This is a genomic window from Mesorhizobium sp. USDA 4775 (assembly GCF_054062655.1).
This window is the reverse complement of sequence record NZ_JBSSFM010000001.1, coordinates 4,581,981-4,638,476: the sequence shown is the minus strand read 5'-3', so window position 1 is coordinate 4,638,476 and position 56,496 is coordinate 4,581,981. Positions and strand designations below refer to the sequence as shown.

General features: G+C 63.7%; 51 protein-coding genes, 3 pseudogenes and 1 riboswitch (2 of these 55 running past the window's edge). Of the genes and pseudogenes, 30 read left to right on the top strand and 24 right to left on the bottom strand.

The window, feature by feature from the left end:
* Nucleotides 1–183: the beginning of a methyltransferase family protein gene (locus ACVILI_RS22690; protein ID WP_019858766.1), read on the bottom strand. Its footprint begins 294 nt before the window's first position; 183 of the gene's 477 nt are visible here — the first part of the coding sequence; the start codon lies at nt 181–183; the stop codon falls past the left edge of the window.
* Nucleotides 180–1,178, bottom strand: a complete 999-nt coding sequence (locus ACVILI_RS22685) for a heparan-alpha-glucosaminide N-acetyltransferase (protein ID WP_019858765.1) — start codon at nt 1,176–1,178, stop codon at nt 180–182. Before ACVILI_RS22685 ends, ACVILI_RS22690 begins: the two co-directional genes overlap by 4 nt.
* Before the next feature lie 354 nt (nt 1,179–1,532).
* On the opposite strand from ACVILI_RS22685, the gene ACVILI_RS22680 reads away from it, so the two are divergent.
* Entirely contained in the window at nt 1,533–2,732 is a 1,200-nt protein-coding gene (locus ACVILI_RS22680; protein WP_019858762.1) for an MFS transporter, read from the top strand.
* Nucleotides 2,733–2,735: 3 nt separating this feature from the next.
* Here the strand turns inward: ACVILI_RS22680 and ACVILI_RS22675 are convergent, their stop codons facing one another.
* Nucleotides 2,736–3,905 (bottom strand): aromatic ring-hydroxylating oxygenase subunit alpha, encoded by a 1,170-nt coding sequence (locus ACVILI_RS22675; protein WP_038647456.1) that lies wholly within the window; start codon nt 3,903–3,905, stop codon nt 2,736–2,738.
* Nucleotides 3,906–4,036: 131 nt separating this feature from the next.
* A riboswitch (cobalamin riboswitch) is annotated at nt 4,037–4,234 on the top strand.
* A gap of 33 nt (nt 4,235–4,267) precedes the next feature.
* Between ACVILI_RS22675 and ACVILI_RS22670 the strand changes: the two genes are divergently transcribed.
* From ACVILI_RS22670 to cobO, 4 genes are read left to right on the top strand one after another with little or no spacing between them, the layout of a single operon-like run.
* The gene (locus ACVILI_RS22670; RefSeq protein ID WP_038647454.1) at nt 4,268–4,447 is read left to right on the top strand and encodes a CbtB domain-containing protein; all 180 of its coding nucleotides are present in this window, start codon (nt 4,268–4,270) and stop codon (nt 4,445–4,447) included.
* Nucleotides 4,448–4,462: 15 nt separating this feature from the next.
* Complete coding sequence (locus ACVILI_RS22665; RefSeq protein WP_038647452.1) at nt 4,463–5,269, top strand: CbtA family protein; 807 nt, start codon at nt 4,463–4,465, stop codon at nt 5,267–5,269.
* Nucleotides 5,262–5,777 (top strand): bifunctional adenosylcobinamide kinase/adenosylcobinamide-phosphate guanylyltransferase, encoded by a 516-nt coding sequence (gene cobU, locus ACVILI_RS22660; protein ID WP_457102618.1) that lies wholly within the window; start codon nt 5,262–5,264, stop codon nt 5,775–5,777. The genes ACVILI_RS22665 and cobU overlap by 8 nt, the downstream gene beginning before the upstream one ends.
* 1 nt (nt 5,778) lies before the next feature.
* Nucleotides 5,779–6,408 carry a cob(I)yrinic acid a,c-diamide adenosyltransferase gene (gene cobO, locus ACVILI_RS22655; protein ID WP_038647450.1) on the top strand — a complete coding sequence of 210 codons (630 nt, stop codon included), beginning with the start codon at nt 5,779–5,781 and terminating at the stop codon, nt 6,406–6,408.
* Here the strand turns inward: cobO and cbiB are convergent.
* The gene (gene cbiB / locus ACVILI_RS22650; protein ID WP_038647448.1) at nt 6,405–7,379 is read right to left on the bottom strand and encodes an adenosylcobinamide-phosphate synthase CbiB; all 975 of its coding nucleotides are present in this window, start codon (nt 7,377–7,379) and stop codon (nt 6,405–6,407) included. The genes cobO and cbiB overlap by 4 nt on opposite strands.
* Here cbiB and cobD point away from each other — a divergent pair.
* Both cobD and ACVILI_RS22640 read left to right on the top strand, forming a co-directional pair.
* A complete protein-coding gene (cobD, locus tag ACVILI_RS22645; protein ID WP_084791571.1) occupies nt 7,378–8,424 on the top strand; it encodes a threonine-phosphate decarboxylase CobD in 1,047 nt (348 codons plus the stop codon). The genes cbiB and cobD overlap by 2 nt on opposite strands.
* The gene (locus ACVILI_RS22640) at nt 8,421–8,930 is read left to right on the top strand and encodes a tyrosine phosphatase family protein (protein ID WP_038647446.1); all 510 of its coding nucleotides are present in this window, start codon (nt 8,421–8,423) and stop codon (nt 8,928–8,930) included. The genes cobD and ACVILI_RS22640 overlap by 4 nt, the downstream gene beginning before the upstream one ends.
* Nucleotides 8,931–8,954: 24 nt before the next feature.
* Here the strand turns inward: ACVILI_RS22640 and ACVILI_RS22635 are convergent.
* From ACVILI_RS22635 to ACVILI_RS22620, 4 genes and pseudogenes are all read right to left on the bottom strand, one after another.
* Nucleotides 8,955–9,252 (bottom strand): annotated as a pseudogene (locus ACVILI_RS22635) (type II toxin-antitoxin system RelE/ParE family toxin).
* Nucleotides 9,252–9,506: a type II toxin-antitoxin system ParD family antitoxin gene (locus tag ACVILI_RS22630; protein ID WP_027046965.1), complete on the bottom strand. Its 255-nt coding sequence runs from the start codon at nt 9,504–9,506 to the stop codon at nt 9,252–9,254. The pseudogene ACVILI_RS22635 and the gene ACVILI_RS22630 overlap by 1 nt, the downstream one beginning before the upstream one ends.
* Before the next feature lie 175 nt (nt 9,507–9,681).
* Nucleotides 9,682–10,485, bottom strand: coding sequence for a creatininase family protein (locus tag ACVILI_RS22625; RefSeq protein WP_038647444.1), 804 nt, complete (start codon nt 10,483–10,485; stop codon nt 9,682–9,684).
* Between the two features lie 54 nt (nt 10,486–10,539).
* The gene (locus tag ACVILI_RS22620; protein WP_019858748.1) at nt 10,540–10,923 is read right to left on the bottom strand and encodes a RidA family protein; all 384 of its coding nucleotides are present in this window, start codon (nt 10,921–10,923) and stop codon (nt 10,540–10,542) included.
* A gap of 265 nt (nt 10,924–11,188) precedes the next feature.
* Between ACVILI_RS22620 and ACVILI_RS22615 the strand changes: the two genes are divergently transcribed.
* From ACVILI_RS22615 to ACVILI_RS22585, 7 genes and pseudogenes are all read left to right on the top strand, one after another.
* Nucleotides 11,189–12,193, top strand: a complete 1,005-nt coding sequence (locus ACVILI_RS22615) for an ABC transporter substrate-binding protein (protein ID WP_038647443.1) — start codon at nt 11,189–11,191, stop codon at nt 12,191–12,193.
* Between the two features lie 12 nt (nt 12,194–12,205).
* Entirely contained in the window at nt 12,206–13,030 is an 825-nt protein-coding gene (locus tag ACVILI_RS22610; RefSeq protein WP_240564642.1) for an ABC transporter ATP-binding protein, read from the top strand.
* Nucleotides 13,017–13,865 (top strand): ABC transporter permease, encoded by an 849-nt coding sequence (locus ACVILI_RS22605; RefSeq protein WP_038647435.1) that lies wholly within the window; start codon nt 13,017–13,019, stop codon nt 13,863–13,865. Before ACVILI_RS22610 ends, ACVILI_RS22605 begins: the two co-directional genes overlap by 14 nt.
* Before the next feature lie 4 nt (nt 13,866–13,869).
* Entirely contained in the window at nt 13,870–15,171 is a 1,302-nt protein-coding gene (locus tag ACVILI_RS22600; RefSeq protein ID WP_038647433.1) for a cytosine deaminase, read from the top strand.
* A pseudogene (locus tag ACVILI_RS22595) lies at nt 15,171–16,575 on the top strand (FAD-binding oxidoreductase). Before ACVILI_RS22600 ends, ACVILI_RS22595 begins: the two are co-directional and overlap by 1 nt.
* Nucleotides 16,576–16,623: 48 nt before the next feature.
* Nucleotides 16,624–17,205: an NAD(P)H-dependent oxidoreductase gene (locus ACVILI_RS22590; protein WP_038647430.1), complete on the top strand. Its 582-nt coding sequence runs from the start codon at nt 16,624–16,626 to the stop codon at nt 17,203–17,205.
* The gene (locus ACVILI_RS22585) at nt 17,205–17,792 is read left to right on the top strand and encodes an NAD(P)H-dependent oxidoreductase (protein WP_038647428.1); all 588 of its coding nucleotides are present in this window, start codon (nt 17,205–17,207) and stop codon (nt 17,790–17,792) included. The genes ACVILI_RS22590 and ACVILI_RS22585 overlap by 1 nt, the downstream gene beginning before the upstream one ends.
* Nucleotides 17,793–17,951: 159 nt before the next feature.
* On the opposite strand, the gene ACVILI_RS22580 is transcribed toward ACVILI_RS22585, so the two are convergent.
* The 5 genes from ACVILI_RS22580 to ACVILI_RS22560 all read right to left on the bottom strand — a co-directional run bounded on the left by ACVILI_RS22580 (nt 17,952) and on the right by ACVILI_RS22560 (nt 25,580).
* On the bottom strand, nt 17,952–20,414 hold the full coding sequence (locus tag ACVILI_RS22580) for a GcvT family protein (RefSeq protein ID WP_038647426.1): 2,463 nt from the start codon (nt 20,412–20,414) through the stop codon (nt 17,952–17,954).
* Nucleotides 20,411–21,592, bottom strand: a complete 1,182-nt coding sequence (locus tag ACVILI_RS22575; protein ID WP_441935764.1) for an aminotransferase class I/II-fold pyridoxal phosphate-dependent enzyme — start codon at nt 21,590–21,592, stop codon at nt 20,411–20,413. The genes ACVILI_RS22580 and ACVILI_RS22575 overlap by 4 nt, the downstream gene beginning before the upstream one ends.
* Nucleotides 21,585–22,490, bottom strand: coding sequence for a homocysteine S-methyltransferase family protein (locus ACVILI_RS22570; RefSeq protein ID WP_038647422.1), 906 nt, complete (start codon nt 22,488–22,490; stop codon nt 21,585–21,587). Before ACVILI_RS22570 ends, ACVILI_RS22575 begins: the two co-directional genes overlap by 8 nt.
* The gene (locus ACVILI_RS22565; RefSeq protein WP_038647420.1) at nt 22,487–24,940 is read right to left on the bottom strand and encodes a GcvT family protein; all 2,454 of its coding nucleotides are present in this window, start codon (nt 24,938–24,940) and stop codon (nt 22,487–22,489) included. Before ACVILI_RS22565 ends, ACVILI_RS22570 begins: the two co-directional genes overlap by 4 nt.
* Nucleotides 24,941–25,037: 97 nt before the next feature.
* On the bottom strand, nt 25,038–25,580 hold the full coding sequence (locus tag ACVILI_RS22560) for a helix-turn-helix domain-containing protein (protein WP_019858736.1): 543 nt from the start codon (nt 25,578–25,580) through the stop codon (nt 25,038–25,040).
* Between the two features lie 225 nt (nt 25,581–25,805).
* Here ACVILI_RS22560 and ACVILI_RS22555 point away from each other — a divergent pair, with 225 nt between their 5' ends.
* A complete protein-coding gene (locus ACVILI_RS22555; protein ID WP_038652887.1) occupies nt 25,806–26,510 on the top strand; it encodes a nitroreductase in 705 nt (234 codons plus the stop codon).
* Nucleotides 26,511–26,528: 18 nt separating this feature from the next.
* Here ACVILI_RS22555 and ACVILI_RS22550 read toward each other — a convergent pair whose 3' ends face one another.
* The 5 genes from ACVILI_RS22550 to ACVILI_RS22530 all read right to left on the bottom strand — a co-directional run bounded on the left by ACVILI_RS22550 (nt 26,529) and on the right by ACVILI_RS22530 (nt 33,296).
* Entirely contained in the window at nt 26,529–27,971 is a 1,443-nt protein-coding gene (locus ACVILI_RS22550; RefSeq protein WP_038647418.1) for an MFS transporter, read from the bottom strand.
* A 174-nt stretch (nt 27,972–28,145) separates the two neighbouring features.
* Nucleotides 28,146–28,733, bottom strand: coding sequence for a sarcosine oxidase subunit gamma (locus ACVILI_RS22545; protein WP_038647416.1), 588 nt, complete (start codon nt 28,731–28,733; stop codon nt 28,146–28,148).
* Nucleotides 28,726–31,734, bottom strand: coding sequence for a sarcosine oxidase subunit alpha (locus ACVILI_RS22540; protein ID WP_038647415.1), 3,009 nt, complete (start codon nt 31,732–31,734; stop codon nt 28,726–28,728). Before ACVILI_RS22540 ends, ACVILI_RS22545 begins: the two co-directional genes overlap by 8 nt.
* Nucleotides 31,731–32,027 (bottom strand): sarcosine oxidase subunit delta, encoded by a 297-nt coding sequence (locus tag ACVILI_RS22535; protein WP_019858730.1) that lies wholly within the window; start codon nt 32,025–32,027, stop codon nt 31,731–31,733. The genes ACVILI_RS22540 and ACVILI_RS22535 overlap by 4 nt, the downstream gene beginning before the upstream one ends.
* A 9-nt stretch (nt 32,028–32,036) precedes the next feature.
* Nucleotides 32,037–33,296 (bottom strand): sarcosine oxidase subunit beta, encoded by a 1,260-nt coding sequence (locus tag ACVILI_RS22530; protein WP_027046963.1) that lies wholly within the window; start codon nt 33,294–33,296, stop codon nt 32,037–32,039.
* A 183-nt stretch (nt 33,297–33,479) separates the two neighbouring features.
* On the opposite strand from ACVILI_RS22530, the gene ACVILI_RS22525 reads away from it, so the two are divergent.
* Complete coding sequence (locus tag ACVILI_RS22525) at nt 33,480–35,969, top strand: mechanosensitive ion channel family protein (protein WP_240564645.1); 2,490 nt, start codon at nt 33,480–33,482, stop codon at nt 35,967–35,969.
* 12 nt (nt 35,970–35,981) lie between these two features.
* Here the strand turns inward: ACVILI_RS22525 and ACVILI_RS22520 are convergent, their stop codons facing one another.
* Together ACVILI_RS22520 and ACVILI_RS22515 are read right to left on the bottom strand one after the other, a co-directional pair.
* Nucleotides 35,982–36,872, bottom strand: a complete 891-nt coding sequence (locus tag ACVILI_RS22520; protein WP_019858728.1) for an NAD(P)H-binding protein — start codon at nt 36,870–36,872, stop codon at nt 35,982–35,984.
* A 120-nt stretch (nt 36,873–36,992) separates the two neighbouring features.
* Complete coding sequence (locus tag ACVILI_RS22515; RefSeq protein WP_038647411.1) at nt 36,993–37,811, bottom strand: AraC family transcriptional regulator; 819 nt, start codon at nt 37,809–37,811, stop codon at nt 36,993–36,995.
* Between the two features lie 213 nt (nt 37,812–38,024).
* On the opposite strand from ACVILI_RS22515, the gene ACVILI_RS22510 reads away from it, so the two are divergent.
* The 13 genes and pseudogenes from ACVILI_RS22510 to ACVILI_RS22450 all read left to right on the top strand — a co-directional run bounded on the left by ACVILI_RS22510 (nt 38,025) and on the right by ACVILI_RS22450 (nt 52,855).
* Nucleotides 38,025–38,288: a hypothetical protein gene (locus tag ACVILI_RS22510; RefSeq protein WP_027046960.1), complete on the top strand. Its 264-nt coding sequence runs from the start codon at nt 38,025–38,027 to the stop codon at nt 38,286–38,288.
* Nucleotides 38,289–38,514: 226 nt separating this feature from the next.
* The gene (locus ACVILI_RS22505) at nt 38,515–39,948 is read left to right on the top strand and encodes a UbiA family prenyltransferase (RefSeq protein WP_038647409.1); all 1,434 of its coding nucleotides are present in this window, start codon (nt 38,515–38,517) and stop codon (nt 39,946–39,948) included.
* Nucleotides 39,949–39,950: 2 nt separating this feature from the next.
* Nucleotides 39,951–41,300 carry an FAD-binding oxidoreductase gene (locus ACVILI_RS22500; RefSeq protein ID WP_457102617.1) on the top strand — a complete coding sequence of 450 codons (1,350 nt, stop codon included), beginning with the start codon at nt 39,951–39,953 and terminating at the stop codon, nt 41,298–41,300.
* A 124-nt stretch (nt 41,301–41,424) separates the two neighbouring features.
* Nucleotides 41,425–41,859, top strand: coding sequence for an EamA family transporter (locus ACVILI_RS22495; protein ID WP_038647405.1), 435 nt, complete (start codon nt 41,425–41,427; stop codon nt 41,857–41,859).
* Complete coding sequence (locus ACVILI_RS22490) at nt 41,856–42,863, top strand: NAD-dependent epimerase/dehydratase family protein (protein ID WP_038647404.1); 1,008 nt, start codon at nt 41,856–41,858, stop codon at nt 42,861–42,863. The genes ACVILI_RS22495 and ACVILI_RS22490 overlap by 4 nt, the downstream gene beginning before the upstream one ends.
* A gap of 61 nt (nt 42,864–42,924) precedes the next feature.
* Complete coding sequence (locus ACVILI_RS22485; protein ID WP_038647402.1) at nt 42,925–44,397, top strand: aspartate aminotransferase family protein; 1,473 nt, start codon at nt 42,925–42,927, stop codon at nt 44,395–44,397.
* Nucleotides 44,398–44,419: 22 nt separating this feature from the next.
* Nucleotides 44,420–45,638: pseudogene (locus tag ACVILI_RS22480) on the top strand (hypothetical protein).
* Nucleotides 45,635–46,393, top strand: a complete 759-nt coding sequence (locus ACVILI_RS22475) for an FkbM family methyltransferase (protein ID WP_038647400.1) — start codon at nt 45,635–45,637, stop codon at nt 46,391–46,393. Before ACVILI_RS22480 ends, ACVILI_RS22475 begins: the two are co-directional and overlap by 4 nt.
* Nucleotides 46,394–46,542: 149 nt before the next feature.
* Nucleotides 46,543–49,104 (top strand): GcvT family protein, encoded by a 2,562-nt coding sequence (locus ACVILI_RS22470; protein WP_069092382.1) that lies wholly within the window; start codon nt 46,543–46,545, stop codon nt 49,102–49,104.
* A gap of 93 nt (nt 49,105–49,197) precedes the next feature.
* On the top strand, nt 49,198–50,046 hold the full coding sequence (locus ACVILI_RS22465; RefSeq protein ID WP_038647396.1) for a DUF1194 domain-containing protein: 849 nt from the start codon (nt 49,198–49,200) through the stop codon (nt 50,044–50,046).
* Nucleotides 50,047–50,249: 203 nt separating this feature from the next.
* Complete coding sequence (locus tag ACVILI_RS22460; protein WP_038647394.1) at nt 50,250–51,200, top strand: ABC transporter substrate-binding protein; 951 nt, start codon at nt 50,250–50,252, stop codon at nt 51,198–51,200.
* Nucleotides 51,201–51,287: 87 nt separating this feature from the next.
* Entirely contained in the window at nt 51,288–52,061 is a 774-nt protein-coding gene (locus ACVILI_RS22455) for an ABC transporter permease (RefSeq protein WP_038647392.1), read from the top strand.
* The gene (locus tag ACVILI_RS22450) at nt 52,058–52,855 is read left to right on the top strand and encodes an ABC transporter ATP-binding protein (RefSeq protein ID WP_038652884.1); all 798 of its coding nucleotides are present in this window, start codon (nt 52,058–52,060) and stop codon (nt 52,853–52,855) included. The genes ACVILI_RS22455 and ACVILI_RS22450 overlap by 4 nt, the downstream gene beginning before the upstream one ends.
* An 8-nt stretch (nt 52,856–52,863) precedes the next feature.
* Here ACVILI_RS22450 and ACVILI_RS22445 read toward each other — a convergent pair whose 3' ends face one another.
* The 3 genes from ACVILI_RS22445 to ACVILI_RS22435 form a co-directional block, all read right to left on the bottom strand.
* Complete coding sequence (locus ACVILI_RS22445; protein ID WP_276315187.1) at nt 52,864–53,802, bottom strand: GlxA family transcriptional regulator; 939 nt, start codon at nt 53,800–53,802, stop codon at nt 52,864–52,866.
* Between the two features lie 344 nt (nt 53,803–54,146).
* Nucleotides 54,147–54,281, bottom strand: coding sequence for a hypothetical protein (locus ACVILI_RS22440; protein WP_080512035.1), 135 nt, complete (start codon nt 54,279–54,281; stop codon nt 54,147–54,149).
* A 341-nt stretch (nt 54,282–54,622) separates the two neighbouring features.
* Nucleotides 54,623–54,808 (bottom strand): hypothetical protein, encoded by a 186-nt coding sequence (locus ACVILI_RS22435; RefSeq protein ID WP_032930657.1) that lies wholly within the window; start codon nt 54,806–54,808, stop codon nt 54,623–54,625.
* A 230-nt stretch (nt 54,809–55,038) separates the two neighbouring features.
* Between ACVILI_RS22435 and ACVILI_RS22430 the strand changes: the two genes are divergently transcribed.
* Nucleotides 55,039–55,938, top strand: a complete 900-nt coding sequence (locus ACVILI_RS22430) for a LysR substrate-binding domain-containing protein (protein ID WP_010910020.1) — start codon at nt 55,039–55,041, stop codon at nt 55,936–55,938.
* 21 nt (nt 55,939–55,959) lie between these two features.
* On the opposite strand, the gene ACVILI_RS22425 is transcribed toward ACVILI_RS22430, so the two are convergent.
* Nucleotides 55,960–56,496, bottom strand: partial view of an alpha/beta hydrolase gene (locus ACVILI_RS22425; protein WP_038647390.1) — the 3' portion only. The gene runs 417 nt beyond the window's last position; only the last 537 of its 954 coding nucleotides appear in the window; its start codon lies beyond the right edge, outside the window; it ends in the stop codon at nt 55,960–55,962.

The window sequence follows — 56,496 nt, the reverse complement described above, 5'->3', positions numbered from 1 at the left end:
GAACCACAGTGCCGCGACGCCGAACAGCGCCACCCAGCCGGCCGCAAACAGCACGTCGCCCAGGAGGTCGCCGATCCAGGGCAGCGGATAGAGCAGGCCAAGGATCACGCTGATTGCGATTGCCGCGACGTAGATCACCGGCGGCCACGGTATCACACCCGGCTTCGGCTGGGTTTCGGTCATTGCGTTCCTCCCTCGTCCATCTTGTCCTCGGTCTGGCCCGTGCAGCTGGCGGCCAGATCGCCCAGATGCGCTCGGAATTCCGCAGTCTGGTCGTTGTTCTCGAGCCGATCAAGCGCGGCCTCGCCCTCGAGCGTCGTCAGCATGCAACCGCAATAGCTCGAACAGAAGGTCGCGTTGCGCGTCTGCTCGCATGAGCGCTGGCAGGTTTTGAGGAAATTGACCTGCACGGTTTCGACCTGGGCCGGCATGACTTGCGAGAACAGCCAGACGCAGCCGATCAGCAGCGGCTGGTGGATCAGGTAGAAAGCGAGGCTGTGGCGGCCGATGAAGACCAGCGGATTGGCCCGGCGGCCGGGCATGAGGCTCGCCAGGCGAGCTCGCAGGCCGGAGGCTGAAACGAGTTTCGCCACCCCAATGCCGACAAGCACCGCGCCGAACCATGGAAACAGCGGCACATAGTCGTTGGAGCGTGGATTGATCGCCGACAGGCCGATCCACCACAGCCAGGGATGGTCCAGGGCTTCGAAGCGCAGATAGACGGGCGCGGCGATGACCAGCGCCGCAACGACAAGCGTCAGCAGGGCCGGCAGCCGCAGGAAGGCGAGGCCGAGCAGGCTGGCGAGCGCGATCTCGTGCAGGATGCCGAAGAAGATGAATCCGTCCGGCGTCGCGATGCGGGTGACCACCGAAATGGCGATCGCCGCTCCGGCGACCATGGCGAAACGCTTCCAGAAACCGTTCCAGCGGATTTGCTGGCCATGCGCGAGGTAGAGGCTGACGCCGACCAGGAACAGGAAGGTCGAGGCGATGCAGCGCGCGTAGATCTTCCACCAGCCGAAGGCGGTGAGGCCTGGATCGGTATAGCCGAAGAATTCCAGGTCCCAGGTGAAATGGTAGCTCGCCATGGCCAGCAGCGCGACGCCGCGCACGATGTCTATGGCGACGATGCGCTTCGAAGGCTCCGGAACGGGTGCGGTCGGCGTATGGATGGTCATGGTCTCGCGATCTGATTCAGCCCTGCGTGAGAACTATCACGGTTGGACCGGACAGAAGAAGGCCGGGGCACCGGATCAAGCGACGCTTTGAGGTGTGCCGATGTTCAGGTGATGCCGGCCTGCAAACGGCGGCTTTCTGCGCTTCCGGTGCTCACGGACCTGAATGTCCGCTCCGCTCCAGTTCTCGAAAACCGCCATTTTCGGCTCGGCCTGACCTGAATCTCAACACACCTTGGGCCAGCGCCGGGAAGTCGTTGACCGACTTCGCTTTTCACGGCCTATGCGTCGGTTTCCTCTTAATCGTCCGGGAACGGCCAAGGCAGATTTGACCGGTGATTCTGCTTTGGGGAAGCAATGTCCACCCATGTGCGCCATCCGATCTGGCTTCCGGCCCTCAGGGCCGCGGATGCGCGCACCTTCGCCTCGCTCTATGCTGTCGAATCCTTCGCTCGCGCCACGGTGTCGAGCGTCATCCCGATCCAGGCCTACGAGATCCTGCACAACGAGCAGATCGTCTCGATCCTCTACACCATCGTGGCGCTGCTCGGCCTGTCGGTGACCCTGTTCATGCCGATGCTGATCCGCCGTTTTGCCCGGCGCTGGGTCTACACCGCGGGCGCCTGCCTGCTCGCCATCGGCTCGCTGTTCTTCGTCACCCATACGCTGGCCGGGCAATTGGCGGGCATGCTGTGCCGGGTGATGGGCGCCAGTGCACTTTCGATCACGCTCAATCTCTACATCATGGACCACATCCGCAAGACCGACTTCATGCAGGCCGAATCGCTGCGCATGGCGTGGTCGATGCTCGCCTGGACCGGTGGGCCGACGCTCGGCATCTTCCTCTACACGCGATTCGGCATCTACGCCGCGCATGGTGCGGTGGCGGTGTTCGCGCTGGCCCTGCTCGCACTGTTCTGGACCTATCGGCTGGGCGACAACCCGTCGATCCGGCCCGGCAAGACACGGCCGGCCAATCCGCTCGCCAATATCGGCCGCTTCGTCGCGCAGCCCAGATTGAGGCTTGCCTGGCTGATCGCCTTCGGTCGCTCCTGCTTCTGGACGACGTTCTTCGTCTATGGGCCACTGTTCATGGTGATCACCGGCGAGGGCAAGCTGGCCGGCGGTCTGCTGGTTTCGGCCGGCAACGCGCTTTTGTTCATGGCGATCTTCTGGGGCAAGGCCGGAAAACGCTTTGGCGGCCGGCGCACCATGACATTTGCCTATTTCGCCATGTCGGCGATGCTTCTGGCGGCGGGCACGGTCGGCGAAACCGTGCCGCTGCTCACCGGCGCCTTCCTGTTGTGCGGCGCCTTTTTCACCATAGCGCTCGATGCGTTGGGCTCGACCGCCTTCATGCGTTCGGTGCGCTCCTATGAGCGGGCGCAGATGGCGGCGGTCTACCGCACCTATCTCGATTTTTCCGAGCTGACGCCGCCGCTGGTCTATTCGGTGGTGCTGGCCTTCTTCGGACTGGGCTCGGTGTTCGTCACGCTCGGCCTGCTGGCGGCGGTTTGCGGGTTCGTGACCTGGCGTTACCTGCCGAAGTCTCTGTGAGGATCACGGTGAAAGTGCCGCATGCTGCTCGCGCACCCAGTTGTGGAAGCGGTGCAGTTCATACTCCTCGGGCATGAGCACGCCGGCCTGGTGGCGCATCGAGCGCAGGCCCCTCTGGTTGACCTCGCAGATGGCGGCGTCCTCTTCCAGCACCTGTGTGCCGAAGGCGACGATGTTGTCGATATCGGTCGCGGCCAGCGCCTCGGGCGCGAACAGCCACTCGGCGACAAGTTCGGTCTCTTCCGGGCCGAGCGGCACCAGGCGTACGGTCCTGACATAGTCGACATGACCGACGATGAACATCGAGGGCAGGCTGGTGGCGTAGGTCTGGCCGGCGGCGCGTTCGGCTGGCGTCAATCCGGAGAAGACCGGCCCGTGCACCTGGCCGTCGCGCGACCAGGTCTCGGCGCCGGCGCGCAGGCCGCCGGAAAATTCCGGTGCGTCATTGTCGGCATGGCGCGTCCATTCGGGATCGTCGTGCCGGCTCATCAGGCCGCGGCCATAGATCGGCACCAGCCGCGAGAGGTCCTTGTGGACGCCCGGGCAGTGCAGGCACTCGTTGAAGTTTTCCCAAAAGATCTTCCAGTTGCAGTGCGTTACCTTGCGCAGCACATGGCCTGATACCAGCGTTTCCAGCGGCCAGTTGCCGAGATTGCCGGAGGCCGGGTCGAAGGATGCCTGCGCTGAGCCCGCCGCATCCTCCTGCAGATTGATGAACACGAAACCGCGCCACACCGAGAGCGCGACGCGGTAGAGCGGATGGTCGGCCTTGTCGAAGCCATCGGGCAAGGATTTCGACGGCACGCGCACGAGGTCGCCGCGCAGCGAATAGGACCAGGCGTGGTAGGGGCAAGTGATCAGTCGCGCCTTCAGCCGGCCCTCGCTCTCCTGGCAAAGCTGCGAGCCGCGGTGGCGGCAGGTGTTGTGGAAGGCGCGCAGCGCGCCGGTGTCGTCGCGCAGCACGACGATGTCCTGCGTGCCGATGCGGAATCGGCGGAAGGCCAGCGGCTGGGCCAGATCGGCCTCGCGGCAGATGAGCAGCCAGTTCTTGTACCAAATGGCATCGAGGTCGCGCTGGTACTTCTCACCATCCCAATAGGCCGATGAGGGCAGGGTCGGTTCGGCCTGGGTCAGGCCATTGTAAGGGGCGCGCTCGCTGGCAGTGGGCTGCATGGCTGGCTTCCTGTGAAGCGGCCAGCCGACACCCGGCAGGAAGAATTGTCAATTCTCGTGCCTGGAAACGGCATGGCGCAATCGCGCTGTTTGCCGGCGGAATTTGGTTTGCCGCGTGTCGCGATTTTCCCTATAGTCATGCAGTCGTCGGTTCCGTTTTGGAGCCAAGAGGGAATGCGGTGCGGGCGAAATTCTTGCCCAATGCCGTGGCTGCCCCCGCAACTGTGTGCGGTAGTCCTCTCCATATGCCACTGAAGGTTCGTCTTCGGGAAGGTGGGGAAGGGCGCTGATCCGTGAGCCAGGAGACCTGCCGACGACGGCAAAACTGACAGGCCCTCGGGTGGAGGGTGAAAGGACAAGATATGAATACCGCTTCCGTCTCCCTCGGCGCCTCCGTCTCCTCGCAGTCGCGCTTCATGCAGCTGGCGCTCGCCGCACTGCTCGGCACCTTCATCGTCGGCTTTGTCGGCTTCTCGCATATCGAAGCGGTCCACAATGCCGGTCATGACAACCGGCATTCGATGGCGTTTCCCTGCCACTGACGAGGATCTGACATCATGAATCTGTTTCGCAACGTCGTGTTCATCGCGGCGATCGCAGGGCTCGTGGCCGGCGTCGTTCTTGCCTGCATGCAGGCCTATGCCACCGTACCGCTGATCCTCAAGGCGGAAGTCTACGAACAGGCCGAAGGCGGCTATAGCCATGACCATGCCGCGGCGCCGACTGGGGCCGCCAGTGGCAACGCGATGAGTTCGGCCGCACCGGCGGCAAATTCGATGAGCGCCGCGACCCCGGCACCGGCCGCAGCCGCCGCTCCGGCCGAAGACGAAGGCTGGGCACCGGCCGACGGCTTCGAGCGCTTTGCCTTCAACGTGGTGTCCAATGTCGTCACCGGCATAGGCTTCGCGCTGATCCTGGTCGCGGTTTCGGAATTCGCCGGCGGCATCGGCAATTGGCGCCAGGGCGTGTTCTGGGGTCTGGCCGGCTTTGCCATCTTCACACTGGCGCCCGGTCTCGGCCTGCCTCCGGAACTGCCGGCCATGCCGGCCGCCGACCTGACGCAGCGCCAGATCTGGTGGGTGGCAACCGTGATCGCGACCGCTATCGGGCTCGGCCTGATCGCATTCCGCAAGTCGCTACCGCTGGCCATCCTTGCCGTGGCGCTGATCGTTGCTCCGCACATTGTCGGCGCGCCGCAGCCCGACAGCTTCGAGACGCCGATCCCGGAGGGCCTGCACCACCAGTTCGTGGTGGCGGTGACGCTGACCAATCTGGTGTTCTGGCTGGTCCTCGGCGCCGTCGTCGGCGTGGTGCGCGGACGCTTCACTGGCACGGCGACCAGCCTGCGCGACAGCTTTGCCTGATCGCAACAAGCTGACCTTCATGATCGGCGGTGCGCGCTCCGGCAAGAGCGCGCATGCCGAAATCCTGGCGACGGCGTTGCCGTCACCGTGGACCTATATTGCCACCGCGCAAGCCTATGACGACGAAATGCGCGAGCGCATCGCGCTGCACCGCTCGCGGCGCGGCGAAGGCTGGACGACCATCGACGCGCCGCTCGACCTTGCCGGCGCGCTCGAGGCCTTGCCGGACAACCAGCCGGTGCTCATCGACTGCCTGACGCTGTGGCTGACCAATCACATGCTGGCCGATCACGATGTCGGCGCCGAGTGCCGGCGGCTGGCGGATGTGCTGTCGCGGCCGCGCGGCCCCTGGTTCGTGGTCTCCAACGAAGTCGGGCAAGGCATCGTGCCGGACAATGCCCTGGCGCGCCGTTTTCGCGATGACGCCGGCCGGCTCAACCAGCAGGTCGCGGCGATCGCCGATACGGTGCTGCTGATGGTGGCGGGGCTACCGCTCAAGGTGAAGTGACATGACCGACATCGACAACAAGCCCACCGAGGACCGGGACGAAGAGCGCCATCGCGCCAAGATGGCCAAGCGCAAGGCGGTGCAGGATGCCGAGGTGGCGAGCAAGACGGTCGAAAAGGGACTGCTGATCGTCAACACCGGTCCGGGCAAGGGCAAGACCACGGCCGCCTTCGGCCTGGCGCTGCGGATGCTCGGCTATGGCAAGCGCGTCGGCGTCGTCCAGTTCATCAAGGGCAAGTGGCACACCGGCGAGAAGGATGCGTTTGCCGCTTTCGGCGACCGCGTCGTCTGGCATGCGATGGGCGAGGGCTTTACCTGGGAGACGCAGGATCTGAAGCGCGACATCGCCGCCGCCGAGGCCGCCTGGGCCAAGGCACTGGAGTTGATCGCCGATCCCTCGATCAGCTTTGTCGTGCTCGACGAGCTCAACATCGCCCTGCGCTACGATTATCTCGATCTCGACAAGGTGGTTGCGGCGCTGAAGGCGCGCCGCGAGGGCCTGCATGTCGTCGTCACCGGCCGCAACGCCAAGCCGGCGCTGGTCGAGGCGGCCGATCTGGTCACCGAGATGGGCGTGACCAAACACCACTTCTCGGCAGGCGTGAAGGCGCAGCAGGGGATCGAGTTCTAGAACGCAAGAACGGCGATGACCGAAACCACGGCGAACAACGCGATCAGCAAATAATCGGCGACGCGGTAGAGTTTCAGCGCCCGCCTGATGTCGCCGCTGTCGACGTCGCGGAGGCCGCCTTCGCCCATGAAGACGTCGTCGACCACGATGCCGCCATAGCTGCGCGGGCCTGCAAGCGCCAGGCCAAGCGCGCCGGCCATGGCTGCTTCCGGCCAGCCGGCATTGGGAGAGCGGTGCTTTTTGGCATCGCGCCGCACAGCCTGCCAGGCATTGCGGGGATCGGCGTCCTTGACCAGGAAAGCCGCCAGCACGATCAGCAGCGCCGTCAGCCGCGATGCCGGCAGGTTGATCCAGTCGTCGAAGCGCGCCGCCGCCCAGCCGAAAGCCTCGTGGCGGGGGGTGCGGTGGCCGATCATCGAATCGGCGGTGTTGGCGGCCTTGTAGGCAGCGCCGCCGGCGAGCCCGCCAACACCTGTCCAGAAGGCGGGGGCGACGATGCCGTCGGAAAAATTCTCGGCCAGGCTCTCGATCGCCGCGCGGCAGACGGCGGCACGGTCGAGCGCTTCGGGATCGCGGCCGACGATGCGCGAGACGGCGACACGGCCCATTGCGAGGCCGCCCGATTCGAGCGAGTCAGCCACGGCCTCGACATGTTCGTAGAGGCTCCTCTGCGACAGCAGCGATGTCGCCAGAAGCGCGGCGATGAAAAACCCCAGGGGTACGAACCAGAGCAGGACAAGCTGCACGCAAAGGCCGATCATCGCCGGCACCAGCACGATGATCAGCAGCGCCTGGATGCCACGCTGGCGACGCAACGCGTCGGGATCAGTGGCGCGGTTGAGCCTCAAGTCGAGAAAGGATATCAGCCTGCCGAACCACGTCACCGGATGGCCGATGGCGCGGAAGAGCCAGTCCGGGTAACCCAGGACAAATTCGACGGCCAGTGACAGGAAAGCGATCAGGACAGACATGAAGCTTCTTGATGGAGCGGTGGACCATGGTGGGAGTCTTGGCAGGGCGAGGGCGCTTTTCCCCAACGCTCCTCTGCCTTTCGTCGACCTTTCGACCGGTATCAACCCGCACTCCTACCCGCTTTTCGACCTGCCCGCCACCTCGCTGTGGCGATTGCCGGAAGCGGCACGGGCGTGTGAGCTGATGGAGATCGCGGCCAGCACTTATGGCGCGCCGTCGCCGGCCAATGTCGTCGCGGCGCCCGGCACGCAGATCCTGCTGCCGCGCGTGGCATCGCTGGTCAGGCCCCGCAAGGCTCTGGTGCTGGGGCCGACCTATGCCGAACATGCGCGCGCAGCGGCGATCGCGGGGCATCAGGTGAGCGAAGTCAGCGATTTTGCGGCGCTGGCGCAAACGGACCTTGCCGTCATCGTCAATCCGAACAACCCGGATGGGCGCGTCATCGAGCGCGACCGGCTGCTGGGACTGGCCGCCGGGCTGCGCGCCAGAGGCGGGCTGCTGGTCGTCGACGAGGCGTTCATGGATGTCGGCCCACGCCAACACAGCCTCGCCGGAGATGCAGATCAAGGCGGCCTCGTCGTGCTGCGCTCGTTCGGCAAATTCTTTGGGCTAGCCGGCCTGCGGCTTGGCTTCGCGCTTTCCGATAGCGCGACCGTCGAACGGCTGGAAATGCAATTCGGGCCATGGGCCGTCGCTGGCCCAGCGCTGGAATACGGCATTCGCGCGCTTGCCGATATTGGCTGGCAGGACGCAATGCGGGCATCACTTGCCGAGGGTGCGGCGCGGCTCGACGCACTCTTCGGCCGTTTCGGCGTGCCTGTAGCGGGCGGTACCACGCTGTTCCGCTATATCAGCCTTCCGGATGCCGCCTGCCTGTTTTCGGCGCTTGGCGAGAGGGGCATTCTGCTTCGCCACTTCAACGACCGGCCGTTTGTGTTGCGGGCCGGCCTGCCGGGGAGCGAGGTGGAATGGCAGCGGCTCGAATCCGCTCTTGCCGAATGGGCGTCGCGGCGCGAGGATCAATCGAAGGGCTCGAAACAATGATCCATGTCTGCTCGCTGGCAAAGGTCGAGGAAACGGTGGCAAGGACCGGCGCCGACCGCATGCTGTCGCTGCTCGCCGCCGGAACCGAGGTGGTGCGACCGGCCTCGATCGCCCGGGAAAACCATCTGCATCTGGTCATGCACGACATTGTGGTGGCGCAGGACGGCATGACCATGCCGGGCGAGGAGCATGTCCGCGACGTGCTCGATTTCGCCCGCCGCTGGGATCGGGCGAAGCCCATGGTCGTGCATTGCTATGCCGGCATCAGCCGCTCGACCGCTTCGGCCTACATCATCGCCGCCGCACTGTCGCCGAAACGCGACGAAGCCGAACTGGCCCAGACGTTGCGGGCGCTGTCGCCCTCGGCGACGCCCAATCCGCGGCTCATTGCCGTGGCCGACGCGCTGCTGGAGCGCAATGGCCGGATGATCGAGGCGATCCAGTCGATCGGGCGCGGCGCCGACGCGTTCGAAGGCACACCGTTCGAGCTGAAGATCATGGGCTAGCGGTGCCCATGCATCGCTGTAGGACTATCGAGTGCCTTCATTCGCCCAATCTTCGTGCCCGTGGCGTACCCGCACAATGAACACGTCGCCGTCGACTTCTATCCGGTAGACGACAAGATGGGCTTTGAAGGGATGGATACGCATTGGTGGCGACAATTCAAGCCGCTCCCGTGCCATTCGGGGACTGGCAGCGATCAGATCAAAGATCGCGAACAACTCGTCATGATACTGTCTAGCCTGCACAGCACCGAACAGGCGCACCCCTTTGCTCGGCAATACCGATGATGTCCTCTTCCGCGGCTAAAGAAAGGCGAAATCCCATTACCCGTTGCCGGGTGACTTTCCAGCGCGCTTGACTGCCTCAGTAAAGAGCGCGTCCCTGGATCGATTGCCGATGCCACTCTTCAATCCGTCATCGACAAAGCGTTGCATGGCGGCAATGTTGTCGTTGCGCTCCTGATCCCGACGGATCAAATCGCGGACATAGTCGCTCGCGTTGGCGTAGCGACCCGTTTCGGTTTGCGCCTCAACCCAATCCTTCATCGGATCAGGCAATGATACGTTCATTGTTGCCATATCGGCCTCCATATCCCGCGCAGTTCATTTTGGCAAAGTTTGTCAAAAATCCAGATGCGGGGTTAGTGTCTCAGTTCAAGGCGGACTGCCGAGTCTCGAAAGCGTCGCTGAAATTCAAACTGAGACACTACTGATGCGGGAGTGTTTTGCGAAGGCGCGATTGTGACTTAGGCGCCTATTTCAGCCAGTCGGCGAGCTTCGCCTTGCGCACATCCCGCAGCAGGCTGATGAAACCGTCGGCCTGATGCTCTGCCGTCAGCCGGCCCTTTTCCGCCGTCGCAATGCTGGCGTCGCCGACCACGCCGTTCGGGTTGAGATCGGTGGCGATCCAGGCAAAGGCGTGGGTGCCGGTGTGGCGCAGCAGCGAAAATTCCTTCTCGGCCCTGGCGACATTGGAAACGAAATTGTCGGCCTTGGCCATGTCGACGAGGTCCGGCCGGAAATGCAGCATCAGCGAGGTCTCGACATCGCCGCCATGGATGCCGTGGCGGTCCTCGAGTTCGGTGTACATGCCGGCCGGGCGGCCAAAGCGCTGCCAGCTCGTCTTCACCGCCAGCATCTTTTCGCGCACCCGCAATTCGCGCGTGATGATGCCCATGATCTCTTCATTGCCGCCATGCGAATTGACGACGATGAGTTTGCGCACCCCGGCGCGCGCGATCGACATGCCAAGCTCGGTCCAGGCCTCGACCAACGTCGTTGCCGGCAGAGTGAGCGTGCCCGGCGCATGCAGGTGCTCGTTCGACTTGCCCACCGCCTGGACCGGCAGGATGCGGATGTCGAGATCGTCGGGCAGGCGGGCGATCACCGTGTCGAGCATGCCGTTCATGATCGAGGTGTCGGTCGAGACAGGCAGATGCGGTCCATGCTGCTCGATCGCGGCCACCGGCAGAACGGCGATCGTCGCCTCCGGATCGATCGAGGCGTATTCGGTTGTCCGGTAGTCTCCCCACCAGACGCGTCTTTTTGCAGCGGTCATGTCATGCCTCTTCGATGAACGGTGAGACCTAGCGCGGCACAGGCCTGCTGTCGATCACCCGGCAGCGATGACCTCGACCTCGACCTTGAATTGCGGACGGGCAAAGCCGGAAACGATCATCAGCGTCGAGGCCGGCGCCGGGCTCGAAAACAGCCGGTCACGGACATCCATATAGGGGCGCAAATGGGCGCGGTCGGTGACATAGGCGTTGATGCGCACGATGTCCCCGAGCCCCAGCCCGGCCTCGCCGAGGATAGCCTCGATGTTGCGGAAGCAGAGTTCGGCCTGGGCGCCGGCGTCCTCGGGAATCTGGTCGTCCGCCGTGATCGCCACCTGGCCCGAGCACAGCACCAGCCGCTTGCCCGCCGGCACTTCGACGCCGTGGCTGTAGCGGGCAAAGGGTGGCTTGATCGACTTCGGGGTGAGGAATCTGAACATGGCAATCTCCTGGATGCCGTCAGCCTAAGGCCGTATTCACTACAGCTTCAAGATGGCTTGGGATGTCGCTGGTGCGATTGTGGACAGGCGTTCAAAAAATAGGCACGATGCCTTCGGTGCAGCACGACCTTTCCGGCTTTCGCAGATGGCTGTGGTGCAGGCGGGCGGGTTCCGGCGCGAGCCGCCGGTGGCATGTGTCTTGCTTCTTGAATCTTTGGTGTCGAGCCTGGCGCGTGGCGCCGGAGCAAACAGAGGGTGGTTGTCGATGTATGCAAAACGGAAGATCTCGGTAGCGGCGGCGGCCCTGCTGGCGGCCGGCACGCTGGGGGCCGCGGCGAATGAAAAAGTCACCTTCGGCACCAACTGGTTGGCCGAGCCGGAACATGGCGGTTACTATCAGGCCGTGGCGGACGGCACCTATGCCGCCTGCGGCCTCGATGTCACCATCATGCAGGGCGGACCGCAGGTCAGCGGCCGGCCGATGCTGCTTGCCGGCAAGATCGATTTCTACATGGGCGGCAACTTGCTGTCGGCTTTCGACGCCGTCCAGCAAGGCATTCCGATGCGCGTGGTGGCGGCCGATTTCCAGAAGGACCCACAGGTCATCATGTCCCATCCCGGCGAGGGGCTGGACAAATGGGAGGACCTGAAGAACGCCGACCAGTACATACTGGGTGACGAAGGCGTGCAGACCTTCTTCCAGTGGATGGTCACCGCACTCGGCTTCGACGCCGCCAAGCGCGCGCCCTACACCTACAACACCGCTCCCTTCCTCGCCAACAAGAAGTCGATCCAGCAGGGCTACGTCACCTCGGAGCCGTTCGCGGTCAAGAAGGAAGGCGGCTTCGTTCCGAACCAGTTCCTGCTCGCCGACTATGGCTGGGACACCTACTCGACGACGATCGAGGTGATGCAGGACACGATCGACAAGAAGCCGGAGGTGGTCCAGTGCTTCGTCGATGGCTCGGCCAAGGGCTGGTACAAGTACCTCTACGGCGACAACAAGGCCGCCAACGACATGATCAAGAAAGACAACCCTGACATGAGCGACGAGCAGATTGCTTTCTCGATCGAGCAGATGAAGAAGTTCGGCCTTGCCGATTCCGGTGATACCGAGAAACTCGGCATCGGCGCCATGACCGACGCGCGCATCAAGAGTTTCTATGACAAGATGGTCAAAGCCAAGGTTACGCCGGAAGGCATCGACACTACGAAGGCCTACACGCTGGCCTTCGTCAACAAGGGCGTCGGGCTCGACCTGAAGAAATAGGCCAGCCTGAGCATGATAGGGGAAAAGGTGGCGCGAGCGCCGGCATCGGACGTCGCTCCGACCTTGCTGGCGCTGCGCGGCGTCGGCAAGGTGTTTTCCAACGGCGTGACGGCGCTGAGCAATGTCGACCTGACGATCCGGGAAGGCGATTTCCTCAGCCTGCTCGGGCCGTCCGGTTGCGGCAAGTCGACGGCGCTACGGCTGATCGCCGGCCTGTCGACGCCGACCTCCGGCGTGCTTGACTGGCGCGGCGGCGGCTCGCTCGACCGCGCCAATATCGGCTTCGTCTTCCAGGAGCCGACGCTGCTGCCCTGGGCCAGCGTCTTCGACAATGTCTGGCTGCCGCTCAGGCTGAAAGGCATTTCCCGCCCCAAGGCCGCCCCGGCGATCACGCAAATGCTGGCGCGGGTTCACCTGACCGGCTTCGAAGACGCCGTGCCGCGCGAACTGTCGGGCGGCATGAAGATGCGCGTCTCGATCGCGCGCGCCATGGTGACCAAGCCGCGCGTGCTGCTGATGGACGAACCGTTCGCGGCACTCGACGAGATCACCCGTTTCAAGCTCAACAACGACCTTCTGGAGCTGTGGCAGGACGAACGCTTCACCGTCGTCTTCGTCACCCACAGCGTTTTCGAAAGCGTGTTTTTGTCCAACCGGGTCGTCGTCATGGCGGCGCGGCCGGGCCGGGTGTTCGACGAACTCGCCATCGAGGCGGCCTATCCGCGCGACGAGGCGTTTCGCACCTCGCCGGACTATGCAGCCCTTTGCCGTCAGGCCTCCGACGTGCTGGTCAATGCCATCAATTCAACAGCGGGCCCGCATCATGACGGTCATTGACGGCACGTTGAAACTCGACCCCGAGGAAGCGCGCCGTGTGCGCCAGGAGCGGCTCGAGCGGGTCGGCCGCTGGCTGCTGCCGCTGGCGATAATGATCCTGGCGATCTGGCTGTGGGACCGCATCTGCGTCTGGAACGAGATCCCGCAATATATCCTGCCGCGCCCCGGCGTCGTGCTGCAGACGCTCTACAACGATGCCGGCCTGCTGTTCTCCTCGCTGCTGGTCACCTTGCGCATCACCTTTCTCAGCCTGGCCTTGGCGGTCATCGGCGGCGTCGGCCTGTCGGTGCTGTTCGCGCAATCGAAATGGGTGGAGATGTCGTTCTTCCCGTTCGCTATCGTGCTGCAGGTGACGCCGATCGTGGCGATCTTTCCGCTGATCAACATCTATGTGAACAACCAGACGACCAAGCTTCTGCTGTGCGCCTGGATCGTCGCCTTCTTCCCGATCCTGTCCAACACCACGCTCGGCCTGAATTCGGTCGACCGCAATCTGCGCGATCTGTTCAAGCTCAATGGCGCGACGCGCTGGCAGCAGTTGCGCTATCTCAGGCTGCCGGCGGCGATGCCCTATTTTCTCGGCGGGTTGAAGATCGCCGGCGGCCTGTCGCTGATCGGCGCCGTGGTGGCCGAGTTCGTCGCCGGGGCCACCGGCCAGTCGTCGGGGCTCGCCTCGCGCATCATCGAGGCCGGCTACCGGCTGAACGCGCCAAGACTGTTCGCGGCGCTGTTCCTGATCTCGCTGACCGGCATTCTCATCTTCCTCGTGCTGTCGCTGATTTCGCATCTTATTCTCAGGCGCTGGCACGAAAGCGCGCTGAAGCAGGAGCGGTAGTGCCTTGATTCCGGACTCAGCTTCATACCGGCTTGCCAATGCCCGCGTTCACCGGTCACTGATGTCGGGTCTTGCCGCGACTTACGACAATGACGGTTTCACGCTGGTCGACATTGCTATTGCCGACGGCAAGATCTCCAGCATTGCGGCGCATGGCAAATCGAAGGCACCGACGGAGGCTATCGATCTTGCCGGTCGTATCGTGCTGCCGTGCTTCGTCGACTGCCACACCCATATCGACAAGGGCCATATCTGGCCGCGAAAGCCCAATCCCGACGGCACATTCATGGGCGCGCTCAATGCCGCGGGCGCCGACCGCGCCGCGCGCTGGAGCGCCGAGGACCTGGCCAAACGCATGGATTTCTCGCTGCGCTCGGCTTACGCGCATGGCACCAAAGCGCTGCGCACCCATCTCGACAGCGTCGCGCCGCAGGAGGAAATCTCCTGGCCGGTGTTCGAGGCGGTGCGCGAGGCCTGGCGCGGCCGCATCGAGTTGCAGGGCGCCTGTCTGCTCGGCATCGAGGGCGTGCGCGACAAGAAGTGGTTCGACAGGCTGGCGAAACGGGTGGCCGCGGCCAAGGGCGTGCTCGGCGTCGTCACCTATATGGTGCCGGACCTGGAAGAACTGCTCGATCATGTCTTCGCGCAAGCGATCAAGCATGGACTCGATCTCGATTTCCATGCCGATGAGACCGACGACATTGCGGCGATCTCGCTGAAGAAGATCGCCGAGGCAGCACTATGGAATGGTTTCGAAGGCAAGATCCTCGTCGGCCATTGCTGTTCGCTGGCGCGGCAGCCCGATCTCGAGGTGCTGGACACGCTGGACAAGGTGGCGAAGGCCGGGCTGGCGGTGGTGTCGCTGCCGATGTGCAATCTCTATCTGCAGGATCGGCGCGGGGACCAGACCACGCCGCGTTGGCGTGGCGTGACGCTGCTGCACGAGATGAAGGCGAGGGGCATTCCTGTCGCCGTCGCTTCCGACAACACGCGTGATCCATTCTACGCCTATGGCGATCTCGACATGCTGGAGGTCTACCGCATGGCGACGCGCATCCTGCATTTCGATCATCCGGTCGCCGACTGGCCGCAAGCGGTCACTGCCACGCCGGCCAAGGTGATGCGGCTCGATGGTTTTGGCACGCTTGCGGCCGGCGGCGATGCCGATTTCATCCTGTTCAAAGGTCGAAGCTGGACGGAATTGCTGTCGCGGCCCGAATCGGATCGCATCGTCGTGCGCGGCGGCCGCGCGATCGAGCGGCAATTGCCCGACTATGCCGAACTCGATGAACTGATGGTGGAATGATGGACGTTTCGGCGCTCAAACGCGATCTCGACGGGCTGAAACTCGACGACAATCCGGCCATCGTCCAGCAGAAGAGCCGCGATTTCTACTGGTACAGCCCGGTGCTGAAACAGCAGCTCGACCATGTCACCGGCGACCTGATCGTGACGCCGAAGACCGAGGCCGAGCTGATCCGCGTGCTCGCCGCCTGTCATCGGCATGGCGTGCCGGTGACGCCGCGCGGCAGCGGCACCGGCAATTACGGCCAGGCGATGCCATTGTCAGCCGGCGTGGTGCTCAATCTTGCCGAGATGAACGAGATCAAGTCGATCGCGCCGGGGCGCGTGGTGACGGGGCCTGGTGCTATTCTGGCCGATATCGACAAGGCTACACGCGCGCATTCCGGGCAGGAGCTCAGGCTCTCGCCCTCGACCTACAACACCGCCTCGATCGGCGGCTTCATCGCCGGCGGCTCTGGCGGGGTCGGCTCGATCAATTTCGGCGGGTTGCGCGATTTCGGCAATGTGCTGCGCCTGCGCGTGGTGACGATGGAGGCAGAGCCGAAGGCGCTCGAACTCACCGGCGAGGATCTGCACAAGGTGACCCACGCTTACGGCACCAACGGCATCATCACGGAAGTCGAGATGCCGCTGACGGCGGCCTATGAGTGGATCGATGTCATTGTCGGCTTCGATGCCTTCATGGACGCGGCGCGCTACGGCAATGCGCTGGCCTGCCAGGACGGCATCCTGACCAAGCTGATCACGCCGATCGCCGCACCCGTGCCGCAGCTTTATTTCAAGCGCCACCAGAAGTTTTTCAGGGAGGGCCAGAGCATTTGCGTCGTCATGGTGGCGCAGCATGGGCTGGATGCGTTCCTCGCCTTCACCCGGCGCGCTGGCGGCGAGGTGGTCTTCAACGCCGCGACCGCGACGCCCGAAGAGAAAAAGGGTCTGCCGCCGGCCTATGAGCTGGCCTGGAACCACACCACGCTGAGGGGACTGCGCGTCGATCCCGACATCACCTATCTGCAGTCGCTCTATCCGTTTCCCAATCAGCGTGGCGCTGGTCGAGAAAATGGACGCGATGTTTCCCGGCGAAGTGTTTTCGCATCTCGAATTCGTGCGGCTGGACGGCAACATCACCTGTTTCGGCCTGCCGCTGGTAAAATTCACCACCGAGGCGCGGCTCGACGAGATCGTTCGCCTGCATGAGAAAAATGGCTGCCCGATCTTCAACCCGCATCGCTACACGCTGGAGGAGGGTGGCATGAAGCAGACGGATGCCGTGCAACTCGCCTTCAAGCGCGAGACCGACCCGCAAGGCCTGCTCAATCCCGGCAAGATGATCGCCTGGGAAAATCCGGACTATGATTATCGCTCGGGCCGCACTTTCTTGTTCAAGGGGCTGCAGAGGGCGGGGTGATGCAATGACGAACGCGTGGCTTGGCGCTGACCTGCGGGATGTCCTCCCGTGAACATCCTTGTCCTCTACGCTCACCCGGTCGAGACCAGCTTCAATGCCGGCCTGCACCGGTTGATCGTCGAGCGGCTGACGGCGGCGGGCCATGATGTCGATGATTGCGACCTCTACGCCGAGGATTTCGACCCGCGGCTGATGCGCCAGGAGAGGCTGGATTATCACAACCAGCGGGGCGCCGCGGACCCGGCGGCGCCTTATGTCGAGCGACTGCTGCGTGCCGAGGCGCTGGTGCTTTCCTATCCGGTCTGGAACTACGGCTTTCCGGCGATCCTCAAGGGTTTTTTCGACCGCGTCTTCCTGCCCGGCGTGTCGTTCAGGCTGGTCGACGGCAAGGTGCAGCCGTCCCTGCACAACATCCGTAAGGTCGCGGCCGTCACCACCTATGGCGGCAGCCGGTTCCGTGCCATTGTGATGGGCGATCCGCCACGCAGGCTGATCAAGCGCATGCTGCGCGCCACCGTAAAGCCCGGCGCGCCGGTGACCTACCTCGCGCACTACGCGATGAACCTGTCGACTGACCAAATGCGAAAATCCTTCATGACGAAGGTTGCGGCGAGCATGGATGCATTCTGATGCGGGTCCTCGTGGTCTATTGCCATCCGGTGCCGGAAAGCTTTTGCGCCGCGATCCGCGACACCGCTCTGGATGTGCTCAAGGCCAAGGGTTGGGAGGTGCGGCTGCTCGACCTCTATGCCGAGAAATTCGACCCGGTGATGGGCTGCGACGAGCGGCGCTCTTACAACAATCAGGCGCCGCAGGATCCCGCGCTGAAACCGCATTTCGAACTGCTCGGTTGGGCCGAAGCAATCCTGTTCGTCTATCCGACGTGGTGGTACGGGCTGCCGGCGATGCTGAAAGGCTGGCTCGACCGGGTGTGGGCGACGGACGTCGCCTTCAAACTGCCGGTGGGCAAAGGGCGGATCAAATCGCTGATGACGCATGTCACCAAGGTCGGCGTCATCACCACCTGCGGCGCGCCGACCTGGTGGAGCGTCGTCGTCGGCCAGCCCGGGCGCAAGACCTTGCTGCGCGGCATGCGGGCGCTGTGCGCGAGGCGCTGCACGACGTTCTTCCTGGCGCATTATCTGATGGACGCCTCGACGCCAAAGACGCGGGCAGCGTTTCTGGCGAAGGTGCGGATGAAGCTGGAAAGGTTTTGAGGAATTAGCGTCCTTCTCCCCGTTCAACGGGGAGAAGATGCCGGCAGGCAGATGAGGGGCGGCGCGAACGTTTGCCTTATTCTGGGGCGCTGGCGCGGCCCCTCATCCGACCCTATCGGGCCACCTTCTCCCCGTGAAACGGGGAGAAGGACGAGGGCGCTACATTCTCGTCCGTTCCGCCTTCGGATCATACATCGGCTTCAGCGAGGCTTCCGCCGCAAACCGCTCGCCGGCGATCTCGATCTCGTAGGACGAGGCCAGCACATCGGCCTCGCTCTCGCCCTGGCACGGCACATAGCCGAGCCCGATCGCGCCGCCGAGATGGTGGCCGTAATTGCCCGAGGTGATCGGGCCGACGATCTTGCCGTCGCGCAGGATGGCTTCATTGTGGAAGAGCAGGGGCTGCGGGTCTTTCAACCGGAACTGCACCAGCCGGCGGTTCAATCCGGCCTCCTTCTTCTTCAGCACCGCATCGCGGCCGATGAAGTCGCCCTTGGCCGTCTTCACCGCGAAGCCGAGGCCGGCTTCCAGCACATTGTCCTCGTCAGTGATGTCGTGGCCGAAATGCCGAAAGGCCTTTTCGATGCGGCAGGAATCCAGAGTGTGCAGGCCGCAGAGTTTCAGCCCGACATCGGCGCCCGCCTCGTCGATCGCCTCGAAGACATGGGCGGCCTGGTCGGTCGAGACATAGAGCTCCCAGCCGAGTTCGCCGACATAGGTGACGCGGTGGGCGCGGGCGAGGCCCATGCCGATCTCGATCTCCTGGAACGTGCCGAACGGGTTGTTCTCGTTGGAGAAGTCGTTGGGGCTGACTTTCTGGATCAGCTTTCGCGCATCCGGACCCATCAGGCAGAGCACGCTTTCCGCCGCCGTGACATCGGTGATGACGACGAACTCCTCGCCGACATGCCGGCGCAGCCAGGCCAGATCGCGCTGCAGCGTGGCGCCTGGGACGACGAGGAAGTAGGCGGTGTCCGACAGGCGCGAGACCGTGAGATCGCTCTCGATGCCGCCGCGCTGGTTGAGCATCTGGGTATAGACGATCTTGCCCGGTGCCACGTCCATGTCGTTGGCGCACAGCCTTTGCAGGAAGGCACAGGCATCGCGGCCCTCGACGCGGATCTTGCCGAACGAGGTCATGTCGAACAGGCCGACCTTGTTGCGGACCGCCAGATGTTCCTCGCGCTGGTTGTCGAACCAGTTCTGCCGCTTCCAGGAATAGCGGTATTCGCGCTCCTGGCCGTCGCGGGCGAACCAGTTGGCGCGCTCCCAGCCGGCGACCTCGCCGAACACGGCGCCGCGCGCCTTCAGGTGCTCATGCAGGGGTGAGCGGCGTACACCGCGCGACGTCGCCATCTGCCGATAGGGGAAATGGTCTGCATAGAGCAGGCCGAGCGTTTCGGAGACGCGCTGCTTGAGATAGCGGCGGTTCTTCTGGAATGGCTGGGCACGGCGGATGTCGACTTCCCAGAGGTCGAACGGCGCTTCGCCATCGTTGATCCACTGCGCCAGTGCCATGCCGGCGCCGCCGGAGGAGACGATGCCGATCGAATTGTAGCCGGTCGCCATCCAGTAGCCGGACAGTTCCGGCGCCTCGCCGAGATAGTAGCGGTCGTCCGGGGTAAAACTCTCGGGGCCGTTGAAGAAGGTGTGGATGCCGGCGGTGGCCAGCATCGGCATGCGGTTGACGCCCATTTCGAGGATCGGTTCGAAATGGTCCATATCCTCCGGCAATTGGTCGAAGCAGAAATCCTCGCGGATGCCGTCCATGCCCCATGGCTTGGCCACCGGCTCGAAGGCGCCGAGCATCATTTTGCCGGCGTCTTCCTTGTAGTAGGCGCATTCGTCGGGAACGCGCAGCACCGGCAAGCGGGAGAGGCCGGGGATAGGCTCGGTGACGAGGTAGAAATGCTCGCAGGCGTGCAGCGGAATGGTGACGCCGTTCTGGGCGCCGAGTTCGCGGGCCCACATGCCGGCGCAGTTGACGATAATGTCGGCCTCGATCATGCCCTTTTCGTTGCCCTGCGCCCAGGACACGCCGGTGACGCGGCCGTTCCTGGTATGGACTTTGGTGACCTTCACATTCTCGACGATGGCAGCACCCCGCTGGCGCGCGCCCTTGGCTAGAGCCATGGCGATGTTGGCGGGGTCGCACTGGCCGTCGAGCGGCAGATGCACGGCGCCGACGACGTCGGAGACGTTGAGATGTGGATACATCTCTTTGACTTCATTCGGCGAAATCTCGCGCACGTCGACATCGAAGGCACGCGCCAGCGATGCCTGCCGGTAGATCTCGTGCTTGCGCTCCTCGGTGAGCGCGACCGTGATCGAGCCGACCTGGCGCATGCCGGTGCCGACCTCGGTCTCGGCTTCCAGCTTGACGTAGAGGTCGGCCGAATATTTCGCCAGCCGCGTCATGTTCTGCGAGCCGCGCAACTGGCCGATCAGGCCGGCGGCATGCCAGGTCGTGCCCGAGGTCAGCTGCTTGCGCTCCAGAAGCACGATGTCGGTCCAGCCGAGCTTGGCCAGGTGATAGGCGACCGAACAGCCGGAAACGCCACCGCCGATGATCACTGCCCTCGCTTTGGTAGGAATGGCCTTGGTGGGTATGCTCTTGGTCATGCGGCCTCGCGGCGATAGCTGGAAGCAAAACGGCGCAGCCGAGCGGCCGCCTCCTGCAGTACGGGCTCGGGCTGGCAGAGACTGATGCGGATGTGGCCGGCGGCGGCTTCGCCGAAGCTGGAGCCGGGCATCACGCCGACCTTCTCCTGGTCGAGGAGGGCCCAGGCGAATTTTTCGTCATCCGGTTCGACATCGGATATGTCGAGCATGACATACATGCCGCCTTCGGAACCGCGCACGCTGACATTGTTCATGCCGCGCACGGCATCCAGCAGGACGGTGCGGCGCGCCGCGTAGCGCTCGGCGATCTCCTTGACGCCGTAACGGTTCTCGAGTGCCTCGGCGCAGGCGATCGAGATGAAGGCCGGCAGGCCGTATGTCGTCACCAGATTGAGGTTGATGAGCAGCGTAATCATATCCTGCGGACCGGTCAGCCAGCCCATGCGCCAGCCGGTCATGCCATGGCTCTTGGACATGGAATTGATGACCAGCGTGCGCTCGGCCATGCCGGGTAGCGAGCGTGGCGAGGCATGCTCGCCGCCGCCCAGCGTCCAGTAGACCTCGTCCGACAGCAGCCAGAGATCATGCTCGCGGCAGATTTCGGCCAGCTGTTCCAGCCGCTCGCGCGAATAGACCGCACCTGTCGGGTTGTTCGGCGTGTTGATCAGGATGGCGCGCGTGTTGGGCTTGAGTGCCGCGCGGATCATGTCCGCGCGGGGCTGAAAACCGTCTTCGGCCGGCGTCTCGACGACGGTGAAACTCGCGCCGGCGGCGCTGAATGTGTTGGGATAGGTGGCATAGTACGGCGCCACGACGATGGCATGATCGCCCTGGTCGAGAACGGCCTGCACGGCCGCATAAAGGGCCGCCTGGCCACCCGGCGTGGCGATGACTTGATCGGGCGTCGTCTCGACGCCGGTGCAGGCGCTGGAGGCGGCCGCCATTGCCTGGCGCAGGCGCGGCAGGCCGGGAAGCGGCGTGTAATGGTGATTGCTGCCGCGAACCGCGGTTACGCAGGCCTCGATCGTTTGCGAGGGCGTGTCGAAGTCGTGATCGCCGACCGACAGCATGATGATGTCCTCGCCGGCTTCCTTGCGGGTCCAGGCGGCGAAATGAACCTCCCAGCCATCCTTGCCCGAAGGCACGATGCCGGAGATGCGAGACGATGGTCTAGGCATGCAAAACCCCCGAAATTTCGTAACCGTCCTGCTGCAGCCGATCGCGCAGCGCGGCAATGTGCGGCGGTCCGACTTCGCAGCAGCCGCCGACGATGTCAGCACCTGCCTCCACCCAGCCGATCGCTTGCTCGGCATAGGCGTCTGGGCCGAGGTCGTGGCGGGCGTGCAGCACATCGACGGTACCGCCGTGCTTGAGCGCTTCCGTGGAGGTGAAGCCATTGGCATAGGCGCCGACCGGGCCGCCGAGGTCGATCAGTTCAGGCAAGGCGGCGGCGATCGCTTCCGGCCGGCAGCAGTTGAGCAGCCGCGCCGCTATCGGCAGGCCATCGAGCGCGCTTGCCGCGGCGGCTATTGTTTCACCGCTGCGCAGCCGCGGCGCGCCGTGATCGGCGAGCGTCCACGACACCCAGACCGGCTTGCCGCTTTCCGATGCCGCGGTGACGGCCGCGCGCGCCTCATCGGCAGAGGCCATGGTTTCGCAGAGGAAGAGATCGATGCCATCCGCCTGCTCGGCAACGATGCGGCGGTAGATGTCGAGCGTCTCCTGGTAAGAGATGGTCAGCGCAGGGGCGTAGCTGCCGAAAAGCGGCGACAGGCAGCCGGCGATCGCTGCGTCGCCGGCTGCGTCACACGCTTGCCGGGCCAATTCGATGCCGCGCTTCTGCAACGGCTTGAACAGGTCCTCGGCACCCTCGCGCGCCAGGCGCTCAGGTGTCGCCGAATAGGTATTGATGGTGATCACGCGGGCGCCGGCGCGGATGAATTCGGCATGCAGGTCGCGCACCAGATCGGGTTCGTCGATCAGGACCCTGGCCGACCACAACGGCGTCGGCTCGGATTTGCTGCGCCGGACCAGTTCCTGGCCCATGCCACCATCGGTGAGGATGACATTCTTCATGCGCGCAGCCTCTCGTTCCTGGGATCCCAGAGCGGCTCGTCCTTCTGCACGACCGCCTGGAAACGGTCGCCGAAGATTTCGACCTCGACGGAGGTGCCTGGCTCGGTCAAATCCACGCGCAGCATGCCGAGCGCGATCGACTTGTCGATGCGATGGCCCCAGCCGCCTGACGTGGTCTCGCCGACGATCTGGCCGCCATGCCACAGCGTCGACATGTAGGGCGCGTCGCAATCACCGGGGTTTTCGACGACCAGCGTGACGAAGCGCTTCTTCACGCCTTGCTGCTTCTCGTTCTGCAGTGCTGCCTTGCCGCGGAAATCGGGCTTCTCCCATTTGACGAAGCGCTCGAGCCCGCCCTGCAGGATGGAATAGTCGGTCGACAGATCGCCCTTCCAGGCGCGGTAGCCCTTCTCCAGCCTGAGCGAATCCAGCGCGTACATGCCGAACGGCTTCAGTCCATGCTTCTGCCCGGCCGCCCAGATGGCGTCGAAGATGGCGGCGGTGTCACCGATCTTGGTGTGGATTTCCCAGCCGAGTTCGCCGGCAAAGGAGACGCGCACCAGCTTGGCCCAGCGGCCGGCTATCCTGGTTTCCTGATGCGTCAGCCACGGTAGGGCGAGGTCGGCGTCGCAGACATCGGCGAGGATTCTTCGCGAATTTGGGCCGGCCAGGATCTGAGTGGAATAGTCCTCGGTGCGGTCGGCTAGCGTGAAGGCCGCATCCCCGGGCATGCGAGACTTCAGCCATTCGAAATCATGCCATTGCGCGACCGCAGCGGTGATCAGCGTCATCTGGTCCTCGCCGTGGCGCACGACCGACATTTCGGTGACGATGCGGCCCTTGTCGTCGGCGAAATAGACGAGACCGATGCGGCCGGGCTTCGGCACCAGGCCTGTGACCTGCAGGCTTAGCCATTCGGCGGCGCCGGGGCCTTCGAGGTTGAAGCGCGAGAAACCCGGCAGGTCGAGTATGCCGGCGGCGTCACGCACGGCCAGGCATTCTTCGCGCACGCGATGCTGCCAGGGTCCGTCGCGGCGGAAGGTCAGTGTTGCTCCCTCCGAGATGTCGTCGCCGGGTTGCGCATACCAGGTGGCGCGTTCCCAGCCATTATAGGCGTCGAAGCGGCCGCCGAGCGCCTTTGTGCGGTCGTGGATCGGTGACAGTTTACGGTCGCGACCTTCCGGCCAGGCATGGCGCGGGAACTGGATGGCGTATTCATTGCCGTAGATTTCCATGCCCTTGGCGACGCAATAGTCTGGCGCCGAGGCAAAGGACGTAAAGCGGCGCGGATCGCAGGACCACATGTCCCATTCGGTCTGGCCCTGCGTGACCCATTCGGCCAGCACCTTGCCGGCGCCACCACCCTGGGCGATGCCGAAGGTGAAGACGCAGGCCTCGAAGGCGTTGGGCACGCCGGGCATCGGGCCGATCAGCGGGTTACCGTCCGGCGCATAGGGGATCGGTCCGTTGATGACTTTAGACAGGCCGGCGGTACCCAGGATCGGCACGCGGGCGACGGCGTCTGCCAAATAATGTTCCAGCCGGTCGAGATCGTCGGGGAAGAGTTGGAAGGAAAAATCCTCCGGCATCGGATCGCCAGGGGTGGCCCAATGCGCGCGGCAATTGCGCTCATAGGGGCCGAGATTCATGCCGGCCTTTTCCTGGCGAAGATAATAGGACGTATCGACATCGCGCAGCAGCGGCAGTTTCTTGCCTTGTTCCTTCGACCAGGCCGCCAGTTCCGGAATTTCCTCGAACAGGATGTATTGGTGGCTCATCACCATCATCGGCACCTCGCGGCCGAACATCCGGCCGACTTCGGCGGCACGATAACCGGCGGCGTTGACGACGATCTCGCAGCGGATCTCGCCTTGCGGCGTGGTCACCACCCATTCGTCCTTCTCACGGCGCACCCCGGTGACGGGACAGAAGCGGATGATTTTCGCCCCAAGGTCACGCGCGCCCTTGGCCAGCGCCTGGGTCAATTGCGCCGGGTCGATATCGCCGTCGCTCGGGTCATAGAGCGCGCCCTTCAGGTCGTGCGTCTCGATGAAGGGATAGCGGCGCTTGATCTCGTCGACGCCGACCACGTCGATATCCATGCCCTGATAGCGGCCCATGCCCTTGGCGCGCTGGAATTCCTGCATGCGCTCTTTTGTATGGGCAAGGCGCAGCGAGCCGGTGACGTGGTAATTCATGGGATAGTCGACCGCGTCGGCGAGGCCGCGGTAAAGCTCGGTGGAATAGCGCTGCATGTTCATCAGCGACCAGGACGAGGAGAAGGTCGGCACATTGCCGGCGGCATGCCAGGTCGAGCCCGATGTCAGCTCGTTCTTCTCCAGGAGCACGCAATCGGTCCAGCCTGCCTTGGCGAGATGATACAGCGAGGAGGTGCCGACGACGCCACCTCCGATGATCACCACGCGCGCCGTGCTCGGCAAACCCGCCATGTTCTTCTCCCAGACCGAAGCGCGTCGCGCTTCTATTTCTTGTTTTGATGCATGTCGTTATCCCAAAACCGCTGCACACTTTTGGGCGACATGCATTTCAATAAACCGGCGGCGAAACCACCCAGATGACAACCGCCGGCTCGGTGCCTGGATTGCGCCAGCGATAGGGCTTGCCTTCGAAGCGGAAGGAATCGCCTTCGCCGAGCCGGTGCCAGACGCCAGCTATCTCGATCTCGAAAATACCCGAGGCGAGATAGCCGGCTTCCTCGGTCGGCCGCAGCTGCTCGGTCTTCATCTGCGCGCCCGGCGCGAAGATCGAGCGCACCATCTCGAAGCTACCACCGAGATCGGGCGACAGGAGTTCTTCCACCAGGCCGGTCTCGCTGGTGCCAAGGGTGCGGCGCCTGCCGGCGCGCACCACCACGCCGCGCTCGCTTTCGACCGGCACGTCATGGCTGAAGAACAGGCTGATCGGCACACCGAACAGTTCGGCGAACGCCCTGAGATCGCTGAGCGACGGCGTCGACAGGCCGCGTTCGACCTGGCTGACCCAGCCGACCGAACGGCCGAGTTTGAGCGCGATTTCGGCGAGCGTCAGCCCGCGTGCCCGGCGCAGCGCGCGGATATCGCTGGCCAGCACGCGTTCGTCAGGTCCCTGCAATGTTCGTGCGGTAGGAGACGCCAAAACGCTCACTTCATGAAAATTTCAATCCGAATTTCATGAGAAATCAAGCTCATGAAAAAATCAAGTAGATTTTCACCAATGCTCAAGATTTGCTTGCAGGATTTTGACGGTTCATGCAAAGGCTCCGCCGCGAGCGGCGAGTGGGGACGTCCGATCGACGCAATGGCTAAGGGACGGCCCATGTTGGAAAAGAAGGCTCGAATCGCGGATGAGGCCGAGATTGTCGACGAGGCGATCGTGTCGCGCCGTTCGGTGCGCGCGTTTTTGCCCGACATGATCGACGACAACACCGTTCGCGACATTCTGGCGGTTGCGGCACGCGCGCCGTCCGGCACCAACATGCAGCCATGGCGGGTCTACGTCACCAAGGGTGAGACCAAGCAGCAGATATCGGATGCCATTCTGAATTCCGGTATCCGCGCCGAAAAGGCCGACTGGGACGAGTATCGCTACTATCCCACCCAGTTCTTCGAACCTTATCTGACGCGGCGACGCGCCAACGGTTTCGGCCTCTACGGCGCGCTCGGCATCGGCCGCCGCGAGGTCGACAAGATGCGTGCCCAGCACGACCGCAACTTCGTCTTCTTCGACGCGCCCGTCGGCATGATCTTCACCATCGATCGCCGCCTCAACCAGGGCTCGTGGATCGACTACGGCATGTTCCTGCAGAACATCATGGTCGCGGCGCGGGGCAGGGGCCTGCACACATGCCCGCAGGCGGCCTTCGCGCCCTACCACCGGCAGATCCGGCCGGTGCTCAACATTCCCGACGAGGAGATCGTCGTCTGCGGCATGGCGCTCGGCTATGAGGACACCTCCAAGCCGGAAAACGGCTTCCGCACCGACCGCGTGCCGCTGGAAGAGTGGGTGACGTTCAGCGAATAGAGCGGCTGCTGACTTCAGCTATTCGGTATTCATCTGCATGCCATGGCCGCTGACATGGGCGCCGTCCTGGGGCGTCAGCTTGAGGTAGGCAAGCAGCGCGCAGAGCGTGATGAGGCCCTCGATCGCGAACAGGATCCGGAAATCATTGGTCACGGCAGGCCCGCCGCCGGCCAGGAACGACAGCATGGCCGCCGCCAGGCCGACGCTGACCGCCACCGCCAGCTGCCAGAGGATGTAGTAGAGCGCGCTGAAGCGAGCGAGCTGGTCTGGGGCGATGTCGGAATAGGCGAGGTTGCCGGTCGAGGCCCATTGAACAGACCGAAAGACGCCGAAAGCAAAGATATAGCCAAGCACGATCCACACCGGCGTGGTCGCCTGCATCAAGGCGAAGCCGGCGACCATGGCGGCAACGACAGGCGTGTTGAAGACCAGGACGCGGCGGAAGCCGAACCGGTTGAGGACGCGCGGCATGAAGAAACGCATGATCACCGAGCCGAGCGCGGCAACGAAGGTCAGCGATCCCGCCTGCACCGCGCTCATGCCGAAGCCGAGCTGGAACAGCAGCGGCAGCAGGAAGGCGACGGAACTCAGCCCGATCGTGTCCAGCCCGCCGCCGGTGAGGAACGAGATGCGGAAGGTGCGGATGCGCAGGAGCTTGAGATCGAGCAGGGGATTGGGTACGCGCAGGCAGTAGAGCGAGGCAATCGACAGGATGATGACCGCCAGCGCCAGTTCGCCGGCAATCATCCCGCCGCCGGCGTCTTTGGCGGCAAGCGAATCCATGCCGAACACCAGCAGGATCATGCCGCTGCCGACCAGCAGGAAGCCTGGAAAATCGAACCGCGTGCGAACGGGCTTGGTCATGGTCGGGAAGAGCGAGGCGGCAAGGACTGCCGCCGCCAGCGCGAACGGCACGTTGATGAAGAAAATCCAGCGCCAGGAAATGTAGGTGGTCAGAGCGCCGCCGACGAGCGGCCCGACGAGCGGCCCGGTCTGGCTTGCCACCGAGATATACATGTTGATTTTCAGCGTCCGGTTGCGCGGGAAGCTCGACAGGATGACGACCTGGCCGAGCGTGCCCATCAGTGCCCCGCCAAATCCCTGCAGCGCGCGGGCGCCGACCAGTGTCCAGATGTTATCAGACAGGCCGCAGAGCGCCGACGAGGTGGCGAACACCAGCAAGGCAAAGCAGTAGACGTTGCGCAGGCCGAAGCGGTCGGCGGCCCAGCCGCCGAGCGGCATCGAGATGATCAGGCTGGCGACATAGACGGTGATCAACAGGCCGAGCTGGCTCGGCGGGCGGGCGAGGCTTTCGCCGATGCTGGGCAGCGCCGTCACCACGACATTCTGGTCGAGGCTGGTCATGAACACGCCGCAGGCGACCGTTAGCGGCAGCAGGAGCAAGGCTCTGGCCGACACATCGGCGCGATCCGTGGCGCCGGCGGATAGTTCTGCGGTCATGGGGATGTTCGAACCAAACGAATGTGCCGAGCCTGAGACGGGATTTCTATCCCTTGGGCCGATCTGGCGGCCATGTTGTTCCACCATGGCCGCCCGCGGCGCGATTCTCTAGCGGCAGAACCGGCGGGCATTGAGGCCAGAAGCAGGGGCGAAGCGGCCATATGCCGCCACCGCCTACTGCACCTCGTAGCCGACTTCCTCGCTGGCATGGCAGAGCGCCTTCCAGAACGAACGTGCAAAGGAGCGGAAGACGTAGATGTCGAACTGGTCGGCGCCGGTGCGCTGAATCTGGGCGAAGACGTCGTGGTGAGCGGTCGACCGCCCGGCGCCGACTGGGAAGGCCGGCAGCGCGAAGTCGATGGTGAAGAATTTCGCCAGCACCCATTCGGCCTTCGGCCCCGCGATGCGGATGGCGGTGCGACCATGGGACAGGTCCGTCACCGTGCCGATGGCAGGCGTCACCGCCCTGGCAAAAGCCGCGGCCAGCCCTTCCGCCTCGTCGGCCACGGTGAATTTTCCCGGCGCGAAGCCGAACACCGATTTCACGCCGTCGCTCGAGCCCCCGCCGGCGCCGTCCGGCAGCGCCAGCCCGGTGACGCTGCGGATGGCAGCGATCAGTTTCTTCTCCTCGCCCGGCCAGGCGGCGAGCTGAACGATCGAGCCCGGCCTCGTCTCGGTCAGCAGGATCTCGACGCCATGCTCGAAATTGCCATGCGAGCCGACATGAAACTCCGGCTCGAGGGGGGATTGGCGCTCAACCATGCATGCGGGTCCCTTCCGGATCGTAGAAATGGTTGGACACGATCTCGACCGGTCCGAACCTATTGCGCAAGGGATCGGAGACATGGGCACGCGTGCCGTGTCGTGCCTTGCCGCCCTGGACCAGCGCCAGCGCGATATGTTTGCCGAGTGCCGGGGAATAGCAGCAGGCGGTGATGTGTCCGATCGATCCGTGCGGATTGGCCTCGTCCAACGCCTCGACAATGTGCGCGCCGCCACTGAGCGGCCGGTTGTCGAGCGCGATCAGGCCGACCAGTTCCAACCGATCGGACGCGATCAGGCCTTCGCGGTCCATCATCGCCGAGCCGATGAAGGGCTTCTTCTTCGACAGCATCCAGTCGAGATGCAGGTCGCGCGCAGTGGTGCGGCCGTCGATCTCCGCGCCAGTGACATGGCCCTTCTCGATGCGCATCGTGCCCAGCGCCTCGAGCCCGTAGGTGACCAGGCCGAACGGCTTGCCGGCTTCGATCAGCGCTTCCCAGACATGGGTGCCATGGCCGGCGCCGGAATAGACCTCGAAGGCCATTTCGCCGGAGAAGGAAAGCCGGCAAATCATCACCGGCACGCCTGCGATCTGGCCATGGACGATGCCCATGAAGGGCAGTGTCGCATTGTCGACCGCGGTGCCGATGACGCAGGCGGCGAGGATCTGCCTGGCTTTCGGGCCGCCGATCGCCGCACCCGCCCATTCGTCGGTCACCGAAGTGACGTGAACCTTGAGGTCCGGCCAGATCACGTCGAGGAAGTATTCCAGATGCTGCATCACCTTGCCGGCATTGGCCGTCGTGGTGGTCATAAGGAAATCCTGTTCGCCGAGCCGCCAGGTGGTGCCGTCGTCGAAAGCGAAGCCGTCCTCGCGCAGCATCAGCCCGTAGCGCGCCTTGCCGACGGCGAGCGTCGAAAACATGTTGGTGTAGACGCGGTCGAGGAACGCGGCGGCATCGGGGCCCTGCACGGCGATCTTGCCCAGCGTCGAGACATCGACGATGCCAGCACTTTCACGCGTCGCCTTGGCTTCGCGCACATAGGCCTGCTCGATCGTTTCGCCTGAAAGCCCGTAGATCATCGGCCGGTACCAGAGGCCGGCGGAATACATGGTCGCGCCATTGGCGAGGTGCCAATCATGCATCGGCGTCAGCCGCTCCGGCTTCAGGTCGCCAAAGCGCTCCGCCGCCAGCGAGCCAATCGAAACGGGCGCGAAGGGCGGCCGGAAGCGCGTCGTGCCGACTTCGGGGATCGGCTTGCCCAGCGCCTCGGCCATGATGGCGAGGCCGGGAACGTTGGAGCTCTTGCCTTGGTCGGTGGCCATGCCGAGCGTGGTGTAGCGCTTCAGATGCTCTACCGAGACGAAGCCTTCGCGGTGCGCCAGCCGGACATCCTCCGCCGTCACGTCATGCTGGAAGTCGACAAAGCTCTTGCCCTTGGCCCTGATCTCGAACACAGGCGCCGGATCGGGATCTCCGTGGACGGCTTCGACCGTGGGCAATGCCGCCGGCGTGCTCGTTCCGCCGGCCGCTGCAAGGCCGGCGGCGCGGCCTTCGGCGATGGCCTCTGCGGTGGAAAAACTGCCGGTGAAAGCGCCGGCGCCAATCCACTGCTGTGTCGGCCCATGCTGCGTCGGCTTCGGCGGCAGGAATGCCTGGCGTGCGGCATTCCATTCCGCTTTGGCGCCGGCCTGGCTGGCCAGATGAATGGTCGGCGACCAGCCGCCGGACATCAGCAGGCAGTCGGCATGGATGCTTCGCTCATCGCCGGTGAGCGCGCCGGTGACCATGTCGAAACGCTGAACCTTGACGCCGGACAGCGCCTTGCCGCCCTCGGTGGCGACCACGGCATGGCCCGCAAAGATCTCGGCCTCGGCTTCCGTGGCCAGCTTGCGCATCTCTGGCGAAAGCTCGGACCTGACGTCGGCGATGGCAACGATCGCCGCACCGGCCTTCTTCAGGGCGACGGCCGCGCGATAGGCGCTGTCATTGTTGGTGAACAGCGCGATCCGCTCGCCCGGCAGCACGCCGAACTCGTTGGCATAGCGCTCCGCCGCATGCGCCAGCATCACGCCCGGCCTGTCATTGCCGGGGAAGACCAGCGGCCGTTCGAAGGCGCCGGTGGCCAGCACCACCGATCTGGCACGGATCGCCCAATAGCGATGGCGCGGCTCGCCCTTGGCGGGCTGCTCCTTGTGGTCGCTGACCCGTTCGAGCGCGGCAAGCGTGTTGTTGTCGTAATAGCCCCACACCGTGGTGCGCGGCAAAAGCCGGACATTGTCACGGCCTTCGAGCTGGGTGACGGTGCGGCGCGCCCAATCGGCGGCCGGCGCGCCATCGATGGTTTCGTCCGACCAGTTGGTCGAGCCGCCAAAACGCGGCTCGAGATCGGCCAGCATGACGCGGGCGCCCTGATCGGCGGCGGCCTTGGCGGCCATCAGGCCGGCCGGGCCGGAGCCGACCACCAGCACGTCACAAAAAGCGTTCATGCGTTCGTAGCGGGCGGGATCCTTCGCCGATCCGGCGCTGCCCAGACCAGCGGCGCGGCGAATGAAATGCTCGCAGAACATCCAGAAATGCGTGCCTTTCAGCGGACCGATCACCGGCCCCATGAAAGTTTTGTAGTAGAAGCCGGCCGACAGGATCTTGCCGCCGAGCTGGTTGACGGCATGGATATCCCAGGCCAGGGAAGGGAAACGGTTCTGGCTGATCGCCACCAGCCCATCATGAATCTCGACCATGGTCGCTGGAATGTTAGGCTCGCGCACCTCGCCCTTCAGCACCGTCACCAGCGCGTTGGGCTCCTCGACGCCCGCGGTCAGCAGGCCGCGCGGACGGTGGTATTTGAACGAGCGGCCGAAAAGCGTGACGCCGTTGGCCAGCAGCGCTGAGGCCAGCGTGTCGCCGGCATGGCCGGTAAAGGCAACGCCGTCGAAGGTGAAGCGGATCGTCTTCAGCCGGTCGATGCGGCCGCCAGTGTCGGTGCGGCGCGGGCTCATGCCTTGTCCTCCGCCTTGCGGCGCGCGGTTGAGGCATGATCGCCGCGCACGAAGGCGACGCTCGAAATCTCATGCGTCAGCGTGTTGCGCACGACGCGCAGATGCGTGCGACAACCGCCGGAATGCTGCCAAATCTCATTGTGGTCGCCGGCCGGGTTCAGCCGGTCATAGACATAGGCGTTCCACGCCTCGAAATTCTGCGAGGCCGGGTCGGGACGTTCGCGGTTGCCGTCGCCCTGATAGGTGAATTCGATGACGTCGCGCGGGCCGCAATAGGGACAGGTGATCAACATCGAATAATCCTAATGCAGCCTGGGGTTCGCGCCCTGGCCCTTGTCGTCGATGACGAGGCCTCGGTGGAAGCGATCGAGGGTGAACGGCGCGTTGAAATCGTGCGGCTCATCCTTGGCGATGGTCCAGGCGAAGGTCCAGCCGGAGGCCGGCGTCGCCTTGAAGCCGCCGTAGCACCAGCCGCAGTTGAGATACATGCCGGGCAGGGGACCGGTGGTGATGATCGGCGAACCGTCCATCGACATGTCGCAGACACCGCCCCACGAACGCAGCATGCGCACACGCGCAAGGCCCGGAAACAGCGCCAGCATCTCGCTCATCACCTCGTCGACGATGGGCAAGTTGCCGCGCTGGGCATAGCTGTTGTAGCCGTCGATATCGCCGCCATAGACAAGGCCGCCCTTGTCGGACTGCGACATATAGAAATGGCCCATGCCGAAGGTCACGACCGTGTCGATGAAGGGTTTTAGCGATTCCGTCACGAAGGCCTGCAGCACATGGCTCTCGATCGGCATCGTCTCGATGCCGGCCAACCGCATGACACGTCCGGTGCTGCCGGCCACGGCGACCGCCACCTTCTTGGCCCTGATGTCGCCGCGCGACGTGGTGACGCCGGTGACGCGATCGCCATCGCGCAGGAAGCCGGTGACCTCGCAATTCTCGATGATGTCGACGCCGCGCCGGTCGGCGCCGCGCGCATAACCCCAGGCCACCGCATCGTGACGGGCGGTGCCGGCGCGCCGTTGCATCAGGCCGCCGACGACGGGAAAGCGTGCGTCGCTGGAGATATCGAGCGCCGGGATCAGGCGCTTGATCTGCGCCGGCGTCATCAGTTCGGCGTCGACGCCGAGATGGCGCATGGCGTTGCCGCGCCTTGCATAGTCGTCGAACTGCGCCGGCGTATGCGCCAGGTTCAGGCAGCCGCGCTGCGAGAACATGACGTTGTAGTTGAGTTCGTGCGACAGGCCCTCCCATAGCTTCATCGAATGTTCGTAGAAGCGGGTGTTGGCGGGCAACAGGTAGTTCGAGCGCACGGCCGTTGTGTTGCGGCCGACATTGCCGGAGCCGAGCCAGCCCTTTTCCAGCACGGCGACATTGGTGATGCCGTGCTCCTTGGCCAGATAGTAGGCGGTCGCCAGCCCGTGGCCGCCGCCACCAATGATGATGACGTCATAGGAAGCCTTCGGGTCCGGCTTGCGCCAAGCCGGCTTCCAGTCCTTGTTTCCCTTGAGCGCGTTCGCGAGCAGCGAAAAGGCCGAGTACTCTGCCATCATTGTCATCCGGTTCGGGCGATGCGGCAGACTATAGAGCAGGCCGCATCCGCAAAGCCAATATTGCGCCATGGCCTTTCGACTGGCCGACGCCGCGATGCGACGGCTTGCCCCACGATATGGCCGTCTTTATCAAGGACAGGCTTTTTAAATGCCGTTGCCGCCCGTGAGTCGCCAATAGTCATGCTTTTGAGATTGCTTCGCCTCCTTTTGGTTTTCACGCTGGTCATTTCGGCGTCGCCTTCGTTCGAGGCGATGGCGCAGGCGCTTGGCCAGGGCTCCATCGGCCTGATCACCGATCAGCAGAAAGTCATCCAGGGCCTGACGGCCAAGACGGACGATCTCGAGAAGAAGATGCAGCAGGACGGTGAGGACGACGCCTCGCTCGTGGACATCCGTCTGCAACTGGAGGATCTGTCGCGGGCGGCGCTGACCAGCGCGGTGGCGTTTCGTCCGCGGCTTACAGACATCAACAATCGCATCGAGGTGCTAGGCCCGCCGCCGGCCGCGGGCCAGCCGCAGGAGCCAGACATCGTGACCGGCGAGCGCCAAGCGCTGGCGTCGGAGAAGGCCGAGATCAACGCGGTCGTCGCCAGCGCGCAGAACCTGTCGATCCGCATCAGCGGGCTGATCGACAAGATCGGCAATATGCGCAGCGAGCAGTTCCGCAACTTTTTGACCAAGCGCTACGCACTGTCCGAGGCGCTGAGCCCACAGGTGTTTTCCGACGCCCGGGACGAATACGCCAACTTTTACAAGGCGGTGTCGTCCTGGCTGAGTTTCGCTTTCAAGTTCAAGTTCCAGGCCGTCCTCGCGGCAACCTTCGTGGCGCTCGGGCTGGCGCTGGTGCTGCTGGTCGGCGGCAGGCGGCTGTTCGGGCGCATATTCGAAGCCGATCCGACGGTCGAGGATCCGTCCTATCTCAGCCGCCTGTCTGTAGCCTTCTGGTCGACCTTGCTGCCGACTCTGGCGGTCGGCGTGTTCTTGGCCTCCACGGTGTTCTTTTTCAACTATTACAATGTGTTGCGCGGCGACATCGGCGTCTTCCTGAATGCGCTGGCGGCCGTCATCGCGGTGGTGTTCTGCGTCAACCGGCTGACCAATGCCGCGCTTGAGCCGCGGCTGCCGAACTGGCGGCTCATTCCCGTCCAAACCGGCCCGGCGCGCTGGCTGGTGCGGCTGACAACCGCCATGGCCGTGGTCATCGGCGTCAACAATTTCCTGTCGATCATCAACGACAAGATGGGCTCGCCACTGTCGCTGACCATCGCCCGCAGTTTCGTCGCCACCATTGTCGTCGGCATCATCCTGATTCTGATGGCGATGCTGCGGCCGTTCAAGGCACGCGACGGAAGCTGGCGGCCGTGGCCGGCTTGGCTGCGCTATCTGGCGCTGGCGCTTGGCCTGTTCACCATCGCCGCCGCCCTGCTTGGCTATATCGGCCTTGCCCTGTTCGTCTCGCTGCAGGTCGTGGTCACCGGTACGGCGCTGATCACCGCCTATATCGGCTTCCTGTCGGCGCAGGCGATCGGCGAGGAGGGGGCGTTCGCCAACACCACTGTCGGGCGCTGGCTGTCGGCCAACTCCAGCTACGAAGACGCCGCCCTCGACCAGCTCGGCCTTGTCGTCAGTGTCGCCATCAATTTGATGATCGTGCTGGTCTTCCTGCCACTGATCCTTTTGATGTGGGGCTTCCAGCCCGGCGACATCCAGGCCTGGGCCTACAAGCTGGCGACCGGGATCACCATCGGCTCGGTGACGATTTCGGTCACCGGAATCCTTTCGGGCATCATCGTCTTCATCATCGGCTATTTCCTCACGCGCTGGTTCCAGGGCTGGCTCGACGGGTCGGTGATGGCGCGCGGCAAGGTCGATACGGGCGTGCGCAATTCGATCCGGCTGGCGGTCGGCTATGCCGGCGTCGCCGTGGCGGGGCTGGTCGGCATATCGGCGGCGGGTATCGACCTCTCCAGCCTGGCTCTGGTCGCCGGCGCGCTTTCCCTCGGTATCGGTTTCGGCCTGCAGAATGTCGTCTCCAACTTCGTCTCCGGCCTGATCCTTTTGGCCGAGCGGCCGTTCAAGGTCGGCGACTGGATCGTCGCCGGCGACGTCAGCGGCACGGTCAAGAAGATCAGCGTGCGCGCCACCGAGATCGAGACTTTCCAACGGCAGTCGGTGATCTTGCCCAATTCAAACCTGATCAACAACGCCGTCGGCAACTGGACGCACCGGAACAAGCTCGGCCGTGTCGAGATCAAGGTCGGCGTCGCCTATGGCAGCGACGTCAAGCAGGTGCATGCCATCCTGCTGGAAATCGCGCGCAGCCATGCGATGGTGCTTAAGAACCCCGAGCCCTTCGTGCTGTTTTCCAATTTCGGCGCGGCCGCGCTCGAGTTCGAAATCCGCGTGTTCCTGGCCGATATCATGAACGGCAGCGTCGTGCAGAACGACATTCGTTTTGCCGTGCTGGAGAAGTTCAGCGACCTGCATATCGAGATCCCGTCGACGCCGCGCGCTGTCGTCGAGGTGAACAAGCCCAAGGCCTGGCCAACCGACGACGACAAGATCGAGGCCGACTTCGCCGAACAGGAACAGGCAAAGGTGGAAGCCGCGGCCGAAGCGAAAAAACTCGCCAAATCTGGACGCAAGGCGCGCAAGCCCGATCCCAGCTAGGGCCGGTTGCCGTCAGCTTCTCGCGACCAACGCCTCCAGCGCCGGGCGAAGATCGGTCTTGCCGCGTCTGACTTCGCCGACACCGTGCTCGACATCGATGCGGCCGGCATTGTGGGCGTCGAACATCGCGGCGACCAGTCCGGCATAACTCGTGCCGATGCCACCGCCGATGAGGGCGGGAACCCAGTCCTGCCTTGGCAATTCGCGAGCGACGATCGCGCGGCCGGCAATGTCGCCAAGCGTTCGCGCCACATCGGCTGCGCTGTAGCGATTTGGCCCTTCGGCGTGGACCACGTGCAGCGCATCGCCGCTGCCCGAAAGGAGGAGATCCGCCGCCATCAGCCCGACATCGCCGGCCGACACTGTCGGAAAGGATTTGGTCACGGGATGGTGCAGGCTCGGCAGCACGCCGGTCTCGATTGCCCGGCCGACCAAGCGGTCCCAATTCTGCATGTGCTCGGCGGAACGCAGCACCGTCAGGGCTGCCGGTATCGTCCTCAACTGCGTTTCCAAATGATGGAACGTGAGCGTGATGCCGGTGCCGGCGGCAAGCTGGGCGCCATAGTCCGAGATCGCCAGAATTCTTTGCGGTCTGACTTGATCGAGTGCATTCACAACGGATCGAATGGTGGCTTCCATCTCCGCCGAAGCATCATCGGCGCGGACGCTGGTTGGACAGATGACCTGAACGGCGGTGGCGCCCCTTGTTGCTCGCGCCAACGCCGGCGTATCGCGCAGATCGGCAATCTCCGCCTCGCAACCGAGCGCACGGAACTCCTCGGAGTGCGACGGGTTTCGCACCACGGTTCTGAGTGGAACGTGATGCCTGCGAAGCGCACCAATCGTGGCCCGTCCGATCTTTCCTGCCGCGCCCAACACAACAAACATGCCCGTGTCCTTCATCCTGACCAGTGGGACGTCAGGAATGCCGAATGGGCGGGCTTGGGTCGCTCAGATTTGGATGCTGGAGCGCAAGAACGGACGATTGGCTTCGAAAGCCAAAGCGCGGCGCCGGACTGCAGTTTACCGCTGCATACGGATCAGGGCGGCCGGCGTGACGCCGAGGATGCGCTTCATGCATTGCGCCATGTGGCTCTGATGCGCGAAGCCCGCTTCCAGCGCGATCTGGCTGAGCGGCATTTTCCCCTGATACAGCAAGGTCCTGGCCCGCTCGACCCGGCGACGGATGACATATTGGTGGGGAGGCATGCCGAAGGTGCGGCGAAACAGCACTTTCAGATGCGAGACGCTGATGGCTGCCACTTGCGCCATCTCATCCAGCGAAAGATCCTGGTCGAGATTGGCTTCGATGAAATCGGTCAGCCTGCGCTTCTGGCCGAAAGAGAGCATTTGTCTGGCTGGAGCTTCCGGCTTTGAAGCGCCCTGGATGATCTGGACCGCCAGCGCCTTGGCCAGGCTTTCGAAATACAGCCGGTCGGATGGCACATCCGGGTTCAGACCGGTCGCCAGCGCATGGGCGATGTGTTCGATCCTCGCATCGCGGCGCTGGAACTGCGGATTGACGACGACCCTGTCCGGGTCGATATCGAGGTCCTCGGCAGCGCGCCGAACCAGCGCCGGACTGACCCACAGCCGCAGGATGGTGCAGTCCGCGTCATCCTTCCAGTCGCCATCGAGCCCGGCGGGCACAATATCGATGTCGCCGTCCGACTGGACCCGGCGGTGATGTTTTCCATCGCAATGGCACGACGCGTTGACCGGCGCTCCGACGTGGATTCCAAGCCGATGGTTGATGGATGCGGGTACATAGTGGGTCAGCCCCGCGGCAATCCTTCGCGACTCAACGTCAACGCCGATCGTTTCAAGCCAGTTGTCGTGCATGGTCTCTTTTTCGCGTTGCGCCTCGGCATCATATCGTGCCGGCCAGCGAAATTAACAGGGTCGGGCGTATGCTTGCGGACAGGCCAAAACCAATTGCGGCATGAATGCGGCATTCAGTTGCGGTTCAGCTTCCATCTCATATAAGCTCCCATGCAAAGGGCGAAAATGCCTTGCGAAATGCAACAGAGGCGGTGGGAACACCGATATTGCAACATGTGGAAGTCTCTCGTCACTGCCGTGGCCTTGCTCGCCGTGAGCGGCTCGGCCCATGCCGCCAGCGCGGTCAACAAGGACGCCGAGACCCGCACGCTGGTCGTGACGGAAGGCGGCAGCAAGACCGACCTTGCGCTGGCCGGTGGTGAAACCGTCGAATTCTGCCAGAACGGCTGCTTCGTCACCTTGCCGAACGGTGACCTTGAAGCCCTGACCGGCTCGGAAACCGTCGAAATCTCGGGCGGCGTCGCCCGCATCAAGTAACCCAGGCGGCATGATTGGAAAGGCCGGGCATTTGCTCGGCCTTTTATCGTTTCCGGTAGCGCTTGTTTAACAATGACGCCGGAAATACCGCCGCGGCAGCCGCCTGCAACCAGGCGTTTTAACGTTCGCTACGCCATCCCTCGCTATACCAGCGTCAAGACGCCGAAAAGCGGCGCGCAACGGGATTCCGGTTTTCCGGATCATACGCTGGCAGGGCAGGACGGGCATGGATGCGCGGTCGGACAGGAACGCAATACCGCTTGCGGTCGATCTCGACGGCACGCTGATCGCGACCGACCTGTTGTGGGAAGGCTTGTTCCTCCTCCTCAAGAAGAACCCGCTCTATATCTTTCTGGTGCCGTTCTGGGCCGCCGGCGGGCCGGCGCGGCTGAAGCAGGCGATCGCACAGCGCATCGATATCGACCCCGCGACGCTGCCCTATCGCGCGCCGCTGCTCGACCGGCTGCGCGCCGAGCACGGCGAAGGCCGCAAGATCGTGCTGGCGACCGGTACGCCGCGCAAATTCGCCGACGCCATATCAGCCCATCTCGGCATCTTCGAGCGGGTGCTGGCGACCGACGGCCTAGACAACCTCACATCCGGCAAGAAGCGCGCCTCGCTGATATCAGCCTATGGCGATGGCGGCTTCGACTATGCCGGTAACAGCCGCCATGATCTCCAGGTCTTCGACGCCGCGCGCAATGCAATCGTCGTCGCGCCCGACCGCCATGCGGCGCGCTGGCAAGCAGCGCATGGCGCCGAAACCATGCCGGCGCCGAAGCCGACCTTGCGGACCATCATCAAGATGCTGCGCGTGCATCAGTGGCTCAAGAACTCGCTGATCGCCGTGCCGATGGTGCTGTCGCACGAATATTTCAACACCAACATGATCTGGCAATGCCTGCTGGCGTTCGTCTCATTCAGCGCGGTGGCGTCGGCGATCTATATCCTCAACGATTTCTTCGATCTGGCGCTCGACCGCAAGCATGTCACCAAGCGCAACAGGCCGTTCGCCTGCGGCGCACTGTCGATCCCGTTCGGTCTGGGCGCGATCGCGGTGCTGCTGGCGATCGGCGTCGGTACCGGGCTGTTCCTGTCGCCTGAATTCCTGGCCGTGCTTGGCGGTTACATGGTCGTCACGACGGCCTATTCGCTGTCGTTCAAGCGCATGCTGCTTGTCGACGTGTTGACGCTGGCGGGCGTCTACTCGATCCGAGTGATCGCCGGTGCGGCCGCGACCGGCGTCGCCGTCTCGTTCTGGCTGCTCGCCTTCTCGATCTTTTTCTTCCTGTCGCTGGCGCTGGTGAAACGCTTCGTCGAACTGCGCACAACCGCCATTCCACCCGGCGAACGCATTGCCGGCCGTGGCTACCGCACGGAAGACCAGGAGATCGTCGCCCAGGCCGGCATGGCCTCCGCCTTCTCCTCGGCGCTGGTTCTGGCGCTCTACATGGACAGTGTCGCGGTGCGCGAGCTTTACCCGCATCCGTGGCTGATCTGGCCGCTGCCGCCGATCGTGCTTTACCTCACCATGCGCGTCTGGATCCTGGCGCGCCGCGACGAGATGAATGACGACCCGGTCGTCTTCATCATTCGCGACTGGCGCAGCCAGATCGTGGTGCTGATCGGCGCCGTGCTGCTGGTCATCGGGGGCTGGTAGGCATGGCCGAAAGCTTTTTGAGCTTTGGCCTTGCCACGCCGCCGGCACCACGCGCGATCAACGCCGGCGAAGCCATCGCGCTGCTGAAGGGCGGTCAGGCGAAGGAAGCCTCGCTGCTCGCCTATGGCAATGGGCGCTCCTACGGCGATTCCTGCCAGAACCAGGCCGGCGCGGTCGTCGACATGCGGACGCTGAACCACATCCGCGCCTTCGACGCCGAGACCGGCGTGCTCGAAGCGGATGCCGGTGTGCTGCTGTCCGATATCATCGCGCACGCCGCACCCTACGGTTTCTTTCCGGCGGTGGTTCCGGGCACGCAATTCGTCACGCTCGGCGGCGCCATCGCCAATGACGTGCACGGCAAGAACCATCACCGGCGAGGCACGTTCGGCTGCCATGTCGAAAGCTTCACGCTGCTGCGGTCCGATGGAAATACCTATCGCTGCTCGGCGACGGACAATCCGCGCCTGCTCGCGGCGACCATCGGCGGCATGGGCCTGACTGGCCTGATGCTCTCGGCCTCGATCCGGCTGATGCGGGTGCCTTCGCTCGACATCGTCGAGAAGACGACGCCGTTTCGTGATCTCGGCGAATTCTTCGATCTGGCCGCGGCGGCGGACCAGGCCAACGAATATGCGGTCGCCTGGATCGATCAACTCGCCGGCGGCCGCAACAGCGGGCGCGGGCTGCTGTTCACCGGCAACCATGCCGAGCATGGCTCGCATGCGGCCTCGCGCGCCGGCGGCAATCTTTCCGTGCCGTTCCAACCGCCGTTCAATGTGCTCAACCGGCCGTTCCTGACCGCTTTCAACGCCGCCTACCGGTGGAAGAAAGGCCAGGCGACCGCGCCGCGCCAGACCGGCTACCACGGTTTTTTCTTTCCGCTCGACGGCGTGCGTGATTGGAACCGGCTCTATGGCCCCAGAGGGCTGTTCCAGCACCAGAGCGTGGTGCCGGAAGAGGCCGCGCACAGCGTCGTGCCGGAATTGCTCGCGGCGGCCCGGCGAGCCGGGCAGGGGTCCTTCCTCACCGTGCTGAAACGCTTCGGTTCGATCCGCTCGCCGGCGCTGCTGTCATTCCCCAGGCCTGGCTATACGCTGACGCTGGATTTCCCCAACAAGGGAGCGGCGACGCTTGCCCTGCTTGGCGAACTCGACCGCATCACAGTCGCGGCCGGCGGGGCGGTCAATCCCTACAAGGATGCGCGCATGGGTGCGGCAATCCTTGCTGCTTCCTTTGCGGACTGGCCGAGGCTGGAAGTGCTGCGCGACCCTGCCTTCATGTCCGATTTCTGGGCGCGCACGGCCGGCAGCATCGACCTGCGGCGGCGCGGCGTTGAGGCCGCCGAATAGATAAAAATGGAATGAATCGTGGTTAGCGAACGGTTAATCGCAAGGTTTACTCAAAACAGTCTCGTGAGTTCACGAAATCTTTTCGGGTTTGTATTACTGGAAATCACGGGATGGGCGCGCAAGTATGAAATATATCGTCTTCATTCTCTTTACAGTCATGACCAATGCCGCTGCGCAGCTCATGCTGAAGCAAGGCATGATCTCGCTTGGCCCGATCTCGTTCGAGGGCGTCAATCCGCTCGTCAAGCTGCTGCAGATCGTCTTCAGCCCCTGGGTGTTCCTCGGGCTCTGCACCTTCGTGATTTCCATGGCCTCGCATCTCTATGTGCTGTCCAAGGTCGAGCTTTCCTTTGCCTATCCGTTCCTTAGCCTCGCCTATGTCGCCGTCGCCATCTTCGCCTATTTCGTCTTTCGCGAGGACCTCAATGGCTGGCGCATCGCCGGCATTGCCTTCATCTGCGTCGGCACGGTGCTGATCGCGCAAAGCGGGCGAGGGCATGAGGACCAGACCGCTTCCATCGCGCCCGACAAGATCCCTGCAAACGAGACCGTTCGATGAGACATGTGATTTTCGGCGGTGACGGCTTCGTCGGCCGCCACCTTGCGCCCAAGCTTGTCGCCGATGGCGAAGAGGTCATCGTCGCCGACATCGCCAGGAGCGACCTTGCGCACTACCGCAACGTCCGGTTCGTCCAATGCGACGTCACCGATCCGGCCTCGGTCGCCGCCGTCGGGCTGAAGGCCGACGACATGGTCTACAATCTGTCGGCCAAGATGCTGTCGCCGATCCAGGTGCGCGCCAAGCGGCACGACTTCTTCTTCCCGGTGAATTTCCACGGCACCGAGCACATCATGCAGGCCATGGACAGGGTTGGTGCGCCGAGGCTCGTCCACTACACCACCGACATGATCTACGGCCACACGGTCACCCAGCCGATGACCGAGGAGCACCCCGTCGCGCCGCTCGGCGAATATGGCTGGTCGAAGCAGAAGACCGAGGAACTCGCCGCCGAATGGCGCACGCGCGGCATGTCGATCTCGCTGTTCCGGCCGCGCCTGATCATCGGCCCCGGCCGGCTCGGCATTCTCGAAAAACTGTTCAAGCTGATCGACTGGAACCTTCCGGTGCCGATGATCGGTTCGGGCAGAAACCCCTATCAGTTCATTTCTGTTTTCGATTGCGCGGAAGCTGCCCGCGCCGCCTGGAAGGCCGGCGTGCCCAACGAGGCCTATAATCTCGGCTCCCTCAACCCGCCGCCGGTGAAGAAATTGCTCGGCGACCTGATCCACCATGCCGGTTCGAAGTCGATCCTGCTGCCGACGCCGGGCTGGGCGGTCAAGCGCACGCTCGACCTGCTCGATCTCATGAACATGCCGATCATGGATCCGGAGCAATATCTGATCGCCGACGAGGAGTGCGTGCTCGACGTGTCCAAGGCCGAGCGCCAGCTCGGCTGGGTGCCGCAATATCGCGACGAGGACATGCTGATCGCCGCCTACAGCGAATACCGCGCCAAGAAGGCCGGGCCTGCTGTCGCCACCAAACATGTGCCCGCCGAGTAGCAGGCCCGCCAAACTATTCATAGCGCACGACGCTGGTCGTCAGCGCGGACAGGAGATTGAAATGACCGTCATGGCCAAGCCCGAACAGACGAATGCGCGCACCCTGGTGAGCGCTCCGGCGCTGTCGCCCGCAGCAATAGCCAAGCCCGATCTGATCAGTGTGGAGCAGGCCAAGGCGATGGACGTGGCACGCATGACCGACCTGTTCAAGGCGCATCTCAATCCTGGCCAGCTGCATTTCATGAAGCTGCTCGGCTTCCACAAGATCAAGATCGAGCGTGCCGAAGGCATGTTCTACATCGACCAGAACGGCCGCAAGATCCTCGATTTCTTCGGCGGCTTCGGTTCGCTGGCCTTCGGCCACAACCACCCACGCATCCTGGAAGCACGCAAAAAATTCCAGGAGGAGAAGCGCCAGGAAATCGCCATCGCCTTCATGTCGCAATATGCGGCAGCGCTCGCACACAACCTCGCCAAATGCTCGCCCGGCGATCTCGACATGGTGTTCTTGGGCTCGTCCGGCTCCGAAGCAATGGAAGCGGCGGTGAAGCTCGCTGAACGCGCTGCCGGCCCGAAGCGGCCGAAGGTGGTCTATGCCGAGAATTCCTTCCACGGCAAGACCAAGGGCGTGCTCGGCATCACCGACGGCCAGCTCTACCGCGCCGATTTCAAGGTGGCCGACAATACGGTGCGCATTCCTTTCGGCGACATCGAGGCGGTCGAGCGCCTGTTCCGCAGCGATCCGGAGGTCGGCGTCATCGTGCTCGAAACCATCCAGGGCGGCGGCGGCATAATCCAGGCAGAGGCGCAATACTGGCAGAAGCTGCGCGCGCTGTGCGACCAGCATGGCGTGCTGTGGGTCGCCGACGAAGTGCAATGCGGCTATGGCCGCTCGGGCCGCTTCTATGCCTTCGAGCATTACGGTGTCGTTCCCGACGTGACGGCACTGGCCAAGTCGCTCGGCGGCGGCAAGGCGGCGGTCGGCGCGATGATCGCCAGGCGCGACGTTTACATGAAGGCCTATGGCACGCCGAAAACGGCGATGATCCATGCCATGGCAACCTTTGGCGGCATGGGTGAGGCCTGCGTCACCTCGATCGAGGCGCTCAACGTGCTTTATGACGAGGGGCTGATCGACAACGCCGCCGTCACCGGCGACTATCTGCTGCAGCGGCTGCAGGCGCTCAAGGAAAAGTACCCGAAGATCATCAAGGACGTGCGCGGCAAAGGCCTTATGGTCGGGCTGGAGTTCCACGACTTCTCGCAGACCTTGCCGATGGTGCTGCGCCCGGTGGTCAGCGTGCTCGACGACAAGCTGAAGGGCTCGCTGTCCGGTTTCGTCGGCGCGCTGCTGCTGCGCGACTACGACGTGCTCGTCGCCTTCACCGAATACAATCGCAACGTCATTAGGCTCGAGCCGCCGCTGATTTGTCAGCGCGAGCATGTCGACCGCTTCGTCGATGCCTTCGACAGCTTGCTGTCGCGCGGCATCGTTTCGTTCGTGAAGGATTTCGTCAAAAGCCAGGTCCGTTAAAGAAAGTCCGTTGAGGGCAACGATGCTGACCAAGTCTCCCGCTGCGAAAAACCCGCTCGACCGGCTCGCCGAGACCGGCCTGGCGTGGGGCGAGGGGACCTATGCCAGGCTGGCAGCCCCCATCGGTGCGGCGACCTTCGCGCTCTACATCCTTCTGACCGCGTTCACGGCATGGGTGATGCCTGACGCCAATTGGGACATGCTGCCCTATCTAGCAATATCGGAGGAAGGCACCTATCCCGACGCGCAGGCGCTGCATGATTATGCCTACAGCACCGTCAAGGCAGGCGTGTCGGCGAGTGACTACAAGGCGCTGACCGATGATGGCGGCGGCTTCCGCAGCCACATGACGGACAATGCCGCCGACTTCCATTCGCTGCTCGGCATGTACCGGATAAAATTCCTCTATGCCGAGATCCTGTCGACGCTGAGCGCGGTGATGTCGCCGGTCGAGGCGATGCGGCTGGTACAGGTGTTTTCGGTGCTGCTGTTCGGCGCGATCACGCTGCTCTGGCTGCACAGGGAAAAGGCCCTGGCCTTGGCGCCGTTAGTCGGGGCGGTGCTGATCATGGCCGATTTCGGTGACGCGGCGCGCGCCTCGACGCCGGACCTGCTGACGTCGGCGCTGCTGCTTGGCGGGCTCTACGCCTATGTCAGAGGCCGCGAGGCGGCGACGGCGATCCTGCTCTTCCTCGCCTTCATGGTGCGGCCGGACAATATTGTTTTCCTTGCCATATTCGCGGTGCTGCTAGTCGCTTTCCGGCAAAAGGCGTGGGGCGCGCTGGCCGGTTTTGCCGCATCCTTCGTCGCCTATTTCGCCATTTCGCACTGGGCCCAGCATCCCGGCTGGTGGCCGCATCTGTGGTTCTCCAGCATCGAGCAGCACTACAATATGGACGCGTTCGAGCCGGCGTTCTCGGTCACCGCCTATCTCAAGGCGTTTGCAACGTCCCTGCTGCGCGCCGTCAATCTGAACAGCTGGGTCGGCGTTTCGGTGCTGGCGCTGGCCGGCTGGTTCGCCGCCGGCCGCGCCGGCTTCCGCCTTGATCGGCGCGCCGGCATTTTGTTCGCGGCGCTGGTGTTGGGCGCTCTGGCGAAGTTCACGGTCTTTCCGATCCATGACACGCGTATCTATTTCCCGCATCTGATCCCGCCCTTTCTGCTGCTGGCAACGCCGTTCATGGCGCTGTGGGCAGCATCGGTCCGCGGCCATGCACATCATTCCGGGAGACAAGCCATGAGTTCGCTATCCAGGCTGGCGCGCATCGCCTTGTCGCTCGGCCTTCCCTCCGGCCTGCTCGATCGTGGGCCGTCGCTGCGCGGCACGAAATTCCTGGCGAAGGCGGCGCTGAAAGCGCGCTTCGGCGGGGCAGGGCAGCCGTTCCAGATGGTCAATGTCGGCGCCTGCGACGGCGCGCTCTTCGACGATGTCACGCCGTGGCTGCACAGGATCGCCGGCGCCCGCGCCATGCTGGTCGAGCCGATCCCCTACAATCAGAAGCGGCTGCGCGCCAACTATCCCGACACGGGCCGCTTCATCATCGAGCCGGTGGCCGTCACAAAAACCAAGGGCACGATCACCGTCCACACTTTCGATGCCGCGGCGCTCGAGGCCGGCACGCTGCCGATCGAGTTCATCGGCTGCTCCTCGGTCACCGACACCAATCTGATGTCGGGCAAGAATGCCTGGGGCGAGGCCGATGCCAATTTCAACAAATTCGCGCCGCATCTCAGGGATATCGAGGTGCCGTCGGAAACGCTGCAGACGCTGCTCGACCGCAACGGCATCGGCCATATCGATGCTTTTCTCGTCGATTGTGAGGGCGCCGACTGGATCGTCTTCGAGCAACTTGATCTGAAACGCTACCGTCCGGGCATGATCAAGGTCGAGGTCGGCGCGTTGCCGGCCACCGAGATTGGCCAGGTCGTGGTCAAACTGAAGACAGCGGGCTACCAGGTCGGCTTCCAGGCCGAGGACGTCTGGGCCTTCGCCTGACGGCTGGCGTTTTCTCCGATCCGGATCGGGTCGCGCCGCACCTGCGGCGTGTCGCAAACAGGCGGTAGCGCCGTGTCTGTCGTCTGCATATTGTGCGCCGATCAAACGGGCGCCGAAGCTGCCCGCAATAGCATCTGGAGTCGCGGGCAATGGCAGAGTTTCCGAAAAAGGCGAAGGTCGTCATCATTGGCCTCGGCGGTATCGTCGGCGCATCGATCGCCCATCACCTGATCGAACGTGGCTGGTCCGACATTGTCGGCATCGACAAGTCGGGCATCCCGACCGATATCGGTTCGACCGCGCACGCTTCCGATTTCTGCTACACCACCAGCCATGATTTCCTATCCTGCTGGACGACGCTTTATTCCATCGATTTCTACGAGAAGATGGGCCATTACGCCCGCATCGGCGGCCTCGAAGTGGCTCGCGTCGGCGACGACAGCCGCATGGACGAGATCAAGCGCAAGATCGCCTCGGCAAAGGCCTTTGGCACACGCGCGCGCCTGATCGAACCGGCCGAGATCAAGGAAAAATTCCCGCTGATCGAAGAGGGGATGGTGCAGGGCGGCCTTTGGGATCCGGATGCCGGTCTGGTCATCCCGCGCTCGCAGACCGTCGCCGGCAAGCTGGTCGACCAGGCGGAAGCATCGGGCAAGCTGAAATCCTTCGCCAACACGCCGGCCAAGTCGCTCGTCGTCAAGGACGGCCGCATCAGCGCCGTGGTGACCGATCGCGGCACCATCGAGGCCGACTATGTCATCGTCTGCGCCGGCATATGGGGCAGGCTGATCGCGGAAATGGTCGGCGAGGATTTGCCGGTCATGCCGATCGACCATCCGCTCACATTCTTCGGCCCCTACAACGAGTTCGCCGGCACCGGCAAGGAGATCGGCTGGCCGCTGCTGCGCGACCAGGGCAATTCGGCCTATATGCGCGACACCGGCGATCCCAAGACCGCCGAGGGCGGCCAGATCGAATGGGGCTATTACGAAGAAAACAATCCGCGCCTTTGCCATCCGCGTGACCTCCTGGAAAAGCATGAGGCGCGGCTGTCGCCGTCGCAGCGCGATCTCGACATGGAGCAGATCCTGGCGCCGCTCGAGCGCGCCATGGAACTGACGCCGATCCTGGGTGAGCTCGGCTACAATGAAAGCCATTCCTTCAACGGCCTGCTGCAGGTGACCGCCGACGGCGGCCCGTCCATGGGCGAAAGCCAGAAGGTGCGCGGGCTCTGGTATGCCGTCGCCATCTGGGTCAAGGACGGCCCAGGCATGGGCAAGCTGATCGCCGACTGGATGACGGACGGCCGCACGGCAATCGACCATCATGCCATCGATTATGCGCGCTTCTATCCGCACCAGACGAAGGAACAGTTCATCTGGGATCGCTGCACCGAGACGGCGATGAAGGTCTACAATCCCGCGGTGCATCCGCGCGAGCCCTTCTCCAAGGCCCGCAACATAAGGCGCTCGCCGTTCTGGGAGCGCGAGAAGGAACTCGGCGGCTATTTCATGGAGCTGGGCGGCTGGGAGCGTGCCCATGGCTACGCCGCCAACGAGCACCTGCTTGAGAAATATGGCAACCGCGTTCCCGTACGCGAGAACGAGTGGGACAACCGCCATTTCTGGCGCGTCTCCAATGCCGAGCATCTGGCGATGAGCGAGGATTGCGGCATCGTGAACCTGTCGCATTTCTCGATGTATGACGTCGAAGGGCCAGACCATGTCGCGCTGCTTGAATGGCTTTGCGCGGCCAAGATCGGCGGCGACAACAACATCGGCAAGGGCATCTACACCCACTTCCTCGACGAGGAAGGCATGGTGCGCGCCGACTTCACCGTGATCCGCATGGCCGACCGCTGCCGCGTCATCGACGGCGCCGATGCCGGCCCGCGCGACTTCCGCTACATGCAGCGCACCGCGCAGGACAAAGGCTTTGACGCCACCGTCACCGATGTGACGGAGAAATACGTCACCATCGGCATCTGGGGTCCGAATGCCCGCACCACCTTGCAGAAGGTGGTCGAGAATCCCGAGGGCCTTTCGCCGGAGAATTTCCCCTTCGCGGCGATCAAGCCGGTCCGCATCGGCGGCAAGGATGTCACCGCGTTCCGCATCTCCTACGTCGGCGAGCAGGGCTGGGAACTGCACATGCGCTACGAGGATGGCCTCGCCGTCTGGGACGCACTGCGCTCGACCGGCGTGATGCCGTTCGGCGTCGAGACCTATGCCAATACGCGCCGCATGGAAAAGAGCCTGCGCCTGCAGAATGCCGACCTTCTGACCGAGTACAATCTGCTGGAAGCCGATCTCGCGCGGCCGAAGGTCAAGGAGAACGATTTCTGCGGCAAGGCCAAGCATGTGGAATACCGCGCCCGCGAGCACCAGCCGGCGACTTTGTGCACGCTGGTGATGACCGAAAACACTGATTCCAAGGGCGTGGCGCGTTATCCCGTTGGCACGATGCCGGTGCTGGACCCGGCCACCGGGGAAACGTTGGTCGATGAACTCGGCCGCCGCTCCTTCACCACCTCGGTCGCCTATGGACCGACGATCGGCAAGAACATCGCGCTCGCCTATCTGCCGCATTCGTATGCGCAGGAAGGCCGCAAGCTCAATGTCGAGTATTTCGGCGAGACCTATCCTGTCGAAGTCGCCGGCGTCGGCTACAAGCCTCTCTACGACCCGGAGAACCTCAAGCCGCGCAGCTGAGGTTCGGCCGGAGCAACGGACTGATCGCAAAAGCCTGGTTTCGAGCCGGGCTTTTGTCTTTTTAAGCGGGCGGTTTTCGCTTACCCTTGCGGGATGTCTGCTTTGTCGCGCGCAAGACATCTCCTTTCCGGATGCGCCGTACTGGCGCTGATGCTCTGGCTGACGCCTGGGTCTCGCGCGGATGAGCCGGTCGATGTCGAGCTGGTGCTGGCGGTCGACGTTTCGCTGTCGATGTCGGCGGACGAGCTCGAGATCCAGCGTCATGGCTACGCGGCGGCGCTGACGCACGACAACGTGCTGCAGGCGATCGCCGATGGCGCCCATGGCAAGATTGCCGTCACCTATGTCGAATGGGCCGGCACCACATGGCAGCGTGTCATCGTGCCATGGACTGTCATCGCCAACCGTGCCGACGCGGAGCGGGTGGTCGCGCAATTGTCCGCGCAGCCGCCCAACAGCGCGCGGCGCACCTCGATCTCCGGCGCGCTGGAATTCGGCAGCGACCTCTTCGCCGAAAGCGGCTACCAGGGGACCAAGCGGGTCATCGACATTTCCGGCGACGGACCCAACAACCAGGGCGCTCCGGTCAATCTCGCCCGCGACGGCGTGGTCAGACAAGGCATCGTCATCAACGGCCTGCCACTGATGACCCGGGGTGGCCTTTCCGGCGCCTACGACGTCAACGATCTCGACCGCTACTACAGCGACTGCGTGATCGGCGGCCCCGGCGCCTTCATGATCCCGGTCAATGACTGGACGCAATTTCCCGAAGCCATTCGCCGCAAACTGGTGCTGGAGCTTGCCGGCCCGGCCTCACCGCAATGGGCGGCGGAGGAGGCCGATCATCCGCCAGCGGTGCTGGCGCAGGACAAGCCCGCCGCCGACTGCCAGATCGGCGAGAAAATGTGGCGCAACCGCAACTGGATGCTCGACAGCCGCTGAGCCGAGCGAGCCAACCAACAGTGACGACTGCCACGATCGGCCGAGCGCCGTTGCGGCGACTGTCCATGGGCAGGGCTTCAATTCTGACCCAACGGAGGTGGTGAGGCGAGCCTGCTGGCAGCAGCCGAACACGTTCCTGTTGATTGACAAGCCGACAGGCGTCTGTGAACAATTTCGGCCAGAGAAACAAAAGGGGAACCGACATGAACAGGATCGCCGTTTTCGCCGCGACTTTGACGCTCGCCGCCGGTCTGTCCGTGCCGGTGATGGCCGCTACATCGGTCACCATCGGCATCAGCGGCTGGACCGGCTTCGCGCCGCTGACGCTTGCCAAGCAGGCAGGGCTCTTCGAGAAGCACGGCCTCGACGTGACCTTGAAGAAGGTGCCGCAGGCCAGCCGTCCGCTCGCCATCGCCAGCGGCGACCTGCAATGCGCCGCCACTACGGTCGAGACCTGGCTGGTATGGAACGCCAGCGGCGTGACCACAAAGCAGATCTTCCAGCTCGACAAATCCTATGGCGCCGACGGCATCGTCGTGCGCAACGACATCAAGACGGTCGCCGATCTCAAGGGCAAGAACGTCGCCTCCTCGGCCCCGGGCACGTCGCCCTATTTCCTGCTCGCATGGGTGCTCAACAAGAACGGAATGTCGACCAAGGACGTGACGGTCGTCAATCTGGAGCCGGACGCTGCGGCGCAGGCCTTCCTTGCCGGCCAGAACGATGCCGCGGTCACCTATGAGCCGTTCATCTCGGCGGTGCGCGACAAGGCCGACCAGGGCCACATACTGGCGACCACGCTCGACTATCCGATGGTGCTCGACACGGTCGGCTGCACGCCCGAATTCCTCAAGGCCAATCCCGACGCGGCCAAGGCACTCGCCGACAGCTATTTCGAGGCGCTCGACCTGATCAAGAAAGATCCGCAGAAATCCTACGAGATCATGGGCGCCGACGTGAAGCAGTCGGCCAAGGAATTCGAGGATTCGGCGAAGTACCTGAAATGGGCCGACAAGGCCGAGAACCAGCAGTTCTTCACCAAGGAATTCCAGGATTTTTCCAAGACCGCGGGCGAGTTGCTGTTGCAGATGGGGCTGATCAAGGAAGCGCCCGACGTCGCCACGCTGGCCGACACCAGCGCGGTGGCGAACTGATCGTCCGGCCCTTGCCCATCGTGCGGCGCCGCCTGGCGCCGCTGCTCTCTCCTGGACACGTGACCATTTGATAGGGACGATGTGAAGATGCGCCCCTTGCATCCAGTCTCGCCGGGCCTGCGAACCGCGCTCGGTATTTCCTTTTTCGTGCTGTTCATTGCCTTCTGGGCCTGGATCACGCTTGGCGGTCACGTCAACCGCATCTTCCTCGCCGACCCGCTGTCGATGCTCAGGGATGGCTGGCGGTTGCTGGTCGAGGACCGCTTCTGGCTCGACATATTGATCACCATCTGGCGCGTCTTCGGCGGCTTCGTGCTGGCCTCGGTCGTCGCTGTGCCGATCGGCATCGCCATGGGCGCGTGGAAACCGGTGGAAGCGTTCCTGGAGCCCTTCGTCTCCTTCGCTCGCTATCTGCCGGCCTCGGCCTTCATTCCGCTGCTCATCCTGTGGGCCGGCATTGGCGAACTGGAAAAGCTGCTGGTCATCTTTGTCGGCTCGGTGTTCCAGATCATCCTGATCATCGCCGTCAGGGTCGGGTCGACGCGGCGCGATCTGGTCGAGGCCGCCTATACGCTGGGCTCGACCAACAACGGCATCGTCAAACGGGTGATCATGCCGGCCAATGCGCCCGAAATCGCCGAGACGCTGCGGCTGGTGCTCGGCTGGGCCTGGACTTATGTCATCGTCGCCGAGCTGATCGGCTCGTCGTCCGGCATCGGCTACATGATCATCAACAGTCAGTCGCGGCTGGCGACCGGACAGATCATTTTCGGCATCATCGTCATCGGCCTGATCGGGCTGTTGTCCGATTTCGCCTTCAAGGCGTTCAACCGCTGGCTCTTTCCATGGAGCCTGGCGTGAGCAAGCTTCTCATCGAGGGCGTCTCGCGCACCTTTGCCGGCGTGCGTGGCGGACTGCCGGTCAAGGCGCTGATGCCGGTCGATTTGGCGGTCGCCGCCAACGACTTCATCACCATTCTGGGGCCGTCCGGCTGCGGAAAGTCGACGCTGCTTAGAATTGTCGCCGGCCTGGAAGCGCCGAGTGAAGGCCGCGTGCTGCTCGACGACAAGGCTGTGACGCGGCCGGGACCCGATCGCGGCATGGTCTTCCAGTCCTACACGCTGTTCCCGTGGCTGACGGTCGCCGAGAATATCGCCTTCGGCCTGCGCGAACGCGGCATGGCGCCAAAGGAGCGGGACGACATCGTCGCCTCCTATGTCGATCTGGTCGGGCTGAGGGGATTTGAAAATCATTGGCCGAAGCAGCTTTCCGGCGGCATGCAGCAGCGCACGGCGATCGCCCGGGCGCTCGCCAACGATCCCGAGATCCTGTTGCTGGACGAGCCGTTTGGCGCGCTCGACAACCAGACACGCGGGCTGATGCAGGAGCTGCTTCTCGGCATCTGGGAGCGGCGCAAGAAGACGGTGCTGTTCGTCACCCACGATATCGAGGAGGCGATCTTCATGGCCTCGCGCGTCATCGTGATGACGGCGCGGCCCGGCAGCATCAAGTCGGATGTCGCCATCGACCTGCCGCATCCGCGCCACTACACGCTGAAGACCAGCCCGGAATTCTCGGCGCTGAAGGCGCGGCTGACCGAGGACATCCGCGTCGAGGCGATGCGCACGGCACAGGCGCGGCCGGCCGAGGCCTGATCCGGCGATCAGGCCGCCAGCAACTGCTTGCGGTCGACGCGCTCCTGCTGCGGCGAGCGGGCATAGAGCTCGCGGTAGCATTTCGAGAAATGCGAGGCCGAGACGAAGCCGCAGGCGACCGCCACCTCGACCACCGGCATCGATGACTGGATCAGCAGATGCCGGGCGCGGTCGAGCCGGATCTCCAGATAGTATCGGGCGGGGGAACGACCCATCTCGGTGCGGAACAGGCGCTCGATCTGGCGACGCGACAAGTCGACATGGTCGGCGATCTCGATCAGCGACAGCGGCTCGGAGAGATTGCCCTCCATCAGCTCGATGATGGTCAGCACCTTCGAGTTCTGCACGCCGAGGCGGGCGCGCAGCGGCAGGCGCTGGCGGTCGGTCGGACTGCGCACGCGATCGGTCAGCACTTGTTCGCAGACCCGGTTGACGAGGCTCTCGTCGAAATCGTCGCCGATCAGCTTCAACATCATGTCGAGCGCGGCGGTGCCGCCGGCGCAGGTATAGATGTTCTGGTCGACCTCGAAGAGGTCGGCAAAGACATTGGCCTTCGGGAACGCCTCGGAAAAGCCCGGCAGGTTTTCCCAATGGATGGCGCAGCGCTTGTTGGACAGGAGGCCAGCGGCGGCAAGGATGTGCGCGCCGGTGCACAGGCCGCCGACGGCGACGCCACGATTGTACTCCTCGCGCAGCCAGGCGAAAGCCGATTTGTTCTGGTAGCGCTCGACATCGATGCCGCTGCAGACGATGGCCATGTTGGGCCGGTCGGGGCCCGCCATCTTCTTGCGCTCTTCCTCCAGCGAGGTGTTGACCGCGCATTCGACGCCGTTCGAGGCGCGTACCGGCTTGCCGTCGATGCTGGCGAGGCGCCAGCGATAGGCCTCGTAACCGAGCATGCGGTTGGCGGAGCGCAGCGGGTCTAGTGCGGTCGCAAAAGCGATCATGGTGAAATCGGGGACAAGGAAAAAGACAAACGATCGCTTGATCGGATGCTTGATGGCGTTCACGGGAACCTCACCTGGCCATGGCGCGAACAGGATGTCGCGAATAGCATAGCGACATCAGGAAAAACCTTGACTGTCAATCGCCTACGCTGCCTTGGCGAGACAAAATTTGCGACATGGGTCGCAAATGGGCAATCAGTGTGCGGTAATGCTCAGGGGAGCTGCATCAACTGTTCACGCGACAGGCAAAATGTACAAAGGCAAAACAAAAACGCCGCCTTGGCTGGAGCCAGGCGGCGTTACAGTCTTGAAGCAGCGGCAGGGAGACGCTGCCTGAAAAATGGTCAGGCGACGAAGCCGAGGCGTGCCGCAGCCATCGCGCCGGTCTGGCCGGGCATGGTGTTGGCAAGGCGCTGGCGCTCGAGAGCGGTGGTCAGGTTCATTTCGCGGCGGGTAAAGAGGCGGGCAAAAAGCTTCATCATCATCTCCTATCGGTTGCTCAGACGGGTCGCCTTCGCTTGATGGAGTGGGGCAGCTCGTTTGCTGGCCGTGATATAGGCTTGTGTTGCGTAAAACTAAATCGCAAAAACGAAGCACTTGATATGAAATGCGACACGGATTGCGACAAATTTGGGCAAGCTGCTCGAAATTTGTGATTGTTTACAAGGCATTAATTCGAAATCGGAGCCGCTATGCGGCTTGCTCATATGCGCCATGCGTTGGCGACATGGCTTCGAAACTCATTTGAATGCAAATAAAATAGAGAAGGCCTGCCGGGCTGAGTGGGCGCGGCAGGCCTTCAGCATTTGGTACACACGATCTACTTTGCTCCAGCCCAGGATCCAACGCCGTTGCGAGTGCCGGTCTTGGTGTCCGAAGCCTCAGGCCAGCCGATATCCTTCTGCAGTTCGATCGGCAGGGAGCGGATGGCGCGTTCAGTCTGATAGCGGGCGCGTGCCGCGCTGAATTCAGTCGCGATGCGACCGAGGGACGACAGGATAGACATTTCATTCTCCTTTGGTGGCGGGCCGGAGACATTCCGGCCTTTGGTGTGGGGGCTTACACATGGCGTGTTTCAACCCCATTTCATGTCGATTGCAGGCCTGTGACGTGGTCGTTTCGTGGCTGCTTGTGGCAGCAACCTCACTCGATGGAGTTGACTATCCTCCTGATCCGGTGTTCAATCAAACGAAATGGAATGATGCTTTGTATCAGAAAAATTGAAGGTCGCTTCCCATGAACGCCCCGCTCAATCATCCACTGCCGCTCCTCGATCTCGACGTTTTGCGCACTTTCGTGGCGATTGCCGAGACCGGCAGCTTCACCACTGCCGCCAATGCCGTCTTCCGCACACCGTCCGCGGTCTCCATGCAGATCAAGAAGCTGGAGGACATTCTCGGTCGTTCGGTGTTCGCGCGCGATGCGCGTTCCGTGTCGCTGACCACGGATGGCGAGATGCTGCTCGGCTATGCCCGCCGGCTGCTGTCGATCAACCGCGAGGTGGTGTCGAAGTTCATCATTCCCGAGATTGTCGGGGTGGTGCGGCTCGGCTCGCCGGATGATTACGGCGAACGCGTGCTGCCGCATGTGCTGAAGCGTTTCGCGCAGTCGCATCCCTCGATCGCCGTCGACGTCACCATCGACCAGAGCAGCAATCTGCGCCGGCGCATGGACGACCGGGCGCTCGACATCACACTTCTTACCAACTCCTACAAGACCAGCGCGCTCGGCGCCGAGGTGCTTTTGACCGAGCCGATCGTCTGGGCGGGCGCCAAGGGCGGCTGCGCGCATCTGCGCGAACCGCTGCCGGTGTCGTTGTGGGAAGAGGGCTGCGCCTGGCGTGCCGGCGCGCTCGAAGCGCTGGGACGCGAGGGCCGCAACTACCGCGTCGCCTATATGAGCGCACACACGGCCGGCCAGCGCGCCGCGATCATGGCCGACCTCGCGGTCGCGCCGCTGCCGCGATCATTCCTCGGCAACGACATGGTCGAGCTCTGCCCCAAGGACGGCATGCCCGATATCGGCACCTACAATCTTGCCATGGTGGTGGCGCCGGACGCCAGCGCGCCGGTCAAGGCCGTCGCCGACCACATCCGCGCGACCTTCGAAGTGTTCCGGGAAACCGGCAAGTTCTGATCTGTCGTCGGATCGAAAGCGCTACTCCGCCGCCTCGGCGGAGGGCGCTTGAAATCTCGTTTTCCTATCTTGCCTGACCGGTGAGAGGCTCTCGCCGAGGAACGTGACGATGTGCTGTCGCGCGCGTCGCGATTCCGGCATGTCGATCAATGGCCATGCATGGAACATGCCTTCCTCGTGGACGACATCAACCTCGACACCCGCTTCCCGCGCCTTTTGCGCGAAGATCAGATTGTCGGGCGTCAAGAGATCGCGCGAGCCGGTCAAAAGCAGCGTTTTCGGCAGCACCGACAGGTCGCCATAGATCGGGCTGATGTGCCAGTCGCTGCGGTCGATGCCGGCGCTGTACATGCGGATTGCTTCGAGACCGCCCGGGATGCCGAGCCAGGGGTCGTTGCGCTCTGCCTCGAACAGCTGGGGGTTGGAAAGCGACATGTCGAGGCCGGGCGAGATAAGCACGTGGCGCGAGGGCAGGGGCAAGCCTTCTTCGGCGGCCATCATTGTCAGCACCACCGCCATGTTGCCACCGGCGGAGTCGCCCATGAAGACGATGTCTTC

Coding starts and splice junctions, on each gene's coding strand:
- ACVILI_RS22685 (WP_019858765.1), bottom strand. CDS start 1,178: ATGACCATCCATACGCCGACCGCACCCGTTCCGGAGCCTTCGAAGCGC.
- ACVILI_RS22680 (WP_019858762.1), top strand. CDS start 1,533: ATGTCCACCCATGTGCGCCATCCGATCTGGCTTCCGGCCCTCAGGGCC.
- ACVILI_RS22675 (WP_038647456.1), bottom strand. CDS start 3,905: ATGCAGCCCACTGCCAGCGAGCGCGCCCCTTACAATGGCCTGACCCAG.
- ACVILI_RS22670 (WP_038647454.1), top strand. CDS start 4,268: ATGAATACCGCTTCCGTCTCCCTCGGCGCCTCCGTCTCCTCGCAGTCG.
- ACVILI_RS22665 (WP_038647452.1), top strand. CDS start 4,463: ATGAATCTGTTTCGCAACGTCGTGTTCATCGCGGCGATCGCAGGGCTC.
- cobO (WP_038647450.1), top strand. CDS start 5,779: ATGACCGACATCGACAACAAGCCCACCGAGGACCGGGACGAAGAGCGC.
- cobD (WP_084791571.1), top strand. CDS start 7,378: ATGAAGCTTCTTGATGGAGCGGTGGACCATGGTGGGAGTCTTGGCAGG.
- cbiB (WP_038647448.1), bottom strand. CDS start 7,379: ATGTCTGTCCTGATCGCTTTCCTGTCACTGGCCGTCGAATTTGTCCTG.
- ACVILI_RS22640 (WP_038647446.1), top strand. CDS start 8,421: ATGATCCATGTCTGCTCGCTGGCAAAGGTCGAGGAAACGGTGGCAAGG.
- ACVILI_RS22630 (WP_027046965.1), bottom strand. CDS start 9,506: ATGGCAACAATGAACGTATCATTGCCTGATCCGATGAAGGATTGGGTT.
- ACVILI_RS22625 (WP_038647444.1), bottom strand. CDS start 10,485: ATGACCGCTGCAAAAAGACGCGTCTGGTGGGGAGACTACCGGACAACC.
- ACVILI_RS22620 (WP_019858748.1), bottom strand. CDS start 10,923: ATGTTCAGATTCCTCACCCCGAAGTCGATCAAGCCACCCTTTGCCCGC.
- ACVILI_RS22615 (WP_038647443.1), top strand. CDS start 11,189: ATGTATGCAAAACGGAAGATCTCGGTAGCGGCGGCGGCCCTGCTGGCG.
- ACVILI_RS22610 (WP_240564642.1), top strand. CDS start 12,206: ATGATAGGGGAAAAGGTGGCGCGAGCGCCGGCATCGGACGTCGCTCCG.
- ACVILI_RS22605 (WP_038647435.1), top strand. CDS start 13,017: ATGACGGTCATTGACGGCACGTTGAAACTCGACCCCGAGGAAGCGCGC.
- ACVILI_RS22585 (WP_038647428.1), top strand. CDS start 17,205: ATGCGGGTCCTCGTGGTCTATTGCCATCCGGTGCCGGAAAGCTTTTGC.
- ACVILI_RS22580 (WP_038647426.1), bottom strand. CDS start 20,414: ATGACCAAGAGCATACCCACCAAGGCCATTCCTACCAAAGCGAGGGCA.
- ACVILI_RS22575 (WP_441935764.1), bottom strand. CDS start 21,592: ATGCCTAGACCATCGTCTCGCATCTCCGGCATCGTGCCTTCGGGCAAG.
- ACVILI_RS22570 (WP_038647422.1), bottom strand. CDS start 22,490: ATGAAGAATGTCATCCTCACCGATGGTGGCATGGGCCAGGAACTGGTC.
- ACVILI_RS22565 (WP_038647420.1), bottom strand. CDS start 24,940: ATGGCGGGTTTGCCGAGCACGGCGCGCGTGGTGATCATCGGAGGTGGC.
- ACVILI_RS22555 (WP_038652887.1), top strand. CDS start 25,806: ATGTTGGAAAAGAAGGCTCGAATCGCGGATGAGGCCGAGATTGTCGAC.
- ACVILI_RS22550 (WP_038647418.1), bottom strand. CDS start 27,971: ATGACCGCAGAACTATCCGCCGGCGCCACGGATCGCGCCGATGTGTCG.
- ACVILI_RS22545 (WP_038647416.1), bottom strand. CDS start 28,733: ATGGTTGAGCGCCAATCCCCCCTCGAGCCGGAGTTTCATGTCGGCTCG.
- ACVILI_RS22540 (WP_038647415.1), bottom strand. CDS start 31,734: ATGAGCCCGCGCCGCACCGACACTGGCGGCCGCATCGACCGGCTGAAG.
- ACVILI_RS22535 (WP_019858730.1), bottom strand. CDS start 32,027: ATGTTGATCACCTGTCCCTATTGCGGCCCGCGCGACGTCATCGAATTC.
- ACVILI_RS22530 (WP_027046963.1), bottom strand. CDS start 33,296: ATGGCAGAGTACTCGGCCTTTTCGCTGCTCGCGAACGCGCTCAAGGGA.
- ACVILI_RS22525 (WP_240564645.1), top strand. CDS start 33,480: ATGCTTTTGAGATTGCTTCGCCTCCTTTTGGTTTTCACGCTGGTCATT.
- ACVILI_RS22520 (WP_019858728.1), bottom strand. CDS start 36,872: ATGAAGGACACGGGCATGTTTGTTGTGTTGGGCGCGGCAGGAAAGATC.
- ACVILI_RS22515 (WP_038647411.1), bottom strand. CDS start 37,811: ATGCACGACAACTGGCTTGAAACGATCGGCGTTGACGTTGAGTCGCGA.
- ACVILI_RS22510 (WP_027046960.1), top strand. CDS start 38,025: ATGTGGAAGTCTCTCGTCACTGCCGTGGCCTTGCTCGCCGTGAGCGGC.
- ACVILI_RS22505 (WP_038647409.1), top strand. CDS start 38,515: ATGGATGCGCGGTCGGACAGGAACGCAATACCGCTTGCGGTCGATCTC.
- ACVILI_RS22500 (WP_457102617.1), top strand. CDS start 39,951: ATGGCCGAAAGCTTTTTGAGCTTTGGCCTTGCCACGCCGCCGGCACCA.
- ACVILI_RS22495 (WP_038647405.1), top strand. CDS start 41,425: ATGAAATATATCGTCTTCATTCTCTTTACAGTCATGACCAATGCCGCT.
- ACVILI_RS22490 (WP_038647404.1), top strand. CDS start 41,856: ATGAGACATGTGATTTTCGGCGGTGACGGCTTCGTCGGCCGCCACCTT.
- ACVILI_RS22485 (WP_038647402.1), top strand. CDS start 42,925: ATGACCGTCATGGCCAAGCCCGAACAGACGAATGCGCGCACCCTGGTG.
- ACVILI_RS22475 (WP_038647400.1), top strand. CDS start 45,635: ATGAGTTCGCTATCCAGGCTGGCGCGCATCGCCTTGTCGCTCGGCCTT.
- ACVILI_RS22470 (WP_069092382.1), top strand. CDS start 46,543: ATGGCAGAGTTTCCGAAAAAGGCGAAGGTCGTCATCATTGGCCTCGGC.
- ACVILI_RS22465 (WP_038647396.1), top strand. CDS start 49,198: ATGTCTGCTTTGTCGCGCGCAAGACATCTCCTTTCCGGATGCGCCGTA.
- ACVILI_RS22460 (WP_038647394.1), top strand. CDS start 50,250: ATGAACAGGATCGCCGTTTTCGCCGCGACTTTGACGCTCGCCGCCGGT.
- ACVILI_RS22455 (WP_038647392.1), top strand. CDS start 51,288: ATGCGCCCCTTGCATCCAGTCTCGCCGGGCCTGCGAACCGCGCTCGGT.
- ACVILI_RS22445 (WP_276315187.1), bottom strand. CDS start 53,802: ATGATCGCTTTTGCGACCGCACTAGACCCGCTGCGCTCCGCCAACCGC.
- ACVILI_RS22440 (WP_080512035.1), bottom strand. CDS start 54,281: ATGAAGCTTTTTGCCCGCCTCTTTACCCGCCGCGAAATGAACCTGACC.
- ACVILI_RS22435 (WP_032930657.1), bottom strand. CDS start 54,808: ATGTCTATCCTGTCGTCCCTCGGTCGCATCGCGACTGAATTCAGCGCG.
- ACVILI_RS22430 (WP_010910020.1), top strand. CDS start 55,039: ATGAACGCCCCGCTCAATCATCCACTGCCGCTCCTCGATCTCGACGTT.